The sequence below is a fragment of the Xanthobacter autotrophicus ATCC 700552 genome (assembly GCF_043194565.1).
In the GTDB taxonomy this organism is placed as follows: domain Bacteria; phylum Pseudomonadota; class Alphaproteobacteria; order Rhizobiales; family Xanthobacteraceae; genus Xanthobacter; species Xanthobacter autotrophicus_F.
In genome coordinates, this window is the sequence record NZ_JBAFVS010000006.1 from 222656 (window position 1) to 279205 (window position 56550).

Here is a 56550-nt window from a genome sequence, read left to right on the forward strand (position 1 = left end):
GAAGGGCCGCACGATGCTGCCATGGCCGCCACCCGCCTGATCGACGAACTGGCCCGGCCGTTCACCGTGGGAGACGGCGAGATCTATCTGGGCGCCAGCGTGGGCATCAGCCTCCATCCGCTCGATGCCGAAGATGCCGCCCAGCTCCTCCAGCATGCCACCACGGCCCTCGCCGAGGCCAAGGCCCAGGGACGGGGGATCTATGCGTTCTACACCCAGGCCCTCACCCGCAGCGCCAAGGTCCGCATGGAGATGGAGGCAAACCTCCGGCGCGGACTCGCCCGCGAGGAATTCCGCCTGAACTTCCAGCCGGTGGTCGACCTCGCCAGCGGGCGCATCGTGGGAGCGGAGGCTCTCGTGCGCTGGCAGAGCCCGACGCACGGCCTTGTCCAGCCCAACCGCTTCATCCCGCTGGCCGAGGAAACCGGCCTCATCGAGCCGCTGGGCGACTGGGTGCTGGAAGAGGCCTGCCGCCAGATGGTGCAGTGGAACGCGGCGGGGGCTGACCTCGATTTCATCGCCGTGAACCTCTCGCCGCGGCAGTTCCAGCGCGGCACCCTGTGCGAGCACATGGAAGACGTGCTGCGGCGCACCGGGCTTCCCGCCGCCCGGCTGGAGGTCGAAATCACCGAGAACGTCCTGTTCGGAGCGGCGGCGGCCGAGCGCAAGCTGCACGACATGCGGGCCAGCGGCGTGCGCATCGCGCTCGACGATTTCGGCACCGGCTACTCGTCGCTGGCCTATCTCAAGCGCTTTCCCATCTCCAAGCTGAAGATCGACCGCAGCTTCGTGCACGACCTGCCGCACGCCGCCGATGCGGAAATCGCCACCGCCATCATTTCCATCGCCCGGGCGCTTGGGCTCGACGTGGTGGCGGAGGGCATCGAGGCAGCCGAGCAATGCACCTTCCTGAAGGAGCGTGGATGCGGCTATGGGCAGGGCTATCTGTTCGGCCGCGCCATGACCAGCGAGCGCTTCCTGCGCCTCGCACTTCAGGGGCCGCTGTCCACCGGCGCAGCTCCGCCCGGCAGCGCGCTGCTCCATTGACCCCCGCCGGGGGATCGCCCAAGTGGCCGGCGGCCGCTCGCGCTCAACCGGGCGAAGGCCGGGCTGCGCACGGGCCGGCTCACCCCTCCTTGGTGTCGAAGGGCATGGGCAGGTCTTCCAGCGAGACGGCGCCGCTGGTGATGAGCCAGACGATGCCGGCCGTGATCGCCGCCGCGAGAATGGTGGTGGCCAGGGCCTTCTTGAGCAATGCGGGGCGCACGGGCGCCCCTGGATCGGTGCCGGGCGTGATGTCCCGGCTCTCCGCCTGCGAGCGCACCCCCCAGGGCAGGACCGCAAACAGCGCGATCCACCAGACGATGAAATAGATGGCGACGACGGCACCAATCGACACGCGATAGTCCTCGCTCGGGCAATTCCAGCAAAAAAGCGTGCAGCGATAGTGTGCAGCGATCTTGCGTCTGGAATTGCGTAAAAACGGCGAGACAGAGCACGCGCCGATCAGATTGCACCGCGATCCGATCGGACAACGTGTCCTCTCTCAGGTCAGAGACGGCCCTGTTGATCGAGCCGGCAACCGCCCGCCATCGGGTCAGGCCTGTTCCAGCTCCACCAGGGTGCCGTTGAAGTCCTTGGGGTGCAGGAACAGCACCGGCTTGCCGTGGGCGCCGATCTTGGGATCGCCGGAGCCGAGCACGCGGGCGCCCGTCGCCTTCAGCTGGTCGCGGGCCGTGAGGATGTCGTCCACCTCGTAGCAGATGTGGTGGATGCCGCCGTCCGGATTGCGCTCCAGGAACTTGGCGATGGGAGAATTCTCCCCCAGCGGCTCCAGAAACTCGATCTTGGTGTTGGGCAGGGTGACGAACACGGTGGTCACCCCATGCTCTTCCTGCGGCACGGCGGCCGAAACGTCCGCACCGAGCGTGTCGCGATAAAGCGCCGAGGCGGCAGCGATGTCGCGCACCGCGATGGCCACATGGTTCAGGCGTCCGATCATGATTTCCTCCGCTCAGGTCTTGCGATCCATACCGCAAGCGAGGCCGGCGCGGAACACGCCGGAGGTCGAAGACGCGGCAGCCTCATCCACCGGATCAGGGGCCCGCCGTCACACCTCCAGGATATGGACGTGGCACACCGGCTTCTTGCCCCACACCGCGTTCACGGCGCTGCGCACGGCGCGCTCCAGCGTCTCCGCCAGCGCATCGGGGTCGCGGCGGCGGGCCTTCGGCAGGGTATCGAGGGTCGCGACCACGGTATCGAGCACGTGGTCGAGCATGTCGATGCCCCCCTCCCCCCGCTCGGGAACACCCGTGATCTCCACCGAGGGGTCGCCCGCAAGCCCCCCCTGCCGGTCCACCGCGACGGCCACCGAAACCGCGCCCACATAGGAGAGCTTGCGCCGCTCCGGGATCGAGCGGCCGCCATCGGGGATCAGCAGGCGGCCATCCTTGTAGAGGCGGCCGAAGGGCACGTCGTCCACCCGTTCCGCCGGGCCGGGGGCAAGGCGGATGACGTTGCCGTCGTAGCAATTGACCACCTCGGGCACCCCGAGGCTCTTCGCCAGCTGCGCATGCTCATGCAGGTGCAGCGCCTCACCATGCACCGGGATCGACACCTGGGGCCGCACCAGCTTGTACATTTCGGCAAGCTCGCCCCGGCGCGGATGGCCGGACACGTGGACCAGGGCCTTGCGATCCGTCAGCACCTCCACGCCCCGCTTGGTGAGGGCGTTGACGATGTGGTTCACCACCTTCTCGTTGCCGGGAATGGTGCGCGAGGAGAACACCACCAGGTCGCCCGGCGACAGGGCGATCTCCGGATGGTCGTCGTCGGCGATGCGGCGCAACGCGGCCCGCTGCTCCCCCTGGCTTCCGGTGAGGATGGCCACCACCTTCTCGCGCGGCAGGTAGCCATAGGCCTCGGCGGAGCGGAAGGCCGGCACACCGTCCAGCAGCCCCTGCTCCCGGGCGACACCGATGACGCGCTCCAGAGCACGGCCCACCACCACCACCTCACGGCCGTTGGCGTAAGCCGATTCGGCGATGCCGCGGATGCGCGCCACGTTCGACGAGAAGGTGGTGAAGGCGACCCGGTGCTTCGCCTTGCCGACGATCTCCCGAAGCGAGGCCCCCACATCGGCCTCGGACGGCGAAACGCCGTCGCGCACGGCGTTGGTGGAATCGCAGATGATGGCCCGCACGCCCTCGTCGCCCAGCGCCTTGAGGCGGGCGACGTCCGTGGGCAAGCCAACCACCGGGGTGGGATCGAGCTTCCAGTCGCCGGTGTGCACCACCAGCCCCACCTTGGTGCGGATGGCGAGGGCATGGCTGTCGGGGATCGAGTGGGCCACCGGGATGAATTCCACCCCGAACGGGCCGATCTCCACGGTTCCGCCGCTGCGCACCACGGTGACCGGCAGTTGGGACGGCGCGCCGGGCTCACCCGCGCGCTTGGCTTCCAGCAGCCCCGCGGTGAAACGGGTGGTGTAGATGGGGCACTTCAGGCGCGGCCACAGGTCCAGCACCGCGCCGATATGGTCCTCGTGGGCATGGGTGAGCACCAGGCCGGCGATATGCTTCTTCTCGGCTTCAAGAAAACGGATATCCGGCAGGACGAGATCGACGCCCGGCGCCTCCTCCCCCGCGAAGCTCATGCCGAGATCGACGATCAGCCAGGTGCGGGCCTTGCGCGGGCCGAAGCCATAAAGGCCGAGGTTCATGCCGATCTCGCCGACCCCGCCAAGGGGTGCGAAGACCAGTTCGTCGGTTGGTGCCATCAAAAGGTCACTTCCAAACGCGGCACCCGCGCCGACAAGGCCCCGGCAAAGACCGGAGCACGCGGACGGGCGCGCCGAAAATCAGGAGGCCGGCGGAGGTGGTCCGCTCCGGCCGGGGGGCGGTCAATCAGGATCGCTCCCAATGAAGCGGCCCGCGCGCCGCAATGCAAGGGGCCGCACCAAAGTCTGCGCGGCTCAATCGGTCTTAATCGGTCTTGCCGAGAGAGACGTCGCCGGCGGTGATGATCTCCGCGATACCATCCTTGCGGCGCAGCATCATGGCGCCGCGGGTATCGATATTCTCGAACCGGCCCACCACCTCGCGCTCGCCGATCCTGACGCTCACCTGGTCGCCCATGCCGAGCGCATAGCGCATCCAGTCGGTGCGGATGGCGGGAAAGCCGGCGCCCGCGTTCCACTGGTTGAGGCGGACCGCCATGGCGAGGTCGAGCGCCTCCAGCAGCCGATCCGGCGCCGTGGGCGCGCCGGACGCCTCAAGGCTGGTGGCGCGGTAGGGCAGATCATCGGGATGGTGCAGGCAATTCACGCCGAATCCGATCACCGCCGCAGGTCGGCCGGAAGGATCACTGCCCCCTTCCACAAGGATGCCGGCGACCTTGCCGCCGTCCAGCAGCAGGTCGTTGGGCCACTTGAGCTTGAGCGCTTCCGGGCGGATCTCCGGTGCGGCCGCGAGCACGGCGTCGCGCAGGGCGAGGCCGGCCACGAAGCAGAGCTGGGCCAGATTGGCCACCGGAGCCGGGTTCGGCAGCACGAGGCTGGCAAACAGATTGCCAAGCTCCGACGTCCAGGGCCGGCCACGCCGGCCACGTCCTGCGGTCTGGATGTCAGCCACCAGCCAGACCGGGAAGGTCTCGCTCCGGGCAAGGCGCGCCATCCCCTCGGCGTTGGTGGAGCCGATCTGGGTGAAGCGGACGATGGGAACCGTGGAACCCTGGAATTCGTAATGAGCCATCGATCAGAAGAGCGAACGGGCAGCGGCACCCGCCGCCTCAATAAGAGGAGCGGGATAGACGAAATAGAAGATGGTGAAAAGCCCACTCACCGCCAGCACCGCCTTCAGCTCCGTCGGCATGGGGTCGAAGGCATCGACCGGCTCGTCGAAATACATGATCTTGACGACGCGCAGATAGTAGAAGGCGCCGACCACCGAGGCAAGCACGCCCACCACCGCGAGGCCGTAGAGCCCGGCCTGGATCGCAGCGACGAACACATAATATTTGGCGAGGAAGCCCGCCAGCGGCGGGATGCCGGCCAGCGAGAACATGAGCGCGCCAAGCGCGAGCGCCATCAGCGGATTGCGGCGGGCGAGGCCGGCCAGGTCCTCGATGGTCTCCACCGCCTGGCCCTTGCGGCGCATGGTGAGCACGCACGCGAAGGTGCCAAGCGTCATGACCACATAGATGGTCATGTACAGCAGCACGCCGCGCACGCCCTCCGCCGTGCCGGCGGCCAGGCCCACCAGCGCGAAGCCCATATGGCCGATAGAGGAATAGGCGAGCAGGCGCTTGATGTTGCGCTGGCCGATGGCGGCGAAGGCGCCGAGCACCATGGAGGCGAGCGAGACGAAGGCCACGATCTGCTGCCACTGGTGGGTGACGTGCGGGAACGCCTCGATGACGACGCGCACGAAGATGGCCATGGCAGCGACCTTGGGCGCCGAGGCAAAGAAGGCCGTGACCGGGGTCGGCGCGCCCTCGTAGACGTCGGGCGTCCACATGTGGAACGGCACCGCGGACACCTTGAAGCACAGTCCTGCCAGCAGGAACACGATGCCGATGATCAGCCCGAAAGAGGGCTCCTTGGCCACGGTGGCGATCTGCTGGAAGTTCACCGAGCCGGTGAAACCATAGATGAAGGAGGCGCCGTAAAGCAGCATGCCCGAGGACAAGGCCCCGAGCACAAAATACTTCATGCCCGCTTCGGTGGAGCGGATCGAGTCGCGGTTGATCGCCGCGACCACGTAGAGCGACAGGCTCATGAGCTCGAGGCCAAGATAAAGCGCGATCAGGTCACCTGCCGAAATCAGCATGCACATGCCGAGGGTGGCGATGACGATGAGCACGGCATATTCGAACTTCGCCTGCTTCTCCCGAGCCTGCCAGTCCACCGCCATGATCAGCGAGACCACGGCGCCGAGCACCGCCAGCAGCTTCATGAAGCGGCTGTAGGCATCCACCACGAGGGAGCCGTTGAAGGCGGTGACCTCGACGGCGGGCTGCAGCAGCACCAGCACGCCGACCGCCGCCAGCACGGCGATGGCGAGGCCGGTGACAAGATTGGCTGACCCCTCCCCGCGGAACGCGCCGATGAGGATCAGCACGATCGCCGAGATGGCGAGCACCAGTTCGGGCAGGATCGCGCCGATGGGAGGCAGGAGCTGCGTCATTGAGGCGACCTCGAGGATTAAAAGCTCAGCAGCAGGGCGGTCTTCACCGCGCCCGCCACAGAATCGGTACGCGCGACCACCGCGTTCACCGCATGGGACGTCATGTTGAGGATCGGCGCGGGCCACACGCCGAACAGTATGGTGAGGATCACCAAAGGCACCATGATCACCATCTCACGGGGGGTGAGATCCATCATGGACTTCAGCTTCTCCTTCTCGAGCGGCCCGAACACCACGCGCAGGTAGAGCCACAGGGCGTAGCCCGCCGAGAGGATCACGCCTGTCGCGGCGAAGAAGGCCACCCAGGTGTTGCGCTCGAAAGCGGCGAGCATGGTCAGGAATTCGCCGATGAAGCCCGAGGTCCCCGGCAGGCCCACGTTGGCCATGGTGAAGATCATCAGCACCGTGGCGTAGAGGGGCATGCGGTGCACGAGACCGCCATAGGCCGCAATCTCGCGGGTGTGCAGGCGGTCATAGATGACGCCCACGCACAGGAACAGCGCGCCGGAGACGAAGCCGTGGGAGATCATGAGGAACATGGCGCCCTGCAGGCCCTGCTCGTTCATGGCGAAGATGCCCATGGTCACGAAGCCCATGTGGGCGATGGACGAATAGGCGATCAGCTTCTTGATGTCCTCCTGAACGAGGGCCACCAGCGACGTATAGATGATGGCCACCACGGAGAGGGTGAACACCAGCGGCGCGAAATAGTGGCTCGCCTCGGGGAACATGGGCAGCGAATAGCGCAGGAAGCCGTAGCCGCCCATCTTCAGCAGCACGCCCGCCAGGATGACGGAGCCGGCGGTGGGCGCCTCCACGTGGGCGTCGGGCAGCCAGGTGTGCACCGGCCACATGGGCATCTTCACCGCGAAGGAGGCAAAGAATGCAAGCCACAGCCAGGTCTGCATGCCCGACGGGAAGCCGTAGGTGAGCAGCGTCGGCACGTCCGTGGTGCCGGCCTGCCAGTACATGGCCATGATGGCGAGCATCATGAGCACGGAGCCGGCCAGCGTGTAGAGGAAGAACTTGAACGCCGCATAGACGCGCCGCTGACCACCCCAGACGCCGATGATGAGGAACATCGGGATGAGGCCGCCCTCGAAGAAGAAGTAGAAGAGGACGAGATCCAAGGCCGAGAAGGTGCCGATCATCAGCGTCTCGAGCACCAGGAACGCGATCATGTATTCCTTCACGCGCTTATTCACGCTCTCCCAGGAGGCGAGGATGCAGAAGGGCATGAGGAAGGTGGTGAGGATGACGAAGGGCAGCGAGATGCCATCCACACCCATGTGGTAGGCGGCGAGCTCGCCCAGCCAGGCTGTCTTTTCCACGAACTGGAAGCCGGGCGCGGCAGGGTCGAACCCGGTCAGCAGCAACAGCGACACCACGAAGGTGACAAGGGTCGTCCACAGCGCCACCCAGCGGGCATTGCGCGCGGCGACCTCGTCGTCGCCCCGCACCACCAGGATGAAGAGCGCGCCGACAAGCGGCAGGAAGGTGACGACGGAGAGGATGGGCCAGTCGGTCATCGTCACACTCCGGCGAACATGAACCAGGTGATGAAGGCCGCGACGCCGATAAGCATCACGAAGGCGTAGTGGTAGAGGTAGCCGGTCTGGAGCCGCACCACCCCGCGTGTCACGTCGAGCACGCGCGCCGACACGCCGTTGGGGCCGAAGCCGTCAATGATGGTGCCGTCGCCGCGCTTCCACAGCAGCCGGCCGATCCATAGGGCTGGCTTCACGAAGATGCGGTCGTAGAGCTCGTCGAAGTACCACTTGTTGAGCAGGAACTGATAGAGCGCATCCTGCGACTTGGCGAGCGCCACCGGGACCGTGCGGTCGACGATGTAGAACCAGTAGGCAATCACGAAGCCAAACACCATCATCAGCGTGGGCAGGTATTTCGCCCACAGCGGGATGTCGTGCATATCATGGAGAATGTGGTTTTCCGCGCCCATGAAGATGGAGTGACGGAAGAAATGGTGCACGCCCTCGCCGGCGAACACATTGTAGAGCGTAAAGCCCGCGATCACCGAGCCCACCGCCAGCACGCCGAGGGGAATGGTCATCACCCGCGGCGATTCATGAGCCGCCTCGTAGTGGTGATGATCGTGCGGATGGCCATGGAAGGTGAGGAAGATCAGCCGCCAGGAATAGAAGGAGGTCAGCGCCGCCGCAGCAACCGTCATCACCCAGCCGTAGAGGGCGAAATAATTGTGCGAGGCCCAGGCCGACTCGATGATGGCGTCCTTGGAATAATAGCCCGCGAGGAAGGGGAAGCCGGTGATGGCCAGGGTCCCGATGAGCATCATGGCGTAGGTGAAGGGGATCTTCTTGTAGAGCCCGCCCATGTTCCGCATGTCCTGCTCATGGTGCATCGCGTTGATGACCGAGCCCGCGCAGAGGAACAGCAGTGCCTTGAAGCAGGCGTGCGTCACCAGGTGGAACACGCCGATGGAGTAGGCCCCCGCGCCCATGGCGACGAACATGTAGCCGAGCTGGGAGCAGGTGGAATAGGCGATCACCTTCTTGATGTCGTTCTGCACCAGGGCAACCGTGGCCGCGAACATGGCGGTGGTGGCACCGGTCAGCATCACCACGTTGAGCGCGGTCTGGGACAGCTCGAAGATGGGCGACATGCGCGCCACCATGAACACGCCGGCGGTCACCATGGTGGCGGCGTGGATGAGGGCGGAGACCGGGGTCGGCCCCTCCATGGCGTCGGGTAGCCAGGTGTGCAGCAGGAACTGCGCCGACTTGCCCATGGCGCCGACGAACAGCAGCAGGGCGATGACCGTGGGCGCGTCCCAATGGTGGCCGAGGAAGGGAATGGTCTTGCCGGCCAGCGACGGGGCCGCCGCGAACACCTGCTCGAAGGCGATGGAGCCGGTCATCACGAAGATGGCGAAGATGCCCAGCATGAAGCCGAAGTCACCCACGCGGTTGACCACGAAGGCCTTCATGGCCGCCGCATTGGCGGAGGGCTTCTGGTACCAGAAGCCGATGAGCAGATAGGAGGCGAGGCCCACGCCCTCCCAGCCGAAGAACAGCTGGAGCAGATTGTCCGCCGTCACCAGCATCAGCATGGCAAAGGTGAAGAGGGACAGGTAGGCGAAGAAGCGCGGCCGGCTCGGATCCTCGTGCATGTAGCCGATGGAGTACAGGTGCACCAGCGAGGACACGGTGGTGACCACGATCAGCATGATCACGGTCATGGTGTCGATCCGGAACGCCCAGTCGACCTTGAGGTCGCCCACATGGATCCATTGCATCACCTGGACCCGCGTGTCGTGTTCGCCGAACCCCACGCTGAAGAAGGCGATCCAGGACAGGAGGCAGGCGATGAACAGCAGGGAGGTGGTCACCACCTCGCTGGCCCGCGCGCCCATGGTGCGGCCGAACAGGCCGGCGACAAGGAAGCCGAGGAGGGGGAAGAAGACGATCGCCTGATACATGGCCTCAGCCCTTCATGGCGTTGATGTCCTCGACGGCGATCGAACCGCGGTTGCGGTAGAACACCACGAGGATGGCGAGGCCGATGGCCGCCTCGGCCGCCGCGACCGTGAGGACGAACAGCGCGAACACCTGTCCCGTCAAATTCCCGAGAAAGGCCGAGAACGACACCAGGTTGATGTTCACGGCGAGCAGGATCAGCTCCACCGACATGAGGATGACGATCACATTCTTCCGGTTGAGGAAGATGCCCAGCGTCCCCAGCGTGAACAGGATCGCCGCGACGGTGAGATAGTGGGAGAGACCGATGACCATGCCCATCCCCCTCAAAGCCCCTGGCCGGGACGCACCTTGACCACGTCCATGGCGGACTTGGCGGTGCGCGCGACCTGCGCCGAAACGTTCTGGCGCTTCACATTCACCTTGTGGCGGAGCGTGAGCACGATGGCGCCGATCATGGCGACGAGGAGCACGAAGCCCGCCGCCTGGAAGAAGTAGATGTAGTCGGTGTAGAGCACCCGACCGATGGCCTGGACGTTGCCCACGTCGCCGGCCGCGGGTGGCGCGGACGCCACCGCCGAAGCGACACCGGGCCCGGCCACCCAGGCCCCCGCCACGAGCACCAGCTCGGCGAGGAAGATGAGGCCGACCACAAGGCCCACCGGCAGGTATTGCAGGAAGCCCTGGCGCAGCTCCACGAAGTCCACGTCGAGCATCATCACGACGAAGAGGAAGAGCACCGCCACCGCACCCACATAGACCACCACCAGGATCAGCGCGAGGAACTCCGCCCCGATCAGGATGAAGAGCCCCGCCGCATTGACGAAGGCGAGGATGAGGAACAGCACGGACTGCACCGGGTTGCGGGAGGAGATCACCATGAAGGCGGACGCCACCAGCACGAAGGCGAAGAGATAGAAAAACGCTGCCGCGACGTTCATGCGCGAAGCCCCCCTCCCCGCGGCGCGCCCGCGCCGGTCATGTCCGGCCCCGAATGGCGGCCGGCCTGTCGATTGCCTTGACGCATCCCAAAAGTCCACTGTCGTGTCGTCGCGCAGGACGCGTGACGCTCGGCTGTCCCCCACTGCCGGCCGAAAGCCGGCAACACCTGTCCCTCGCCTTCCGGCCACCGGCCGGAAGCGCGCTCATCGATACGGCGCATCCATTGCGATGGACCGCGCGATCTCGCGCTCCCACCGGTCGCCGTTCGCGAGCAGCTTTTCCTTGTCGTAATAGAGTTCCTCGCGGGTCTCGGCGGCGAACTCGAAGTTCGGCCCCTCGACGATGGCATCCACCGGGCACGCCTCCTGGCAGAAGCCGCAATAGATGCACTTCACCATGTCGATGTCGTACCGGGTGGTGCGGCGCGTGCCGTCATTGCGGCGCGGCCCGGCCTCGATGGTGATGGCCTGCGCCGGGCAGATGGCCTCGCACAGCTTGCAGGCGATGCAGCGCTCTTCCCCATTGGGATAGCGGCGCAGCGCATGCTCGCCGCGAAAGCGCGGGGAAAGCGGCCCCTTCTCGAAGGGATAGTTCAGCGTCGCCTTGGGCTTGAAGAAATAGCGCATGGCGAGGAAGAAGCCGGAGACGAGCTCCGTCAGGAAGAGACCGCGCGCGGCCTGATCGAGCTTCATGAACGCTCTCCCGGAAGGCAGTGCGGAAGAAGGACGGGCGCGGTCATCGCGGCGCCATCCCGGTGAAGTGCAGGACGCTCGCGACCACCACCACGGCAACCAGCGAGATCGGCAGGAACACTTTCCAGCCAAGTCGCATGAGCTGGTCGTAGCGATAGCGCGGCACCATGGCCTTCGCCATGGCGAAGAGGAAGAACATGAAGCACAGCTTCAGCACGAACCACACCACGCCCGGCACCCAGGTGAAGGGCGGGAACGGCAGGGGCGAAAGCCAGCCGCCGAGGAACAGGATGGTCGCCATGGCGCACATGGTCATGATGGCCACGTACTCGCCGAGCATGAACAGCAGGTAGGGCGTCGAGCCGTATTCGGTCATGAAGCCCGCCACCAGCTCAGACTCCGCTTCCACGAGGTCGAAGGGCGGACGGTTGGTCTCGGCCAGGGCCGAGATGAAGAAGATCACGAACATGGGCAGGAGCGGCAGGACATACCAGTTCAGGAAGCCGAACCGGCCGTTCTGCGCCTCGACGATGGCCGAGAGGTTGAGCGAGCCCGCGCACATCAGCACCGTGATGATCACGAAGCCGATGGACACCTCGTAGGACACCATCTGCGCGGCGGAGCGCAGGGCCGCCAGGAAGGGGTATTTCGAGTTCGAGGCCCAACCGCCCATGATGATGCCGTACACGCCCAGCGACGAGATGGCGAAGATGTAGAGCACGCCCACGTTCAGGTCGGCGATCACCCAGCCCTCCGCCAGCGGCACCACGGCCCAGGCGGCGAGCGCCAGCACGCAGGTCACCAGCGGAGCGAGCAGGAAGATCGCCTTGTTGGCGCCCGCCGGAATGGTGGGCTCCTTGAACACGAACTTCAGAAGATCAGCGAACGACTGGAACAGGCCGAAGGGACCCACCACGTTCGGCCCGCGCCGCAGCTGCACCGCCGCCCAGATCTTGCGGTCGGCCAGCAGGATGAAGGCGATGAAAACCAGGAGCGCCACGAGCAGAGCAAGACTCTGCCCGAGGATGATCAGCACCTGGATAAGGGTATCCTGCCAGTTCATGTCCTCGATCCCGTGCCGCTTGCAGCTGTCCCGTTCACGCGCGCCACCATCCCCGTCACTCCGCCGCCTGCGCCAACGCCGCGAGGCGCAGGGCAGAGCACTCGGCCATCACCGCGGAGGCGCGGGCGATGGGGTTGGTGAGAAAGAAGTCCTCGATGGGCAGCGCGAAGGCTGCCTTGTCCACCGTGCCACCGGCCTGCGCCAGCGCCGACACGGCCGCCGGGTCGGCCGCCGCCACCTCGTCGATATGGCCGAGATGGGGATAGGCGGCAACCAGTTGCGCCCGGAGCGCCAGCACATTGTCGAACGGCAGGGTCTGGCCCAGCACTTCCGACAGCGCGCGCAGGATGGCCCAATCCTCGCGGGCCTCACCGGGCGGGAAGGCGGCGCGGTTGGCGAACTGCACCCGGCCTTCCGTATTCACATAGAGGCCGGACTTTTCGGGATAGGCGGCGCCGGGCAGGATCACGTCCGCCCGGTGGGCGCCCTTGTCGCCGTGGGTGCCGAGATAGACCACAAAGGCGCCGGGGGCGACCTCCACCTCGTCGGCGCCCATGAGGAAGGCAACGTCGAGGCCGCCCGGAGCGATCATGGCCGCCACGTCAAGGCCACCCGCGCCCGGCACCGCGCCCACGTCGAGGGCGCCGACCCGCGCTGCGGCGGTGTGGAGCACCGAAAAACCGTTCCAGCCGTCCTTCACCGCACCGCAGGCGACCGCGACACGCGCCGCCAGCGCCAGTACCGCGGCGCCATCCGGCCGCGCCAGAGCGCCCTGCCCGACGATGATGAGCGGCCGCTCCGCCTTGCGCAGCACCTCGCCGAAGGCCCCGGTGCCGGCGAGATCGGACAGGCTTTCCGGACCGGCGCCGAGATACTCATAAGGGTAGGTCAGGTCGACCCTGGCGCCGACCAGGCCCACCTTGAGCCCGCCCTGCCGCCAGCGCTTGCGGATGCGCGCATTGACGACGGAGGCCTCATGGCGCGGATCCGTGCCCACGAGCAGGATGGCGTCGGCCGCCTCGATGCCGGCGATGGTGGGATTGAACACATAGGTGGCGCGGCCCAGCGCCGGGTCGAGCGCCGCGCCGTCCTGACGGCAGTCGATATTGGCCGAACCGAGCTTGGCGATCAGCGTCTTGAGGGCGAACACCTCTTCCACACTGGCGAGATCGCCGACGATGGCGCCCACCTTCGCCGCCGGAGCAGCCTTCACCTTGGCCGCGATGGCGGCGAAGGCTTCGCTCCAGGACGCAGCGACCAAGCGGCCGTCCTTGCGCACATAGGGCCGGTCGAGGCGCTGGACCTTCAGGCCGTCCCACACATAGCGGGACTTGTCGGAGATCCACTCCTCGTTCACCAGGTCGTTGTTGCGCGGCAGGATGCGCATGACCTCGCGGCCGCGGGTGTCGATGCGGATGTTGGAGCCAACCGCGTCCATCACGTCGATGGACTCGGTCTTGATCAGCTCCCACGGCCGGGCATGGAACTGGTAGGGCTTGTGGGTCAGCGCCCCCACCGGGCAGAGGTCCGCCACATTGCCCTGCATCTCCGAGCGCATGGCGTGCTCGAGATAGGTGGTGATCTCCATGTCCTCGCCGCGGCCGATGGCGCCGAGGTCCGGCACGCCGGCCACTTCCGTGGAGAAGCGCACGCAACGGGTGCACTGGATGCACCGGTTCATGGAAGTGCGCACCAGCGGGCCGATATACTTGTCTTCAACGGCGCGCTTGTTCTCGGCGAAGCGCGAGGTGTCCGCGCCATAGGCCATGGCCTGGTCCTGCAGGTCACACTCGCCGCCCTGGTCGCAGATCGGGCAATCCAGCGGGTGGTTGATGAGCAGGAACTCCATCACCCCTTCGCGGGCCTTCTTCACCATGGGGCTCTTGGTGAGCACCACCGGCGGCTCGCCATTGGGGCCGGGACGCAGGTCCTTCACCGCCATGGCACAGGATGCGGTGGGCTTGGGCGGCCCGCCCTTCACTTCCACCAGGCACATGCGGCAATTGCCGGCAATGGACAGGCGCTCATGGAAGCAGAAGCGCGGAATCTCGACGCCCGCCGCCTCGCACGCCTGGAGCAGCGTGTATTCGGCCGGTACATCGACTTCTGTGCCGTCGACGACGATCTTCGCCATCACTTCCACCTCTGCCTTATGCCGCGCTGTACACGGCGGGCGACGCGGCGCAGCGCGCCGGACCTCCCATGTCAGTCCCAAATCCCGCCTGTCGCGACACGCGCGCCACGCGGGACATTCTCACTCCGCCGCCACCGGAACCGGGTCCGGATGTGGGTTGGCGGCATATTGGTCGATCCGCTCTTCGATCACATGACGATAGTGGCGGATGAGGCCCTGAACCGGCCACGCGGCGGCATCGCCCAGCGCGCAGATGGTGTGGCCCTCGATCTGGGTCGTCACTTCCAGCAGCATGTCGATCTCGCGCTTCTGGGCGCGACCCTCGGCCATGCGGTTGACCACGCGCCACATCCAGCCCGTGCCCTCGCGGCAGGGCGTGCACTGGCCGCAGCTCTCGTGCTTGAAGAAGGCGGAGATGCGGGCGATGGCCTTGATGATGTCCGTGGACTTGTCCATCACCAGCACGCCGGCGGTCCCGAACGACGACTTCACCGCGCGGGTGCCGTCGAAGTCCATGATCAGGTCTTCGCACTGCTCGGCCGGGATCACCGGGCAGGACGCGCCGCCGGGGATGATGCCCAGCAGATTGTCCCAGCCGCCGCGCACGCCGCCGCCATGCTTGTCCACCAGCTCCCGGAACGGGATGCTCATGGCCTCTTCCACCACGCAGGGCGTGTTCACGTGGCCGGCCAGGCTGAACAGCTTGGTGCCCACATTGTTCGGCCGGCCGATGGAGGAGAACCACGCCGCACCCCGCCGCAGGATGGTGGGGGCCACCGCGATGCTCTCCACGTTGTTCACCGTGGTGGGGCAACCGTAGAGGCCCATGTTCGCCGGGAAGGGCGGCTTCAGCCGCGGCATGCCCTTCTTGCCCTCAAGGCTCTCCAGCAGCGCGGTTTCCTCGCCGCAGATATAGGCGCCCGCGCCGTGGTGCACGTAGAGGTCGAAGGGGTAGTCGTAGATATTGTCCTTGCCGATCAGGCGGGCCTCATAAGCCTCGTCGATGGCCGCCTGCAGGCGGTTGCGCTCAAAGATGTATTCACCGCGCACATAGATGTAGGCGGCATGGGCGCCCATGGCGAAGGAGGCGATCAGGCAGCCCTCGATCAGCGTGTGCGGATCGTTGCGCATGATCTCCCGGTCCTTGCAGGTGCCGGGCTCGGATTCGTCGGCGTTCACCACCAGATAGTGGGGGCGCCCGTCGGACTGCTTGGGCATGAAGGACCACTTCATGCCGGTGGAGAAGCCGGCTCCGCCGCGGCCACGCAGGCCGGACGCCTTCATCTCGTTGATGATCCAGTCGCGGCCCTTCTCCAGGATGGCCTTGGTGCCGTCCCAGTTGCCGCGGGCGAGCGCGCCCTTCAGACCGAAGTCGTGCAGGCCGTAGAGGTTGGTGAAAATGCGGTCCTTGTCGGCGAGCATGGCGGTCACTCCCCTGCGCCGGACGGCTTGGTGGCGTCGGCCGTGACGGCCTCGCGTTTCTCGCGGGTGTCCGCGCCGTCCGCCGCCTTTTCCTGAGCCGCCGAGATGGCGGCGGTGGGATCGACCGGGCTCTCGGCCGCCGCGCGCGGCAGGCCGGCGGCGAGGAGGTCCGGGGTCTCGGTGGTGGGTGCGTCGGCGAAGCCGGGCAGGCTGGTCTTGAACTCGTAGAGCGCGGTGTCGAGCAGCACCCGTGCGCCGCCCTCGGGCTCCGAGCCGCGCCGCGAATTCTGCGGACCCACCTTCACGGGACGGCCGGCGGCGAGATCATCGAGCAGTGTCTCGAAGGTCTCAGGCGTCAGGTCCTCATAATAATCATCGTTGATCTGCACCATGGGCGCGTTGGTGCAGGCACCCAGGCATTCCACCTCAAGCCAGGAGAAGGTGCCGTCGGCGGAAATGTGCCGCTCGTGGCCGATCTTCTTCTCGCAGACGTGGCGGATGGCCTCGGCGCCGCGCAGCATGCAGGGGGTCGTGCCGCACAGCTGCACGAAATACTTCCCCACCGGCTCCAGGTTGAACATGGTGTAGAAGGTGGCAACCTCCAGCACACGGATGTTCGCCATGCCGAGGCGATCCGCCACCGCGCGGATGGCGGGCTCGGGGAGCCAGCCGCCGGCGGCTTTCTGTGTCTCCCACAGGAGCGGGACCACGGCGCTGGCCTGCCGGCCTTCCGGATATTTCGCGATCAGCTTCTGGGCGACGGCCTCAAGCTCCGGCGTGAAGTCGAAGCTCTCGGGCTGCTCGGCGGCGAGGCGGCGGACGGACATGGGGTCAGATCCCGGAACGAGCCGGGCGCGAAGCGCACGCCGGCATCGGGCGGAGGGAAGCGGAAAGGCGGGCCATCAGCGGTCCACCTCCCCGAACACGATGTCGAGCGAGCCCAGCACCGCCGACACGTCGGCGAGCATGTGGCCGCGGCAGAGGAAATCCATCGCCTGCAGGTGGGCGAAGCCCGGCGCGCGGATCTTGCAGCGATAAGGCTTGTTGGTGCCGTCGGAGACCAGATAGACGCCGAACTCGCCCTTGGGCGCCTCGACGGCCGCATAGACATCGCCGGCCGGCACGTGGAAGCCCTCGGTATAGAGCTTGAAGTGGTGGATGAGCGCTTCCATGGAACGCTTCATCTCGCCCCGCTTGGGCGGCACGATCTTGTTGTCGGTGGTGGAGACCGGGCCGGCCTCCTTCAGCAGGCGTTCCACGCACTGCTTCATGATCTTGGTGGACTGGCGCATCTCTTCCATGCGCACCACGTAGCGGTCGTAGCAGTCGCCGTGCTTGCCGATCGGGATGTCGAAATCCAGCTCGGAATAGCATTCGTAGGGCTGGGCGCGGCGCAGGTCCCAGGCGGCGCCGGAACCACGCACCATCACGCCGGAGAAGCCCCAGGCCAGAGCGTCCTCCAGCGTCACCACGCCGATATCGACGGTGCGCTGCTTGAAGATGCGGTTCTCGGTGACGAGGCCGTCGAGATCGTCGCACAATTTCAGGAACGGGTCGCAGAAGGCGCCGATGTCCTCCACCAGCGCGCGCGGCAGGTCCTGGTGCACGCCGCCGGGACGGAAATAGGCCGCATGCATGCGGCTGCCGGAGGCACGCTCATAGAAGATCATGAGCTTCTCGCGCTCCTCGAAGCCCCACAAAGGCGGGGTCAGCGCGCCCACGTCCATGGCGAACGTGGTTACGTTGAGGAGATGGGAAAGCAGGCGCCCGATCTCGGAATACAGAACGCGGATCAACTGGCCGCGCTTGGGCACCTCGATGCCCAGAAGCTTCTCCACCGACAGGCAGAAGGCGTGCTCCTGGTTCATCGGCGCGCAATAGTCGAGCCGGTCGAAATAGGGCACGGCCTGAAGGTAGGTCTTGGCCTCGATGAGCTTCTCGGTACCGCGGTGCAGGAGGCCGATATGCGGGTCCACCCGCTCGACCACTTCACCGTCCAGCTCCAGCACGAGGCGCAGCACGCCGTGCGCGGCAGGATGCTGCGGGCCGAAATTGATCTGGAAGTTCCGGACCTTGTCGGCCGGCTTCATCTCGTCGGCGATGTCAACCATAAGGCGCTCCCTCAACCGGCCTTGGGGGGAACGGGCGGCTGGCCCGAGGCCTTCTCGTCACCGGGAAGGACGTAGTCCACGCCCTCCCACGGGGAGAGGAAGTCGAAGTTGCGGAATTCCTGCGGCAGGCGCACCGGCTCGTAGACCACGCGCTTCTGCTCGTCGTCGTAGCGCACCTCCACGAAACCCGTGGTCGGGAAGTCCTTGCGCAGCGGGTGCCCGTCGAAGCCGTAGTCGGTGAGCAGGCGGCGCAGCTCCGGGTGGCCGGTGAACAGGATGCCGTACATGTCGTAGGCTTCCCGCTCGAACCAGTTGGCGCCCACGAAGACGGAGCAGATGGAGGGAACCGGGGTGTCCTCGTCGGTCTCCACCTTCAGGCGGATGCGCACGTTCTGCTTCAGCGACAGCAGGTGATAGACCACGTCGAAGCGCTTCTCGCGCGCCGGATAGTCGACGCCGCACACGTCCACGATGCAATGGAACAGGCACGCCGGATCGTCCCGCAGGAAGGTCACGGTCTTCACGATCTGGGCCGGCTCGATCTGGAGCGTCAGCTCGCCATGGGCCAGGGCAGAGCCGAGCACCGCGCCGGGAAGGGCCGCCGATATGTGCGCCGCAAGGTCGTTGAGGGTCTCATCCATCGAATTGCTCCCGGCTCAGCGCTCGATGGTGCCGATGCGGCGAATCTTCTTCTGCAGCAGCAGCACGCCGTAGAGCAGCGCTTCCGCAGTGGGCGGGCAGCCCGGCACGTAGATGTCCACCGGCACGATGCGGTCGCAGCCGCGCACCACCGCATAGGAGAAGTGGTAGTAACCGCCGCCATTGGCGCAGGAGCCCATGGAGATGACGTAACGCGGCTCCGGCATCTGGTCGTAGACCTTGCGCAGGGCCGGGGCCATCTTGTTGGTGAGCGTGCCGGCGACGATCATCACATCCGACTGGCGCGGCGAGGCGCGAGGCGCGAAGCCGAAGCGCTCCACGTCGTAGCGCGGCATGGAGACCTGCATCATCTCCACGGCGCAGCACGCGAGGCCGAAGGTCATCCACATGAGCGAGCCGGTGCGCGCCCAGGTGATGAGGTCGTCGGCGGTGGTGATGATGAAGCCCTTGTCCGCCAGCTCGGCGTTGATCTCCTTGAAGAAGGGATCATCCGCGCCCACGGGGCGGCCGGTGGAGGGATCGACGATGCCCGTGGGGGCGGGCGCGATCTCGGGCTTGGTGGCCGAAGGGGTCAGTCCCATTCCAGAGCTCCCTTGCGCCATTCGTAGATGAAGCCAACAGTGAGGACGCCGAGGAACATCATCATCGACCAGAAGCCGAGGTCGCCGAGGCCGCCGAAGGTGACGGCCCACGGAAACAGGAAGGCCACTTCCAGGTCGAAGATGATGAAGAGGATGGCGACGAGATAGAAGCGTGCATCAAAGGTCATGCGCGCATCGTCGAACGCATTGAAGCCGCATTCGTAGGCCGACAGCTTCTCGGGATCCGGATTCTGATAGGCCACAAGGAAGGGTGATACGAGCAGGGCGAGCCCGATCACAAGCGACACGCCGATGAAAATCACCACCGGCAAGTAATCCAGGAGCAACGCGTTCATTTTGCTCGCACCTCGGGGCGCAGGATCGGGGCTGGAAGCGGCGCAGATCGTCGCATCACGACGATCGGGCGATGCGCTTGAAGCGTTACCGCGCCGTTCGGCTAGAGGAATTCGAAACGACGCCGCAGCCTTATCGCAGCGCCAGATGGGAGGCAAGTGCGCGCTTAGGAGAAGGTGCCGTCCCATCCCGGCAAGGACCGTGAACAGGGGATGGGCCGCATCGGCGCATGCGGCCGCGTCTCAGCTTGGATAGACGGCGAAAAGTGCTGGATACGGCCGTCGCAGCGGGTGCAGGCGCGGCAGCCCCGCGCCAGCCTCGCCGCCCCCCAGGTACGGTTGCGAGGCCATGCGACACAATGCCTTGTGGATGCTCCGGGCCGGCGTTCAGGGTCCATCACCGGCGGAAGGATGTACCTTCCTCGCCGCCGCATGGGGAATCGCATGCTCCCGCAAAGGCATCCAGAGCTTCACCCGCATGGACCCAGCGGCAAAGGAGCCATGACGAGGGTGAGGACTTATACCATCGGCTTCGATCTTCGACCGATGCCGGGTGGATAACGCTAAACTGCCGCGCGGGCTGGACCAATGGCCCGTGAGGCAAGCTCATCGCCATTGGTACATGGCCATTGGTATCGACGGATGCCGAAACCATGAGCGCCCCCGGGGCTGCCGGGCGAGCACTGGGGGCGAGCACTAAGGACGAGCACTGGGGAATTGTGCGCAGCCTCATCACGGCTGGCGCGAGGTGAGTCGCGCCGACCGGCATGTCCCTTCAACTCGCGGACCAGGGCGCTTGCCGTGCCCTGGCTCACACGGATCGCGCTCTGTCGCTCTGCTGTTACGCAATCCAAGACGCAAAGCCGCTCCAGACTTTCGCTGGCATTGCTCTAGCGACGCCCGCCCCCGCCGCCGCCTCCACGCGGCCGGGCGGCGGCGCCACCGCCCTTCGGTCCACCGCCGGAGCGCATCTGCGGCGCACGACCGGGATGGCCTCCGCCGCCGGACCGCATCTGCTGCGGCCGGGCGGACGGCATCCCGCCGCCACCCCTCTTCATTTGCGACCCGCCGCCGGATGGACCTCTGCTGACGCCGCTTGCACCGCTGGGCTTGGTGCCCGGACGGCTGGACTTGGCGCTCGCACCAGGCTTGCCGGCGCCGCCAGTCTTCGCCGAACCACCGGGCTTGCCGGCGCCGCCGGTCTTCGCCGAACCACCCGGCTTGCCGGGCCCTCCGGGCTGACCCGGGCCACCGGGCTTGCCGACGCCGCCGGGACCACCGGGACCACCCGGCTTGCCTGCACCAACGCTTCCAGGGCCACCCGGCTTGCCGGGACCACCGGGACCTCCAGGACCTCCAGGACCTCCAGGACCACCAGGACCACCAGGACCGCCCGTGAATCCCGGTCCACCAGGACCACCAGGACCACCAGGTTTACCGGGACCGCCCGGCTTGCCCGGAAGCGGCTTGCCGGGATTCGGCTTCCAGGGCTGCCCACCCCCGGGACCGGGGCCACCCCAGTGACCGGGCCCGCCCGGACCTCCCGGGCCACCGGGACCGCCGGGGCCACCAGGTCCACCGGGGCCGCCCGGCCAACCGCCGGGGCCACCCGGACCACCCGGCCAGCCACCCGGCGGGCGCGGCGGCGGCGGGCGCCAGCCGGGATAGCCGGGCCACACCGGCGGATAGACCCAGCCGCGTCCCCAGTTCCACGAATTGTTCCAGGCATTGCCCACCAGCACGCCCGCGCCGAAGGCCAGCAGCCCCACGCCGGCGGCGGTGTAGATGGTCGAATAATCATATTCAGGCACATAGAGCACGGTCGGGTCGGCCGAGGTGATGTAGACCACGCTGCGCCCACCCTCCTCACGCCGCGTCACCACCTGCTTGTCGTTGCTCTTGAGCGAGCCCACCGCCTCGGCCTTGGCGCGCAGCGCCTGGATGGCCACCGAGACATCCTCGGGCTGCGTCACGAAGGCGAAGCCGATGGACTGGGTCGAGTTGAGATCCTCGTTCAGCTTCGCGACCACGGTGGGAAAGCGCACCATCGCCTTCACCGAGGGGTCCCACTTCTGCGTGTCGGCGCCAGAAAAATCGCCCTTGCTCACCGCGCTCTTGTTGCGCTCGATCCAGCGTTGGGCCTGCACCAGATCCAGCGGATAGACAGTGGCCGGCAGCAATTGCGCCAGCAGCGTATCGGGATAGAGGGCATAGGGGGCGAGCAGCGCCTCCAGCTCGGCGAGCGTGTAGCGCAACTGGGCGTCCTGCGCCGCAGCGGGGGGCGGCACGCTGGCGTCCGGCGCGGCTGGCATGGCCGGAACGGGCACGGGCGCAGGAATGGGAGCGGTCGCGGGCGGCGGCGGAGCGACGACGGCCGGTGGCCCCGCATCGGGCAGAGGCGCCTGTGCCAGTGCCGGATAAACGCTGGTGGTCCACCCGAATGCCAATGCGACCGCGAGGCGCGACCACCCCGCGAGTTCCCGGCGACGACCGGAAAGTGCCATGACGACCTCCCTTGTCCCCGGACGCCTGAATAATGCACACGTCAGGAGGCCGGGCAGGTTGGTGCGGAAACCACGGCGCGGTCGTTTTGGCCGCCACGAAGGCCCGCACAAGGCAGACAATGCGCAATTCCCGAGGCCCCGTCTACTCGGGTCATGCCCTTAGGGTCTCGCTGACCGCCGCCACCAACTGCTTGAGGGAGAACGGCTTGGGCAGGAAGGAAAAGCGCTCGCTCGGCGGCAGGTTGCGGGCGAAGGCTTCCTCGGCATAGCCCGAGATGAAGATGACCTTCAGCGCGGGATCGCGCGCCCGCAGCTCCCGCAGCAGGGTCGGCCCGTCCATCTCCGGCATGACCACGTCGGAAATCACGATATCCACCTTGCCGGCGGTCTCGAACAGCTCGAGCGCCTCCACGCCGCTCGCCGCCGCCAGAACCTCATAGCCACGATTGGCCAGCGCACGGCTGGCGAAGGCGCGCACCGCGTCCTCGTCCTCCACCAGCAGCACCCGCCCCTGCCCGGTGAGGTCGGCCACCTTGGGCTCCGGCTCGGCGGGACGCGGCGGCTCCTCCTCCAGTGCGCCGGTGTGGCGCGGCAGGAAGACGCGAAAGGTGGTGCCTTCCCCCAGCGCGCTCTCGGCGAGGATGGTGCCGCCGGTCTGCTCGACGATGCCGTAGACGGTGGAGAGGCCAAGCCCGGTGCCCTTGCCCACCTCCTTGGTGGAGAAGAACGGCTCGAAGATCTTGCCCATGATTTCGGGCGGAATGCCGGTGCCGGTGTCGGCCACCTCCACCAGCACATAGTCGCCTTCCGGCAGGCGCTGCCCGTAGGCGGTGGAGGCGGCGGCCGGGACATTGGCGGTGCGCACCGTCAGCGTGCCGCCGTCCGGCATGGCGTCGCGGGCGTTCACCGCGAGATTGATGATCACCTGCTCGAACTGGTTCTTGTCCACCTTCACCGGCCACAGGTCGCGGGCGTGCTGCACCTCCAGCGTGATGCGTTCGCCGATGAGACGGCGCAAAAGGGCGGCCGCGTCGGAGATCACGTCGGTGAGCTCGATCACCTGCGGCAGCAGGGTCTGGCGCCGGGAGAAGGCGAGCAATTGCCCGACCAGGCCAGCGGCCCGGTTGGCGTTCTGCTTGATCTGCATGATGTCCGGGAACGAGGGGTCGCTCTGGCGATGCTTCACCAGCAGCAGGTCGCAATAGCCGAGAATCGCGGTGAGGATGTTGTTGAAGTCGTGCGCCACACCGCCCGCCAGATGGCCCACCGCCTGCAGCTTCTGCGATTCGGCGAACTGCGCCTCCAGCTGCTTCTGTTCACTCGTATCGATGGCGCACAGGGCGATGTCGCCGCCCCCGCCCGGTCCGAGCGCGGCGGCGTAGAGGCGGGCCGAGCGGCCGGCCGGCCCGGCGAGGGTCACGTCGCAGGGCGCGGGCGGTTCGCTCGCCTGCACCGCGCCGGCGAGGAGCGTCTCCGCCCCGGCCGCGTCGGCCACCAGGGCCGCCAGGGGCCGGCCGGCGGCATCGCGGCCGAACAGGCGGGCGAAGGCGGCATTGGCGGCGCGGATGCGGCCGGCCGGGTCCACCAGGGCCAGGGCCAGCGGGGCATTGAGGAAGAACAGGTCCGACGATGCCGCCGGAGCCCCGGTTGCCGCCGGCGCCGCTGCGGGCTGGTCCAATCCCTCCCGCGCGGGCAGGAGGCCGGCGAGCGCATCGAGCGGCATGACGGCCGCCACCATGCCGTCGCCCGGCGGCTGGGCGGGCGCGAGCCGCAGGATGGCCGGGAGGCGTGTGCCGTCCTTGCGGGTGAGCGCCACGTTGAGGGCAGCTTCCGTTCCCGCGGCCAGAGCCAGTTCGAGGCGGTCGAGATCGTCGGGCGCCACCACCTCGCGCACATCGCGGCCGTCCGGCCCCCAGTCGGCGAGGGCATAGCCGAGCATGCGGCACAGGGTGAGGTTCGGCGCCAGCACGTGGCCGCCGGACAGATGCAGCAGGCCCGCGGGTGCGCGTTCCCACACGTGGAGCAGATCCGCGCCCGGCATCGCCTGGGTGGACGGCGCCTCCTCCGCAACCGTCGGCGCAACAGGCGTCGGCGCGACAGCCGGGGCCGGCACGGCCGCCACGGCCTGTATGTCCTCCGCCGTGCGCAGCGTCCACAGCACCCGGCGGGGCGAGCCCAGTGGATGCACCGAAACCTCCAGCCTGCGCCCGCCCGGACCGGTGGCGAAGGCGACGGCACTTTTGGCCTCGGTGGCGGCGGCGACGGCGTTCAGCAATTCACCCACCATGGGCTGGCTGCCGGGAATGCGGGCCAGGAAGCGCTCGGGCACGGGCAGCGTCTCGACCCCGCTGCGGCACATGCGCTGATAGGCGGCGTTGGACTCCACCACCCGCTCGCCATCCTCCACCACCGCCATGGCGTCGCCGGAGGCGGCGAGTACGGCTTCCGCAAGGGCATCTTCCGGTTCGCCGCCGCTCAGGGTGCGCCGCACGGCGAGCACCAGCTCGAAGGCGCCGACCACGGCGAGCGCGGCCACGAGGGCCGAAAACAGCCCACTCGTTCCCTCACCAAGGGCCATCCCCGCGGCAAAGCCGCCGGCCAGGGCCGCGACGAGGACCAGAGCCGAACGTGCGACCCTCGTGCCCCGGCCGGCCGGGGCGACGCGCGCCCGGCCCCGCCCCGCCGGCCTGCCTGCGCCATTTTCCGTCGCTCGCTCACCGCTCATTGCAGCCGTCCCGCTCCGCCACACCGCAAAAATCCGATCCCACCGGGTTGAATCGGCCCAATTGGTAAATCTGCCCCTAAACGCAAGACAAAAGAACGTGTTAACCGTCCGCGTCCATCAGGGCCGACCGCAGCATGCCCTGAAGGCGCGCCGGCATTCTGCCGCCAAATGAGCGCGCGACTTAATTCCTGCCATGATTATCAACAAAAGCTTAGGCCATGAGCTTCAGGATCACAGCCTGCGCGCCGGGCGGTGTGTGCGGGCTCCGAGGCTGGCACGCACATCGAGCCGGTGACGAAAGGCGAGAGCACGCGCCGATCGGATTGCACCGCAATCTGATCGGATAATGCGTTCTCTTCCTTGAGGTTGAGAGCCGCCGTCGTCGGCATTGGGGGTTTCCCCGACAGCGTTTCGTGGTCCACAGGCACACGAAACGCCCTTACATCAGAGCGGAGGCATGATGCTACAGCAGTTGTTCGGTTCCCAGCTCGCGCTTCCGATCCGCCTGGCGATCGCCGTCATCGTGATCGGCGCGCTGCTGGCCGTGACGGTGCTGGTGATGCGACGCCTCACCAACCGTGGACGCGGCCCCGTCAGAAGCGGGCGCACCGGCCCCCGCCTCGCCGTTCTGGACAGCGTCGCGGTGGATCAGCGCCGGCGGCTCGTCCTGGTTCGCCGTGACGACGTGGAACACCTGCTGCTCGTGGGTGGCAGCAGCGACATCGTGGTGGAACACCAGATCGCCGTCGACGAAGAGGTCCCCGCCGCAGCGGCTTCCGCCGCGCCGGCCCTCGCCGCCTCCCGCGAGGCCCCGGCCCTGCAGCGGCCCATCGGCCGAAGGGGCCTCCAGTCTCCCGCCGCCGCCCTTTCTCCCGCGGCCCTCGCCGCAGACAGCGTCGCCGCGCCCTTGCCGGCGCTCGAGCCCGCCCCGGCGATGGCCGTTGCCCCGCCTGCTCCTGCCATTGCGCCGACGCCGGTCATCGAGCCTCGCGAGGACCGGCGCCCCCTGCCCTCCCGTCGTCCCCTGCTGCGGGGGGACAGCCCCGCCCCGGCGGCGCGGCCGTCCCTGCGCCCTGCGGCTCAGGATACGTCTATCGGGACGTCGATCAACGCGCCCATCACCGCGCCGAGGCCGGCACCGAACGTGCCCCAGACCGCCGCCGCGCCGGCGGTGCAGCCTGAAGCGGTCCGGACCGCGCCCATGGAGCCCCGTAAGGCCCCCGAGATCGAGCTTGCGCCGCCCGCACGGGTCGAGCCGGCGCCGGTGCCGCGGCTGGAGCCCACCCGGTCCGAAGCCCCCGCCCCGACCACGGACAGCCGCCTCGACGAACTGACCCAGCGGCTGGATGCGGCCCTGGCCCACCCCGCCCCGGCCGAACCGCAGCTGAGCCTGGCCGATCTGCTCGGCGAGACCCCGGAAAAGCCGGCCGAGCCGGAAGCTGCGCCCAGGGTGGAACCCCGGGCTGACCACAAGTCGGAGGCGACGCCTGCGCCTGTGGTCCATCCGGAACCCCTTCCGGACGCCGCGGTCGACAGCCCGCAGGTGCTCCCCTCCGACCGGCCCCTGTCGCGCTTTCTCTACCAGTCGCGCTCCCGCCCCGAGCCGCGCGTCGGCGACGAGGTGCGCCCGCGCCTCGATCCCCTGCCCCGGATCGAGCGCCCGTCGGAAGATGGCGCCCGCCCGGCGGCGCCCGCCCGCTCCGAGCCGCCGTTGCGCCCGCGCGAGTTCGCATTCCGGCCGGTGGACGCCAATCCCCGCGAGCCGGCGCCCCGGGACGCCCTCGACATGCCCCGCCGCGAGCCCCCGGCCCTGCGCGAGATCACCCGTGAGTCGCTGCGCCCGAGTGCGCCGGCCCCCGTCCTCTCCCGTCCGGGCGCCACGATCGAGGCCAAAGCCGAAGTCAAGGACGAGGTGAAGGCCGACGCCAAGCCGGATGCCAAGCTGGACGAGACCGCCGCCGTCCGGGCCGGCTTCATCCCGTCGGTCGCGCCCAAGGCTGCGGGGGTCCTTCCCGACGCCCCGGCCACCGCGCCGGAGCCGAAAGCAAAGGACCCGCTAGAGGACTTCGATGCGGAGATGGCCAATCTGCTCGGCCGCACCGGCGCCCGCGGCCAGTGAGCGGCCAGTGAGCGGCACGGCTTCGGCCCCGGCGGTTGACCGGCGCCGTCGGTGCGAGCAGGACAAGCCGAACAAAAAGGGCCGGCGACGCAATCCCGTCGCCGGCCCTTTTTATTTTGCCCGTGGCCCCCAGACCGAGCCCGCCTTGGGCGTCAGAGTCGTTTTGGACCCGGTCGTTGGGCCTCAGTCGTCGCGATAGACGCGCTCGCGCCGTTCGTGCCGCTCCTGCGCCTCCACCGAGAGGGTGGCGATGGGGCGGGCCTCCAGGCGCTTCAGCGAGATGGGCTCGCCCGTGTCCTCGCAATAGCCGTAGGTTCCGTCCTCGATCCGCAGGAGCGCAGAATCGATCTTGGCGATGAGCTTGCGCTGGCGGTCGCGGGCCCGCAGCTCGATGGAGCGGTCGGTCTCGGACGAGGCCCGGTCGGCTAGATCGGGATGGTTCTGGTTCTCGTCCTGAAGGTGCTGCAGGGTCTCACGGGCCTCCTTCAGGATATCTTCCTTCCAGCGCAACAGCTTCACGCGAAAATATTCGCGCTGCCTGTCATTCATGAAAGGCTCGTCCTCGCGGGGCCGATAGTCCTCGTCGATTTGGATCGACATCAGCAAGGTCCTCACTAAGCGTCGCTGACCCCTCGGCGGCGGGTCGCTTCAGGCCCTCATCTCAAGGAAGCCGGGTCCCCGAGATGCCGGACCGGGGCGAGCCCTGCCCCGTCAACGACCTGAAGCGGCCTCCTGGCGATCTGGCCGGCGGAGCCGGACCCTCCCGGACAGGAATGACGCTCCATTGTCGGGGGCGCTTATATCCACGCCGCCGGTGGACTACAACCGCCATCGCAACGGGCATCGGGGCTTGACGCCGCGACCCCGTCCCCCGACCCTGCTGCGGTGCGGCAGGACGGCCGCCGGGAGGATGGGTATCCATGCGTTTCGAGGGCACGCAGAGCTATGTGGCGACCGATGATCTGAAGGTGGCCGTCAACGCCGCCATCGTGCTCGAACGCCCCTTGCTGGTGAAGGGCGAGCCCGGGACCGGCAAGACCGTCCTGGCGCAGGAGGTGGCCGGGGCACTGGGCGCGCCGCTCATCGAATGGCACGTGAAGTCCACCACCAAGGCCCAGCAGGGCCTCTACGAGTATGACGCGGTGGCGCGCCTGCGCGACAGCCAGCTCGGCGATCCCAGGGTGCACGACATCACCAATTACATCCGCCGCGGCAAGCTGTGGACGGCGTTTGCCTCCGACGTGCGGCCGGTGCTGCTCATCGATGAGGTGGACAAAGCCGACATCGAGTTCCCCAACGACCTGCTGCTGGAACTCGACCGGATGGAGTTCCACGTCTACGAGACCGGCGAGCAGGTGAAGGCGCGCCAGCGTCCGCTGGTCATCATCACCTCCAACAACGAGAAGGAGCTGCCGGACGCCTTCCTGCGCCGCTGCTTCTTCCACTACATCCGCTTCCCCGACGCCGAGACCATGCGCGCCATCGTCGAGGTGCACTTCCCCGGCATCAAGCAGCGCCTGGTGGGTGAAGCCATGCGCCTGTTCTACGAGTTGCGCGAGGTGCCTGGCCTGAAGAAGAAGCCGTCCACGTCCGAACTGATCGACTGGTTGAAGCTGTTGCTCGCCGAGGATGTGGACAGCGAGACCCTGCGCCAGCAGGACCTGCGCAAGACCATTCCGCCGCTGGCCGGCGCCCTGCTCAAGAACGAGCAGGACGTGCACCTGTTCGAGCGCCTGGCCTTCCTCGCCCGTCGCGAACAGCGCTGACGGAGTTCACCCGCCCCATGGACGCAGCCCGCTTTCTCGTGACGCTGCTGGTGATCGGCGTGCCGCTCGCCATGTTCTTCGCCCTGCGCCGCACCAAGGGCACGGCAACGACCGAGCGACCGGGCGCACCCACGGCACCGGAGCGCCGGCCGCCCGTCGATTTCGGCATGGCGCGGGAGTCCCATTCCGCATCGGCCCCAACGACCGTCGATCAGGCTGCGCCCACGCCTGCTCCAGGGGCGGCTGCGGCAGCCGCGGGCGGCGCCTTCATCCTCGCCGTAGAGTCGGCGCGGCAGCATGCGGGCGAGAGCGGGAGCGAATCGTCCCGAACGGGCCAAGGAGCCGGACAGGGGGGAAGCGGACCGGATTCCGGTGCCGATTCGGGCAACAGCGGCGCCTAGAGCGTTTCCCCGTTTCACTGAATCGGGGAAACGCTCTAGGTTATTGAGTTTACGCGTTTTCTTTACGCGAACCGGTATCCACTTCGCTCGAAAATGCTCTAGAAGCTGAACGCCGCGTGCTCCAGCCGAGAGACCGCGGCGAATGCTCCCTCGCCTGCGGATACCGAACCGGAGGCGAGATCCGCGGCTCCGGTTCGTCCCTTCACCACCAGGCCTTGCCGATGTTGAAGGTGTAGCTGAGCGAGAGGCCGGCCATGAACTGGTTGGCATCGCTGGTGAGCGGGGAGGACGAGGCGTCGCCCAACAGGTGGCCGTAGGTGCCGTAGACACCGGCCTCGAAGCCGTTGCGGAAATTGTAGGTCAGCTGCGCCGTGGCCCCCACCAGGTCGAACCCGGCGCCCGCGCTGTAGACCGGCAGCGGATTGCCGAAGGCCGTCGCCACCGCCGACTGCACCGGCGTAATGCCGAAATAGGTCTCCATATAGCCCGACCCGCCATAGGTCAGGCGCGGGCCGGCGGCGAAGCGCCACTGGCCGTAGGGCACGATGACATCCGCGCCAAGCAGGCCGCGAACGCCCTCAAAGCCGCCGACGCCGTAACGCAACTCGGCGCGGGTGCGCAGCCAGGGCGTCACGTACCATTCGGCGAAGCCGCCGGCTTCCACCGAGAAGTCGATATCGCCAAGTCCAGTCAGGAGGTCGTCGTCACTCGCGCTGCGCCCCCAATCGAGCCGGCCGACTGCTCCGATGCGGAAGGTGCCGGTGTCGAACAGGGCGATGGAGGGGTTGTCGTCCACGCTGCGGAAAACGTTGAGCTGGCTCGCCTTGCTGATGGAGAAGATGAGGCCAGGCCGCACGGTGTAGCCATCAGAACCGGGATAATTGGGCTCCATCTGGCCGGCGCCGCCAATGGTCAGGTACCAGTCTTCCTGCGCCGAAGGCGCGACCGGGGTGGCCGGCGGCGGCGAGAACAGGTCGGCCGCCGTGGCGGGAACCAGCCCACCCGCGGAAAACACCGCGGCGAGAAGGGCGAAACGCAGCGACCGATGCATGAATGACCTCTGACTGAAACCGCAGCTATCCTGCGGCCGAGCGGTTTGCAAATTCCGAACGCGGCGAACCCGACAACAGCCCAACGAAAAGATGGCTAACGACGTGTTGCGTCAAGAGCTTGCCACCGATAGCGGGCCGGCGTTGCAAAATCGCCACGCCAGCGCGGCACACCGCCACTTACCTCAGCCCGGACCACCGCCACGGCGGCGGGTCCACAGGAATGCCGCCGCCACGCCCACCAGGGCCGCGGCGAGACCATACCAGGTGAGCGCATATTCCAGATGGCGGTTGGGGAACGCGAGCCGCGTGCCGCCGGCCAGGGGTAGACCTCCCGGCACCGTATTCGCCCCCTCGTCGATGATGAAGGGCGCCGCGCCTGAAAGGCCGCGGGCAGCGGCGATGCCGGCCGGGTCCATGCGGAAGAAGCCGCCGTGGGCCGGATCATTGGCCGGCACGAACCAGCTTGCCTCCTCCGGCAGGCGCAGGAGGCCCACCACCTCCGCCTCGCCTGCCACCTGTCCCTCGGCGCGGGTGGCGGGATCGCGCCGGTCGGACGGGACGAAGCCGCGGTTGACCAGGATCGGCGGCCCGTCCGTGCGCAGCAGTGGCGTCACCACAAGGTAGCCCTGCCCCTTCACCGGGCCGGGCGCATCCTCACCGCGCACCGTATAGACGAGGGTTTCCCGACCGTGATCGAAGGTGCCGCGCACCTGAACGCGGCGATATTCATCCGCCTCGCGCGTCAGTTGAGGCCAGAGCGCCGGCGGCGGAACAGGCACGGGCGCAGCATGGACCCGCGCTTCCACGCGGGCGAGCAGCATGTCCTTCCAGGAGAGCCGCTCCAGTTGCCAGGTCCCGAGGCCGATCAAGATGAGGAAGGCGGCCAGGGCGGCAACCGCCGGCAGCACGAGGCCGCCGCCCGGCCGCCGCGCGCGCCCGGCCGCATCGTCCGGCGCTCGGCTCACGGCGTGTGCGAATCGAGCCGCCCTTCGGCGGCCTTGTTGCGGTATTGCAGCGCCACCATCACACCCTTGAAGGGACGCAGCAGGCCCAGCGTGACCACGAGGATGGCGGGAATCCAGAGCAGCGCATGGACCCAGAGCGGCGGCTCGAACGTCACCTCCACCCAGAAGGCAAGCGCCACCACCACGAAGCCGCCGAACAGGATGACGAACACCGCCGGGCCGTCGCCGGAATCGGCAAAGCCGTAATCAAGTCCACAGGCGGTGCAGGACGGTGCCAGATCCAGGAACCCCTTGAACAGCGAACCGCGCCCGCACCGGGGGCAGCGGCAGCCGAGACCGGCCGACCACGGGGAGATCGGCGCAAAATAAGGCTCCAGGGGCATCGTCGATTTCCTTGCGGCCGGGCGCGCGGACGGATCGTCCCGGCGCGGGCCGAAGGCAGGGCCGGATCGGCATGCCGCCGCCCTGCCCTGCCCGTGCTTGGTTCAGTGTCCGGCGGATCCGCCGGACGCCCACACATAGATGAAGGTGAAGAGGAACAGCCACACCACGTCCACGAAGTGCCAGTACCAGGCCGCCGCCTCGAAGCCGAAATGCTTCTGCGGGGTGAAGTCGCCCTGATAGGACCGCAGCAGGCACACCGCGAGGAAGATGGTGCCGACGATCACATGGAAGCCGTGGAAGCCCGTGGCCATGAAGAAGGTGGCGCCATAAATACTGCCCGCAAACGCGAAGTGGGCGTGGGCATATTCGTAGGCCTGGAGCGTCGAGAACAGCACGCCGAGGATCACGGTGCACCACAGGCCCCACTTCAGGCCCTGCCGGTCGCCGTGCACGAGGGCATGGTGGGCCCAGGTGACGGTGGTGCCGGAGGTGAGCAGGATCAACGTGTTGAGCAGCGGCAGGTGCCAGGGGTCGAGGGATTCGATGCCCTTGGGCGGCCACACGCCGCCGGTGAACTCCAGCCGCTGGTAGTTGATGGCCTCGTTCGTGAAGAGCGAAGCGTCGAAGAAGGCCCAGAACCAGGCCACGAAGAACATCACCTCGGAGGCGATGAACAGGATCATGCCGTAGCGCAGGCCCAGCACCACCACACGGGTATGCAAGCCGGCGCGGCTCTCATGGACCATGTCCCGCCACCAGCCAAACATGGTGTACAGGACGCCAAGGAAGCCCACCACCATGGCGATCGCGGTGCCGCCATGCATCCACACCACCGCGCCGGCGGTGAGGATGAGGGCCGAGACCGAGCCGATGATCGGCCAGGGGCTCGGATCAACGACGTGGTAATCGTGTTTCTTGACGTGTGCCTCGGCCATGGCGATCGGCCTCCCTTCCCCTGTCACGTGAAGACCCCGCCGAAAATCCGGCGCATGGCCCCATTCTGCCGGACGGCCCGCCGGGCCGCCCGATGCTCTGCTCCGCGGAAGGCGGAGCTTCGGCGCTAAAGCGGCCTGCCGTCCGCCCCCGTTCCATTCGCCCGCGCCACCGGCTTATCCGGCGTCTTGATGGGGAAGAAGGTGTAGGACAGCGTAATATTGGACAGCGTCTTCAGGTCCGGATCCTGCGCGATGGCGGGGTCCACATAGAAGACGACCGGCATTTCCAGCTTCTCGTTCGGCGCCAGCGTCTGCTCGTCGAAGCAGAAGCACTGCAGCTTCACGAAATAGGCCCCCGCCTGGGGTGGGGAGACGTTGTAGGTGGCGTTGGCGTGCGTCTCCAGGGCGGAGCGGTTCGCCGCCGTGTAGTGGGCGAGGCTGGTGGCCCCCACCTTCACGGTCAGGTCGCGTTCCACCGGCGCAAACGCCCAGGGCAGGCCGGGCGCCACATTGGCGTCGAAGCGAATGGTGATCTCGCGCTCCATGGGGGCGGCGGTGGGCGCGGTGCCGACCCGCGTGGCGCCGCCGAAGCCGGTGAGCGCGCAGAACATGGCATAAAGCGGCACCGACGCGTAGGTGACGCCTACCATGGCGGCGATGAAGGCGAAGCACGCCGAAGCCACCACCAGATGGCGGCGACCCGTGGTGCGGCGTCCATTGCCCGCTGTGCGTTCCGCTGCCGTGCGTTCAGCCGTGCCCGCGTCCATCCTTCACCCTCGCCGCCCGGATCGCCCCCCGATCCCTTTCGCTCGTCTTCACATCCTGTCCGAAAGGCCCCTCAAAGGGGCCGGTTCAGAACACTTGGTCCCAGCTTCACGATGGTCACCACGTAGAACAGCACCGCCAGGAACCCGAGCACCGAGGCGATGGCGATATTGCGCGCCCGCCGCCGCCTGATCTGTTCCGGCGTCAGAACCACGCCCTCCTCGTCCGAGGGGCGCGGCGGCTTCTTTTCCATGCTCATCGCAGCAGCCCGCCAATCACCGCCTCGCCGAGGAGTGTGGCGAACAACGCGAACAGATAAACGATCGAGAATCCGAACAGGCTCTTGGCCGCCTTCACCGCGGCTTCCCCCTCGCGGCGGCGATAGACGCGCCAGGCGAGCATGATCATCCAGGCCCCGGCCAGCACCGCCACGGCGCCATAGGCGAGGCCCGCATAGCCGAGCACGGCCGGGCTCGCGGCCAGCGGAACGAGGAACAGGGTGTAGAGCAGGATCTGGAGCCGCGTCTCGTCAGGCCCCGCCGTGACCGGCAGCATGGGCACGCCGGCGCGGGCATAGTCGTCCGCCCGGTAGAGGGCGAGCGCCCAGAAATGGGGCGGGGTCCAGAAGAAGATGATGGCGAAGAGCAACACCGGCTCCAGCGACACCGTACCGGAAGCCGCGGCCCAGGCCACCAGTGGCGGAAACGCGCCTGCCGCGCCGCCGATGACGATGTTCTGCGGCGTCGAGCGCTTCAGCCACATGGTGTAGATCACCACGTAGAAGAAGATGGTGAAGGCAAGCAGCGCGCCCGACAGCGCATTGACCAGCAGGCCCAGCACCACCACCGAAAAGGCCGAAAGGGTCAGGCCGAAGGCCAGGGCCTCCCGTGCGGAGACCCGGCCCGAGGGAACCGGCCGCTTGCGGGTGCGGGACATGATGGCGTCGATGTCCGCATCCCACCACATGTTGAGCGCACCGGCGGCGCCCGCGCCGACCGCGATGCACAAAAGGGCCGTGAAGGCGATGACCGGATGCACATCCCCGGGCGCCCGCACAAGACCCACCAGCGCCGTGAAGATGACCAGCGACATCACGCGCGGCTTCAGGAGCTCGAAATAGTCGCGCGGCGACGCCAGTCCTTCTCCAGCCGCCGCGAAGGCGTACGGCTCGGAATTGGTCAGGCTCGCTGGTTCGTCACGCATTCCAAAACTCCCTCAAACCCTGCTGGCCCGAACCTGGTTTACCCTGGGGATGAACGCCCCGACTACCGGTCTGGCGGACCTGCGCGCCTCTCCGGGCGCTTTAAATCCCAATCCCAAGTCCTTCTTCGCCTGCAAAGAACTGCCAATGCGGCGCCCTATCGACCCCGAAGGTGGCAGAAGCCGCGGTCGCCCGCGGCTTCCCAAGATCACGGCCGCTCGGGGCCAAGGCGTCACTTGATGCGCGGCAGCACTTCGAACTGATGGAAGGGCGGCGGCGAGGACAGGGTCCACTCCAGCGTGCTGGCCCCCACGCCCCACGGATTGTCGCCGGCCTTCTCCTTGCGGATGAAGGCGAGCGCCGTACCGGTGAGGAAGATCAGCACCGCCACACCCGAAATGTAGGAACCGATGGAGGAGACGAAGTTCCACCCCGCAAACGCATCCGGATAGTCCGCATAACGGCGCGGCATGCCGGCGAGCCCGAGGAAATGCTGCGGGAAGAAGACCAGGTTCACGCCCACGAAGGTGACCCAGAAGTGCAGCTTGCCCCAGAATTCCGGGATCATGTAGCCACTCATCTTCGGGAACCAGTAGTACCAGCCGGCGAAGATAGCGAACACGGCACCGAGCGACAGCACGTAGTGGAAGTGCGCCACCACGTAATAGGTGTCATGCAGCGAGCGGTCGATGCCGGCGTTGGACAGCACCACGCCCGTCACACCACCCACGGTGAACAGGAAGATGAAGCCGATGGCCCATAGCATGGGCGTACGGAACTGGAGCGAGCCGCCCCACATGGTGGCGATCCAGGAGAAGATCTTCACGCCCGTGGGCACCGCGATGATCATGGTGGCGGCGACAAAATAGGACTGGGTGCCGCTGGACAGGCCCACCGTATACATGTGGTGCGCCCACACCACGAAGCCCACCACGCCGATGGCCACCATGGCATAGGCCATGCCCAGATAGCCGAAGATGGGCTTGCGCGAGAAGGTGGAGATGATGTGGGAGACGATGCCGAACCCGGGCAGGATCAGGATGTACACCTCGGGGTGACCGAAGAACCAGAACAGGTGCTGGAACAGGATCGGGTCGCCGCCGCCGGCCGGATCGAAGAAGGTGGTGCCGAAGTTGCGGTCGGTGAGCAGCATGGTGATGGCACCCGCCAGCACCGGCAGCGACAACAGCAGCAGGAAGCCCGTGATCAGCTGGGACCAGGCGAACAGCGGCATCTTGTGCAGCGTCATGCCCGGGGCGCGCATGTTGAAGATGGTGGTGATCAGGTTGATGGCGCCCAGCAGCGACGACGCGCCGGCGATATGCAGCGAGAAGATCAAAAGGTCCATGGCCGGACCGGGATGGCCGAGCTTGGACGACAGGGGCGGATAGATGGTCCAGCCGCCACCGAAACCGTTGGAGCCGGCCGCGCCTTCCACGAACAGCGACGACAGCGCCAGGATGAAGGACGGCGGCAGCAGCCAGAAGGCGATGTTGTTGATCCGCGGGAACGCCGTATCCGGCGCGCCGATCATCAGCGGGGCGAAATAATTGCCGAAGCCGCCGATGAGGGCGGGCATCACCATGAAGAAGATCATGATGAGGCCGTGGCCCGTGGTGAAGACATTGAAGGTCTGCGGATCAGAAAAGATCTGCATGCCGGGGTGCTGCAGCTCCATCCGGATGGCGATGGACAGGATGCCGCCCACGATCCCCGCCACGATGGCGAAGATCAGGTACATGATCCCGATGTCCTTGTGATTGGTCGAGAACACCCAGCGCTTCCAGCCGGTGGGGATGTGCGCGTCGTGTTCGTCGTTTCCGTAGTGGCTGTGGGTGACTGCCTCGGTGGCCATTCCCGCTATCCTTGTCTTCCGGCACCGGCGTCCGTCTCGCCACGCCGTCGCTTGCCTGCTCTCGTCACCGGCCGCGACCGGTGACGCAATTTCATAGAGGCGCCAGCGCCAGGCGCCGGCTGAAGCCTCAGCGCGCCAGGGCGCCGGCGGCCAGAGGACCAGAGGCCGAAGAAGCGGGAGCCAACGCGCCGGCGTCGGCCATCTTGCCGGCGGCGTCGGCCGCGGATGCGAACTTCGCCTTCGCCTGGGCGATCCAGGCTGCAAAGTCTGCCTCGCTCACCGCCCGCACCGCAATCGGCATGAAGGCATGGTCGCGGCCGCACAACTCGGAACACTGGCCGTAATAGATGCCCTCGCGGGTCACCTTGAACCAGCTTTCGTTCAGGCGGCCGGGATTGGCGTCGATCTTCACGCCGAACGAGGGCATTGCGAACGAATGGATCACGTCAGCGGAGGTGACCTGGATGCGCACGATCTTGTTGACCGGCACCACCACCTCATTGTCCACCGCCAGCAGGCGCGGCTGACCCGGCTTCAGGTCCTTCTCGGACACCAGGTAGGAATCGAAGCCGAAGGCGCCATTGTCGGGATATTCGTAGGACCAGTACCACTGGTGCCCCGTCACCTTCACCGTCATGTCCGGCTTGGGGATGTTCAGCTCGAGATGCAGCAGGCGGAAGGACGGGATGGCGATGAGCACGAGGATCATCACCGGAATCACGGTCCAGGCCACCTCGATGAGGGTATTGTGGCTCGTCTTGGACGGCACCGGATTGGCGCGCTCATTGAAGCGCACCACCACGATGGCGAGCAGCACCAGAACGAACAGCACGATCGACGTGATGATGATGAGCATCAACGTATTGAAATCGTGAATCTTTTCCATCACCGGAGTGACGGCCCCCTGCAGATTGATCTGCCAGGGCGATGGCTGGCCGGTCTCGGCGTAGGCGGCGCTCGCGGAAACACTCGCGGCACACACGCCCACCGCAAGGGTAGCGGGGCGAAGGAACGACATCATCTTCAACGGCTCTCCCTGGCCCGGCGGACTGAACCGCCGTACTGCGCCCGCCCTGCACGCTCAGCAGCGCGCCGTCCGGACCACTTGTGAAGTAGCTGCCCATCCGGCGGAAGCCGCTGGCAAGTGCACTGATTTTTAAGGCAGCCACTCTCCCTAGAGTTCATCAAACATAATTGGGTCCGCCTTGCAATCGCCCAAGCTTGGCCCTCGGTGCGACAATAAGTCGGGAACTCCATGCACCATACGGGAGCCCCACGGACCGGTGGCGCACAGGCCCTTGCCCCGCCTTGCTCGGCCTTTTTTCAGTTCCGTCACGGCCACCGTCGGCCGTCGGGTATGCCGTACCGTCAGGGAGACAAAATGGCGCGCGTGGCCAGATCATGAAGACCACAGGCATGGGGGACCAGCGACCAGCAAACGGCCCTCGGAGAATCCCCAGCGGCCTGCAGCCGCGCCACGCAACTGCCGCATTGTTGACAGGATGGCTAGGCCATTAAGGCATTGGTTCACTAAATCAGATAAGGCAGATCTGCCTGGCGCCCGCCGGGTCCCTGCCGGAGCTTGCGATGGTCGTGTCGTTCCCTGCCCGCCGCCTCTTCCGTTCGGGCCGTGCCGAGAGGGCCCGGTCCGGGACGAGAGCCCGTGCGCTGCTTGTCCTGTTCGGTGCGCTCCTTGCCGCGGCCGTCTCCACGGCACAGCCCGCCGCCGCTCAGGGCGTGGTGAAATCGGTGCACGGGGAATGGCAGATCCGCTGCGATACCCCGCCGGGCGCCCAGAGCGAGCAATGCGTGCTGCTCCAATCGGTGCAGGCGGAAGACCGGCCGAACGTGGGCCTCACCGTCATCGTCCTGAAGACCGCGGACCAGAAGAGCCGCCTGCTGCGCGTTCTGGCCCCCCTCGGGGTGCTGCTGCCGGCGGGTCTCGGCCTCAAGATCGACGAGCAGGACGTGGGCCGCGCCGGATTCGTGCGCTGCCTGCCCAATGGCTGCGTCGCCGAGGTGGTCATGGACGACGCGCTGGTCGCCCGCCTGAAGGCCGGCAAGCAGGCGACCTTCATCATCTTCCAGACCCCGGAAGAAGGCATCGGCGTCCCCCTCAGCCTCAACGGCTTCGGCCCGGGCTTCGACACGCTGCGCTGAACGCCCGCCCGGCCCGGCCAACGCCGCCCGGCGGGAATGCACTGTGCGTGAAGGCTTGCGCCTGAGGCATCGGGCCTGAGGCTTGGTCCGTCGGCATTTGGAGGCCAAGCCGGCCAGCGTGGGAAACACTGCGTGAGAATCTCTTGCGCGGAGCCATCGCTGCGCCGCAGCATTGGCACGGTTTGGACATGCTCGCTGCGCACAAGGCGGGAGCGGAGCGGGGTAGCGACGTTCGGGTCGTTCGAGCGACCAGAGCAATGCCGGGGCGATGGCTTCGGGGGCCGGCAGGGAGACGTGGATGCACGGGGATGAACACGCACTTTTCGGCGCGGCGCTCGCCTTCCTTGCCGCAGCGGTGGTCTCCGTTCCCATTGCCAAGCGCCTCGGCTTCTCTCCGGTTGTCGGTTACCTTCTGGTCGGCATCGCCATCGGCCCGGTGGGCTTCAATGTGGCCGATCCGGGGGTGGTCTCCACCGTCGCCGAGCTCGGCGTGGTCATGCTGCTGTTCCTGGTCGGGCTGGAGCTGAAGCCGTCCAACCTCCTGTCCATGGGGCATTACATCTTCGGCCTGGGCACCGCGCAGCTCCTGCTGACGGCGCTGGCGTTCGCGCTTCTGGCCTATTTCGGCCTCGGCTTCGGCGCGGCCGCGGCGGTGGTGAGCGGGCTCGCCCTCTCGATCTCCGGCACCGCCATCGCGCTCCAGCTGCTCGGCGAGCGCGGCGACCTCGCCTCCCCCTACGGCCAGCGCACCTTCTCCATCCTGCTGTTCCAGGACATCGCGGTGGTGCCGCTGCTGGCTCTCGTGCCCCTGCTGGCGCCCGGCGGCGAGGCCGAGGTGACGCGCGACCCCAAGGCAACGTTGCTCGCCGCTTCCCTTGCGGTGGCGGCCATCGCCGTCATCGTGGTGGCCGGGCGATATCTGCTCAATCCGCTGTTTCGCGTGCTCGCCCGTTCCGGCGCGCGCGAGGCGATGACGGCGGCGGCCCTGCTGGTGGTGATGGGCGCCGCCGGCCTCATGGAGGCGGCCGGCCTGTCGGCGGCGCTCGGGGCGTTTCTCGCCGGCCTGCTGTTGTCGGAAAGCACCTTCCGCCATGAGTTGGAGGCCAATGTGGACGCCTTCCGCGGCCTGCTGCTCGCCGTGTTCTTCATGAGCATCGGCATGTCGCTCAACATCGACGTGGTGCTGGGCCACATCCCCGCCCTCCTGGTCGGGACGCTGGCGGTGGCGGTGGTCAAGTCGGTGATCGTCTATCTGGTGTTTCGTGCCGACAACATCGCCCCGCAGGATTCCATGCGCGCCGCGGTCGCGCTCTTGTCCGCGGGCGAGTTCGCGTTCGTGCTGTTTCCGCTGGGCCTCGACAACGGCATCCTGAAGCCCGAGCAGGCGGACCTGCTGATCGCGCTCGCGGCGCTCACCATGATTCTCGGACCGCTCCTCTTCGCCGCCCTGTCGCGTCTCCTGCCGCGGTTCGCCCGCCCGGCGGCGGAGCCGCCGGCGGACGATTTTGCCGATGCGGACGGATCGGTGCTGGTGATCGGCTTCGGCCGATTCGGCCAGATCGTCTCCCAATGCCTCCTGGCCCAGGACGTGAGCGTCACGATCATCGACAAGGACGTGGAGATGATCCAGAGCGCCGGGCGGTTCGGCGTGCACATCTATTATGGCGACGGCACAAGGCTCGACGTGCTGCGGGCGGCCGGCGCCGAAAGCATGGAAGTCATCTGCGTGTGCGTTGACAACAAGGAGGACGCCAACCGCATCGTCGAGATCGTGCGCGGCTCCATCCCCGACGCGCGCCTGTTCGTGCGCAGCTTCGACCGGGTGCATTCCATGGAGCTGCTGCGCCTTGGTGTGGATTTCGAGCTGCGCGAAACGCTCGAATCGGCCCTGTCCTTCGGCGCCCGCACCCTGGAGGCGCTGGGCGTGCCGCAGACCGCCGCCGCCGCCCGCATCGCCGACGTGCGCCTGCGCGACCGCGCCCGGCTGGAACGGCAGATGGAGGAAGGCATCTTCGCGGACACCGAGGTGTTCCGGGGCCAGAAGGTGGAGCCCGAGCCCCTGACCCAGCCGGAGAAACCCGCGCGCCCGCTCAATCCCGAAGCGCAGGATATCCTGTCCCACGAAACCGAATTCTCCGGCTGATCCGGCCCGCAGGACCGCGGCATCCGGCGGGGCGGATCGAAGTCGTGGGATAGCCCGGCGAGGATTGCAACCAACTCGTGATTTCGGCGAGACGATGGCGTAAGGTCGCAGGACCGGGTTCGCGATCGGGCAACGGCAAACGGGACGGCCAGGCGCGCCAGATCGCACATCTGGGTGCCGCGATCCTGCGGAGTTGAGCGTATGGATCAATTCTTGGAGATGCTCCGGGCGGCACAGGGCGGCCACGGGCTCGAGAATATCGGGCGCATGTATGGCCTGTCGCCCCAGCAGGCCCAGTCGGTGGCCGAGGCGGTGATGCCGGCCTTCACCGAGGCCTTCAAGCAGGCCACCCAGTCTCCCGAAGCCCTCGCCTCGCTGATGACGCTGATGACGAGCGGCCCCTACGGCGCCTTCTACGCACAGCAGCCCGCTGCCCCGGCCGAATTGTCCCGCGCCGGCAGCGAGGCGCTCGACACCGTGTTCGGCTCGTCCGAGGTCAGCCGCGCGGTGGCGGCGCATGTGTCCGCCTCCACCGGCCTCGGCGTCACCATGGTGCGGCAGATGATGCCGAGCTTCGCCACCCTCGTGGTCGGCGGCCTTGCGAAATCGCTTGCCGCCTCAGGTGCGCTCCAGCAGATGCTCGCGGCCATGCTGAGCCGCATGCCCGGCCAGACCACGCAGCGCATTGCGCCCATCTCCTCCGGCAATCCCTTCATCGACGCCTTCCTCGCCTTCACCAGCACGGCGACGGAACAGAGCCCCAAGGCCTTTGCCACCGGCAATCCCTGGGCCGACGCCTATGCCCAGATGATGTTCCAGCGCGCGCCCCAGCCGGCGCCCCAGCGCAGCAACAATCCGATCAACGCCTGGCAGGACGTGGTCAATGCCATGAACAAGACCATGACCCAGGCCGGCGTCCCGGCGGCGCGCGCGCCGGAGCCACCCCCGCCGCCGCTGGCCCCGTTCCAGAATTTCTTCGCCCAGCTCTTCGCGCAGGGTTTCCCGCCGGCCTTTCCGGCCACCGACAATGCGCGGGCCTATTCCGTTCCGGATTTCTGGCTCGACATCATGCGCTCCGCCGGGACCGCCACGTCTCCCGCCCAGCCGGTGCAGGAGGCCGAGACCCTGCCGCCCGAGCGACCCCGCCTGGTCAATACGTCATCCCAGAACCGCAACGGCGGCCGCGACGCGAAATAGCCGTTCGTCGCGCGCGGGCAAGCACGTTCTCCGGATACGAGACGACCCGATACAAAACGACCCGCGCCGGCTGCGGTCGGCGCGGGTCGAGGTTCGGCGGAATCGAGGGGCGTTCCCGCCGGATCTTTCAGGGCCGAGCCAGGCAGCTTGAAGCCGCCTGATCGGATCGCACCTTCAGGATTGCACCTAAACCTGAGCTGCCCTGCACCTGAGTTGCCCTGCACTCGAGCTTCAACGCTTCAACACGTCTTCGTCCTGCGCGCCGGCATCGCCTCGCGCGAGACGCTTCAGCACGTCAGTGCTGCTGTCCGCGGGCGGCGAGCCTTGCGGCCGCGCGGCGCTCGGTGGCGCGCAGGATGAGCACGCGGGTCGGATCGGCGAGCAGCGGACCGGCGGTGGCGTCGCGCAGGTCCGCGCGGGTCACGCCGATATCGCGCAGCATGCGATCATCGAGCCCGGCAAGCTCGCTCATGACGCGGCGGCGTTCGATGGCGCGACCGATGGCGCCCGCCGTGTTTGCCACGTGACCGGCCAGGGAGACCGCCGTCAGGCACAGGGCCGCCAGCATCTCGCCCGCGGGGGCAAAGGCAATCTTCCGGGTTTCACCATGAACGCTCATCATCATCTCCATCGCCGGGGTCGGGATCGCGGACAGTCCTTTCTGGGCTCCCGGGGGCTCACGGAGCCACCCGATTTCGCGTCTCGCCGCTTCGGCGCGCCCTTTGTGACGCCACGGGATGAATCACGCTAGCGAATGTTTTTCATCTCACGTATCATTCTGCGTGATGAATGCTCCGGAGCCGCACCCCATGACGGCCATGCTCGACCCCGATCAGCTGCGCACTTTCGTGGCCATTGCCGAGACCGGCAGCTTCACCCGCGCGGCGGAGGTGGTGCACAAGACACAGTCCGCCGTCTCCATGCAGATGAAGCGCCTGGAGGAGCGCGTGGGCCGGCCGGTGTTCGTGCGTGACGGACGCGCCTCGCGCCTTACCGAGGACGGCGAGCGCCTGCTCGATTTCGCCCGGCGCATCGTCAAGCTGAACGTGGAGGCGGTGCTGAGCTTCGCCGACGCCGCCTTGTCGGGGCGGGTCTGCCTGGGCGTGCCGGACGATTATGCCGACCGCTACCTGCCGGACATCATGGCCCGCTTCTCCCACACCCATCCTTCGGTGGAACTCACCGTGATCTGCGAGCCGTCGAGCGAACTGGTGCAGCACATCGCCGCCGGTACCATCGACCTAGCCATCATCACCGCCACCGAGATCACCGCTCGCAACGCCCACGTCATCCGCCGCGAGCGGCTGCTGTGGGTCTCATCCTCCCGGCACAGCGTGCATCTGGAAACGCCGGTACCGCTGGCGCTGGGACGAACCACCTGCCAGTGGCGCGACATCGCCGTCTCCCGCCTCGCCGGGGCGGGGCGCAGCCACCGCATCCTCTATTCCAGCCCCAACAGCGGCGCAGTGGCGGCGGCGGTGCTGGCGGGGCTTGCGGTCTCGGTATTCCCGGAATCGGCGCTGCGCACCGGCATGCGCGTGCTCGGCAGCGGCGACGGCTATCCGCCGTTACCCCCGTGCGACATCGGCCTGCTGCGCAACCGCCACGAGCCGTCGGTGCTGGCGGACGCCCTCGCCCAGCACATCGTGCAGGGGCTCGACAACCTCACGGACGCCGAAGCCGCGCAATGACATCGGGCGGGCCGCGCGCAGGGCCGGCCTCACACGCTCTCGGCGTAGCGCTCGTAGGCGACTTCGACGGTGAGGATATGGGCGCGCATGGCAGCGGCGGCCTCGGCCTTGTCGCCGCGCAGGATGGCGGTGACCACCCGGTCGTGCTCCTCATACGAACGCGCGAGCCGCCCCAGGGTACGGAACTGGGCGCGGCGGAACGGCTGCAGCCGGGCGCGGGTGGCCAGCGTCAGCTCGGCCAGGTAATCATTGTGGGAGCCGGCATAGAGCGTGGTGTGGAAGCGCTCGTTGAGCACCGTATAGCCGCCCTCGTCGCCGCGCCGGGTCAGGTCCGCAAGCTCGGCATGGGTAGCCTCCAGGCCGCTACGCTCGGCCGCCGTCATGTGCACGGCGCACAGCCCGGCACACAGGGCCTCCAGTTCCGCCATCACATCGAACATGCCCCGCAGCCGGTCCAGCGAGGGCTGGGCCACCAGCGCGCTGCGATGGGGCCGCGCCTCCACCAGGCCGGAGCCGGCAAGGTCGCGCAACGCCTCACGCACGGGAGTGCGCGATACGCCGTAGCGCTTGGCGATCTCCACCTCCTCCAGCGGCGTGCCGGGGGCAAGACGGCCGCGCACGATATCGTCGGCGATCTGGAGCCGCAGCTCCTCCGTCCGTGTCACCGGCCGGCCGGCGGCGCGACGCCTGCGGGGGCGCGATGCGGCGGCGGCGCTCTTGGTGGCGGCGCTCTTGGTGGGTTGCGGCGGAAGCAAGGTCATAACGCTGTAAACTACCTGGATTCGAACTCGGCGCGAATTCCGGAGAAGTCCTGACGGGGAGGAAACCGGAGCATGCCGTATCCCCTCCCCGCTTCGGCGGCCCTACCCCTGCCCCGATGCGGGGGAATCGGGGCTGAAGCAGGGCTTGAGCGCGATCCGAGCAAATTGAACCCATTTGCTCGGTGAATCCCCTCTAAACTTGAGAACAGACAACGCGCAAGACGACGCGACGAAAAGCAATTCTCACGCCACACCCTCGTCCGCGATGACCGACACATGGGCGGCCACCACGCGCCAGCCCTCAGGGAACCGAACCCAGCTCTGCTGCTGCCGCCCGATGCGGCCGGGCGCGTTGTCCCGCCGGAACAGGGTCGAGGCCACCGCGAAATCGTGCCCGTAGGTGGTGATCACCGTGCGCGCCAGCGTGCGCGCGAGACCCACCGGCGAGCGGGCGCGGCGGAAGTCACGGATGGCGTCCATGCCGTAGAGATTTTCCCCACCGCCATAGCGGATGGTACGCCCATCGTCGTGGAACAGGGCTTCGAGGGTGACGACGTCGTTGTTCACCAACGCCGCCTCGTAGCGGGCGAAGGCGTCCTCCACCTCGGCCTTCACCTCAGGAATGTCGATCTCCACCACCCTCTCCCGCTCAAAGTGAGGCCATTGGCGCGACGGTGACGCCGGCCTGCTCCAGTGTCGCCGCGACACGCAATGCCAGGTCCTCCCGCCACGGCGGGGCGATCACCTGGACCGCGATGGGCAGCTCCGGCGCATCCCCCACATCCACCCGCACCGGCACCGCCACCACCGGCAACCCGATGAAGGAGATGGGCTGGGTGAACAGGCCCATGTTGGGCCGCACCAGCATTTCCTCGCCGTCAAGCACGAGGGTCTTCTGCCCGAGCTTTGGTGCCCGGCAGGGCGTCGCCGGAGCCAGCAGCACGTCGCAGGTCTCGAACAGCTTCAGCATCTGGCCATGGAAATGGCGGCGGAAGCGCTGGGCGGCATCCACCCACGAGGCTGGAATGGCAAGGCCGGCGAACAGCCGATCGCGCACGGCGGGGTCGAAATCCTCCGCACGGGCGGCGAGCCGACGGGCATGAAGGCTCGCGCCCTCCGCCGCCGTGATGATGAAGGCCGAGGCGCGGGCGCGCGCGGCATCGGGCACGTCCACCACCTCGCGCACGCCGAGATGCGCGGCCGCAAGATCCACCGCCGCGAACGCCTCCGGCAGCGCACGGGAGCGGAACCAGCCGCCGGCGATGGCGATGCGAAGGCCGGCCGCGCCCTGCCCGATCTGCCCCGAGACCGGCTCGAACGGGCGCGGGGTCTGGCCGCCATCGCGCGCATCCTCCCCCTGCATGGCATCATAGAAGGCGGCAAGATCCGCCACCGAGCGGCCCAGCGGGCCGAGATGGTCCAGCGCGGTGACGAAGGGAAAGCTGCCGCCGCGCGTGAGGCGGCCATAGGTGGGCTTCAGCCCGAACGTCCCGCACAGGGACGACGGCACGCGGATGGAGCCGTTGGTGTCGGAGCCGAGCGCGATGGGCACCAGCCCCGCCGCCACCGCCGCCCCGGAGCCGCCGGACGAGCCGCCCGACATGCGGGTGAGGTCGCGGGGGTTGCGCGAGGCCCCGTCATGGACATTCTCGCCGGTGAAGTCATAGGCGTATTCGCCCATGTTCAGCGCGCCCACCAGCACCGCGTCGGCAGCCTCCAGCTTCTCGATCAGGGTCGCGTCGCGGGTGGCCGGGTCGAGGTCGCGGTTGATCTTCGAGCCGGCGCGGGTGGGCAGGCCCGCCACGTCGAACAGGTTCTTCACCGCGAAGGGCGCGCCCGCGAGCGGCCCCAGCGGGGCGCCGGCGGCGCGGCGGGCATCGATGCGGTCGGCGGCCGCACGGGCGCGGTCGGCGGTCACGTCGGTGAAGGCGTTCACCTTGGGGTCGACGACGGCGATGCGCGCCAGCGTCGCCTCGATCACGGCGCGCGCGGTGACGGCGCCGGAGGCGACCGCAGAGGCGATCTCGGTACCCGTTGCGGTGGCAAGGCGGGCGGCATCAGCCGCGGCGTTGGTCGGGGCATTGACTGCGGCGGTCATGGGCACGGCCTCAGGGGCGATAGACGGGGGCCGGCTCCTCGGCGTCGCCGAGGTCGAGGCTGCGCACCAGGGTCGCCGCATCGGCGATGCTGCGCAGATAGGACAGCGCCTCGGCGCGCCATTGCGGACGCGGGGCGATGGCATGGGCGCCGAGCGCGCCGTCGAGCAGATGTTCCAGCGCCGTATCCTCCACCCGGGGGAGTTGAATTTCCTTGCTCATGAGCGGCCTCACACGGGGGGATGGGGAATGGCGGCAATCAGCTCGCGGGTATAGGCGTCCTTGGGGGCGTCCAGCACCTGCCGGGAAGTCCCTTCTTCCACGATCCGCCCGGCTCGCATGACGATGACCCGGTCGCACAGCAGGCCCACCACATGCAGGTCGTGGGACACGAACAGGTAGCTCATGCCGAGCCGCTGCTTCAGATCCTCCAAGAGGTTCAGCACCACCGCCTGGACCGACACGTCGAGGGCCGCCGTCGGCTCGTCGAGGATGACGAGGTCGGGGTCGAGCGCAATGGCCCGGGCGATGCCGACGCGCGCCTTCTGACCGCCGGAGAGCTGGTGCGGGAAGCGCTCCAGCAGGTTCTGCGGCAGGCCGACCATCTCGGCCAGCTCCGCCACCCGGGCGCGCAGCCTGGCGCCGCCGGAGAAGCCGCCCATACGCAGCAAGGGATCGGCGATGGCCCGCTCCGCCGTGTAGCGGGGATTGAGGCTCTCGGTGGGGTCCTGGAACACCATCTGGATGCGCCGGCGCATGGGATGGTGGGCGAAATCCTTCGCCGGAATGGCGCTGATGTCGTCGCCGGCGAAGCTGATCCTGCCCGCCGTGGGATCGATAAGGCGCATGACAATAGTGGAGGTGGTGGACTTGCCGCAGCCGCTCTCCCCCACCAGGCCGACGCTCTCGCCCTTCAGGACCGCGAAGGAGATGTCGTCCACGGCGCGGAAGATGCGCTCCTCCGGCGGCGCCTTCTTGCCCGTGAGGCCGGAGAGGAAGGACGAGGGTGCGCCCTGTCGGGGATATTCCTTTACCAGGTTTTCCACCTGCAGCAGCACCTTGGCGAGAACTGGCGCCGCTCCCTCTCCCGCCCGAACTCGGCTATTGCCGAGTTCGGTTTCCAAGTGCTGAAGCCGGATGTTTCCGGCTTCAGGCGGGGGAGGGTTCTGCGCCGGCGCCGTCGACACATCCGGCTCCTCCGGCAGGAGGTCCCGCAAGGTGATGCCGGGACGCGGCGTCGCGCGCATGAGCTTGCGGGTGTAGGGGTGCTGGGGATCGCGGAAGATGCGCTCGGCGGGCGCGGTCTCCACCACCTTGCCCTTCTCCATCACCATCACCGTGTCGCAATAGGCGGCGGCAAGGCCCAGGTCGTGGGTGATGAGCAGGGTGGACATGCCGCGCTCGCGCGTCAGCTCGGTCACGAGGTCCATGACCGCCTTCTGGGTGGTCACGTCGAGGCCGGTGGTGGGCTCGTCGGCGATCATCAGTTGCGGCCGGCAGGCCAGCGCCAGGGCGATGACGATGCGCTGGCACATGCCGCCAGAAAGCTCGAACGGATAGGCGTGGTAGCGCTCCTCGGGCCGGGCAATGCGCACCTGCTTGAGGATGTCGATCACCTTTTCCTTCACGTTGCGGGCATCGGCCTGAACGTGCTGGAGCAGCACGTCGCCGATCTGCCGCCCCACCGTGCGGATGGGGTTCAGCGCGGCGCGCGGGTTCTGGAAGATCATGGACATTTCACGCCCGCGCAGGTCGCGCATGGCGCTTTCCGGCGCGTGGGCCACGTCCATCCCCGAGAAGGTGATGGAGCCTTCCGCGATGCGCCCCGCCCGGTCGAGGATGCGCATGACCGTATAGGAGGTCACCGACTTGCCCGAGCCGCTCTCGCCCACGATGCCGAGGGTCTCGCCCTTGGCGAGGGTGAGGTTGACCTTGCTCACCGCCGTCACCACGCCGCGGCGGGTGGCGAATTCCACGGTGAGGTCGCGCACCTCCAGCAGCGGGCCGCTGGGCGTTTCGGAGGTCTTGGCTGCTTGTGCCGTCACGTCCACGTTCCCATGCATGGTGGCCTCCCTCAGGTGCGACGCTGGGGGTCGACGATGTCGCGCAGACCGTCACCCAGCAGATTGAAGCAGAACACCGCGAACATGAGCGCAAGGCCCGGGAACAGGGCGATCCACCATTCGCCGGAGACGATGTAGGCCGCGCCTTCCGCCACCATGATCCCCCATTCCGGGGTGGGCGGGCGCACGCCCAGGCCGATGAAGCTGAGGCCCGCGGCGTTGAGGATGGCGTAGCCCATGGTGAGCGACATCTGCACCATCATGATGGGCATGATGTTGGGCAGGATGGTCGTGAGCAGGATGCGCCATTCCGAATTGCCGGTGAGGCGCGCCGCCTGCACGAATCCCGCCTGCCGGCGGATGGCGGCTTCCGAGCGGGCCACCCGCACATAGAGCGGGAAGTTGATGATGGCGGTGGCGATGACGATGTTGGTCACCGTGTTGCCCAGCGCCGCCACGATGCCCATGGCCAGCACGAACAACGGGAAGGCCATGATGGTATCGGAGATGCGGCCGATGATGCGGTCGGTCCAGCCGCCGAAGAAGCCGGAGGCGATGCCGGCGATGCCGCCGGCCGCGAACACCAGCGCCACCGAGAACACCGCGATGGCCATGTCGAGCCTTGTCGCCACGATGACCCGGGAGAAGATGTCGCGCCCCAGATTGTCGGTGCCGAACCAGTGGGCGACGGAGGGCGCCTGGAGCGCCGCCGCCGTGTCGCTGGCCAGCGGATCATAGGGCACGATGTATGGCCCCAGCAGCGCGCACACCACCAGCACCAGGAACATGCCGAAGGCGATGCCGGTGACCGGATTGTCGGAGATGACGTAGCGCGCGTGGGCAAGCGTCGCGGCAAGGCCGCGGGGGGCGGGGGTGTCAGCCGTGGCGAGGGTCATGCTTCGCTCCGCGCGCGGGGGTCGATGACGCCGTAGGCGATATCGATCAGGAGATTGAGGATGACGTAGAGGATCGCCATGGCGAGCACGAAGCCCTGCACCGGCGCGTAATCGGAGGTGATCAGCGCCTCGACCGCGTAGGAGCCGATGCCCGGCCAGGCGAACACCTTCTCCACCAGCACGTTGGCGCCGAGCAGGAAGGAGAACACCATGCCCAGCGTGGTCACCACCGGCAGCATGGCGTTGCGAAACGCGTAGGTGATGATGACGGTGGTGTCGGTCAGCCCCGCCGCCCGCGCCGTGCGCACGAACTCGGAGGACAGCACCGACAGCATGGAGGCCCGCGTCATGCGGGCAATGGGCGCCAGCGCGAAGATGGCCAGCGTGATCGCCGGCACCGCGAGCTGCGCCAGCGCGGCGCGGAAGGTTTCGAAGTCCCGCGCGATCAAGCTGTCGATGAGATAGAAGCCGGTCACCGTTTCGGGCGCCGAGAAGAACACGTCCAGCCGCCCCAAAGGCGCCGGTGCCCAGCCGAGCTTGAAGTAGAACACATAGACCAGCAGCAGCCCGGTGAAGAACACCGGCAGCGAGACGCCCGCCGTGGTGATGAGCCGGCAGGCATGGTCCACCCAGGAGCCCTGCTTGACCGCCGCCATGATGCCGAACGGCACCGCGATGGCCAGCGCCAGAACGAGGCCGGCCAACGTCAGCTCGGCGGAGGCCGGGAGCCGCGCCGAAATCTCCGCCGCCACTGGCTGGCCGGTGGAGAGCGAGCTTCCCAGATCGCCCTTCGCCAAGGCCGAGACATAGTCCACGAACTGCGCCGGCAGCGGCTTGTCGAGGCCCAGCTTGGTGCGGATCTCGGCGATGGATTCGGCCGTGGCGGCGGGGCCGGCGAAATAGGCCGCGGTGTCGCCCGGCAGCACCCGGGTCAACATGAAGGTGACGATCACCACGCCGATGAGGCTCGGCACGGCTGTGGCAAGACGACTGCCTATGAGCTTCAGCATGATGTGTCCTCGCTTGATGTGGCTGGGGTGGCGGCCTGCCGCCGCCCGCCCCTGTCCTTGCCTCTTTCGTCATTCACCCGGTCTGACGGTCGGCGTGTCCCGGCCGACTGGAACGCAGCGCAGCGCAGTGGAAGGAGAGCCGGGACCCAGCGCAAGAGTGCGCCGAAGGCGGCAGCTTAGCTCCACGGCCCCGGATACGCGCCTGCTTCGCAGGACTTTCGCGCTGGACCCCGGCTCGGCGCTCCAGCTGCGCTGTCGCTTGGCCGGGGAACTTGGCCGGAGAACTTGGCCCCTCACCCCTTCTGGAAGGTGCGATAGTCGAGGCGGCGGTGGAACCAGTATTCGTAGCCGGTGATGTTCTTCTGCATCGCGACGTTCACATAGGGCTGGTAGAGCGGGATGCGCGGCACGTCGGCGAAGGCGAGATCCACCATGCCTTTCACGCCCGCATCATAGGCCGCCTTGTCGCCATTGGCCGCGGCAGCGCGGGCGCCGTCGATGAAGGCGTCCATGGCCGCCGACTGGTAGCTCATGGTGTTGAAGATCGAATTGTTGCCGTGGTAGCACCAGAAGAAGAAGTATTCGGGATAGTCCAGCCAGCCCGAGAACACATTGGTGAACAGCGGCAGCACCTTCTTCGTCAGCTCGGTACGCCAGTTGGCACCGGGGATCTTGTTGATGGTGGTCTTGATGCCGATCTGCGCCAGGTTTTCCTGCAGCAGCACGCAGAGCGGCTCGTTGACGCCAGCAAAGCCGAGGTCGAACGACAGCGTCGTCTCCAGGCCGTTGGGATAGCCGGCTTCCGCCAGCAATTGCTTGGCCTTGGCAAGGTCGGTGACAAACTTGGTGGGCTGCGGCCAGGCCACCTGGGTCTTGGCATCCGCCGGGGCGCCGAACATGGGCTTGGCGAGGCCGAACAGGGCGGCGTCCATGATCTTCTGGTAGGGAATGGCGTAGGCGATGGCCTCGCGCACCTTCAGGTTGTCGAAGGGCGGGTTCTTCACATTCATGCCGATATACTGGACGCCGTTGGAATACGGCACCGACACGATGTTGAGCTTGCCGGACTGCTTCAGCTCCACGAAATCCTTGTTGGGCAGGTCGTAGGAGATATCGGCGTCGCCGCGCTCCAGCAGTGCCCGGCGGTTGCCGGCGGAGGGCACCATGCGCCAGATCACGCGCTTGATCTTGGGCAGCGGGCCGCCCTTCCAGTCCTCGAAGCGCTCGAAGACGACTTCGGTGCCCGGGGTCCACTTGGTGACGCGGTAGGCGCCGGAGCCCGCCGTGTTCTGCTTGGTGTATTCGAGGCCCCAGGGGTCCTTTTCAGTCGCGTTCTTCTGCACCAGCCCGGAATTGATGACGCAGGGCACGATCACCGCGAGGTCGGGGATGGTCAGGCGGTCCTTGCGGATGAAGTCGACGCGCACGGTGTGGTCGTCCACCACCACGAACTGCTCCGGCTTCTCCAGCGAGCCCGCCTTCATCTGGAAGGTGGGGAACCCGCCCACGGAGACCGCGCGGTCCAGCGACCACTTCACGTCCTTGGCGGTGACCGGCGAACCGTCCTGGAAGGTGGCGTTCTTCTTCAGCTTGAAGGTCACCGACATGTCGCCGATGTTCATGTCCTCGGCGAGTTCGCCCTTCAGCTTGTCGCGGTCGTAGTAGCGCACCCCGTCCTTCTCGGTCATCTCGTGGGTGATGAGCCGGTCGTAGGTGTTCCAGTTCGCCTCATAGCCCGGCACGTTGGTGCCGACGCCGTGGATGTCGAGGTTGTTGGGGCCGCTCTCGGAAACAATCAGCAGCGTCTCGTTGCGCGCCTGGGCCTGGGCCGAGGAGAACACCGCCGGGGCGGCGACACCGGTTCCGGTGGCGACGGCGGTGACGGACGCAGACTTCACGAATTCGCGGCGGTTCATCGGACAGCATCCCCAATGGTGTTAGTCGCCCTTCTCCATTCAAGCTGCGTGCCAATTGCATACAATACCACAAACTATATTTGATATCAGACACATGGATCAGATCACACACGGGCCTGCACCCAGTGCCATCGAGCAGCAATGCATAATAATTATGCATGATTGCGCCAATTGCATGCAATCTGATGGGCGACGGTGCAGCGCCCGTGCCCCGCCCTCAGGCGGCGGGGATGTCGTTGGGTCGGCCAGACCGCCATGCCGCCATCAGCCGGCGGTATCGCAAGGTGGAAACCGGCAGCAGCACCAGGTAAATGATCGAGCACACCGAGAGCACGATCCAGGGATAGCTCGCGAGCAGCGCAAAAAAGATCGCCACCGCCACGAAAAGCGGCAACACCATGTCCCGCCGCACCCGCCGCCCCAGCGTCTTGCCGGACCATGCCGGCACGGTGGAGATCATGAGGAAGGCGATGGCCAGGCAATAGATGAGGGCCAGCGGCGCGCTCACGCCGCCATGGGGCACGCCGATCAGCTCCAGATAGATGGGCAGCAGCACGGTGATGGCCCCCGCCGGCGCCGGGATGCCGGTGAAGAAGTCGCCGGCAAAGGGCGGCTTGTGGGGATCGTCCAGCATCACGTTGAAGCGGGCGAGGCGCAGCGCCGCGCAGATGGCGTAGGCAAGGGCGGCAATCCAGCCCACGGAGCCGGTTTCCTTGAGCCCCCAGAAATAGAGCATCAGCGCCGGCACGCAGCCGAAATTCACGAAGTCGGCGAGGCTGTCCAGCTCCGCGCCGAAGCGGGACGTGCCCTTCAGCGCCCGGGCGAGCCGGCCGTCGATGCCGTCGAGCAGGGCGGCGAAGACGATGGCGGCCAGCGCCAGCTCGATGCGCTCCTCGATGGCGAGGCGCACCGCCGTCAGCCCCGAGCACAAGGCGAGCAGCGTCACCAGATTGGGCAAAAGCACCCGCAGCGGCACCCGGCCCAGGCGACCGAAGCGCGGCCGCGGCCGGCCTTCCGGATCGAACGGGGGAAAGGGGGTTTCCATCAGCTCACCCGATACGCCGTCTCGCGCGGCTGCTGGGCGGAGAGATCGCACAGAACCGTCTCTCCGGCCACCGTCAGCTGGCCTTCGGACACCTGAACCCTGGTGCCCACCGGCAGGTAGACATCCACCCGCGAGCCGAAGCGGATCAGGCCGAAGCGCTCGCCGGCGCCGATCGATTCCCCTTCCCGCACGAAGGAGACGATGCGGCGGGCGATGAGGCCGGCAATCTGCACCACCCCCACGCGGCACAGGGGCGTGGAGATGACGAGGCCGTTGCGCTCATTGTCCTCGCTCGCCTTGTCGAGGTCCGCATTCAGGAACAGGCCAGGCTTGTAGGCGAGCCGCTCGATGCGACCGGTCACCGGGGCCCGGTTCACATGCACGTTGAACACGTTCATGAAGATGGAGACGCGCAGCAGCGGTTCGTCGGACAGATCCAGCTCCCGCGGCGGCCGCGCCAGCCCCACATGGGAGATGCACCCGTCGGCCGGCGCCACCACCAGCCCGTCGCGCACCGGCGTCACCCGCGGCGGATCGCGGAAGAACAGGGCGGTCCAGATGGCGAGCCCCACCCCGATCATGCCGAGGAAGGTGGAAAAGACCATGAGCACGAGCGCGATCACCACCGCGATGGCGATGAAGGGGTAGCCCTCCCGATGGATGGGAACCAGCGACTTGCGGATCGATGTGACGAGCGACAACACGGCCTCCGGGGCGCCGGGCGGCGCCAGTTGTGGCACAGGTAGTGAGGCCGCGTCCCGTCGTCAAATCACGGCCGCAGGCGAGGAAAAGGCCGCGCCGCGCCCCGGAGCCCCGTGCCACCCTCCGCGCTCCGTCACAAACCTTTGAAATTCATCCCATAGTCTAGCCGGCACCGTGCCGCGACACTGGATGGCGCTGCCGGAACTTGGGGTGGTGGAGGACTATATGTCGGACAATCGCATTCTCAACGTTCTCTTCCTGTGCTCGGCGAACTCCGCCCGTTCGATCATGGCGGAGTGTATCCTCAACCGTGTTGGAAACGGCCATTTCCGGGCCTACTCCGCCGGCGTGACCCCTGCCGACGCCGTCCACCCGGAAGCGCTGAAGCTGCTGGCCGGCCTCGGCTACGACGTGAGCGGGCTGCGCGCGAAGAGCTGGGCCGAATTCACCGGCCCGGACGCCCCCAAGTTCGATTTCGTCTTCACCGTCTGCGACGACGCCGCCCAGGAGGAATGCCCGGTGTTTCCCGGCGAGCCCTGGCAGCGCATGTCGGCCCACTGGGGCATCCCCGATCCCGAGAGCGTCCACGGTGACGCGAAGGACGTGGCCTTCGCCTTCGCCGATGCCTACAAGCTCCTGAACCGGCGGATTTCCATCTTCGCCGCCTTGCCGCTGCGCTCGCTCGACCGGCTCGCCCTCCAGCAGCATCTCGACACCATCGGGCAGAGCGTCCACGACGAGGCGCATCCGGCGGCCTGACCTCAGGCCGGGCTCCGGCGCCGGAACGCGCCGGGGCTCTGGCCGGACCATTTGCGGAACGCGCGATGGAACGCGCTGGGCTCGGAAAAGCCCAGCTCCGCCGCGATGTCCCCCACCGGCCGGAGCGTTGTGCGCAGCAGCTCTTCCGCCTTGAAGCGGCGCAATTCGTCCTTGATGCCGCGGTAGGTCTGCCCCTCCGCCGCGAGCCGACGGCGCAGGGTGGCGGCGGGAAGGCGCAACTGCCGGGCGAGGTCCGCGAAGCCGGGCCATGCGTTCGCCGCCCCCTCTCTCAGCATCCCGTCCTGTTGCTTTCCCTGCCGCAACATCCCTGCACGCAGGTGCGCCCGCACCCGAGCGGCAAGGCCCGCATCGTGCCGGTAGCGCACCAGGATATTGGCCGGCGCCGCACGCAGGAAGTCGCGCAGCGCCCGTTCGGAGCGACGGGCCGGCAGCGTCAGGAAGGCCGCATCGAAGGCGAGGCGGCTGACCGGCGCATAAAAACGCACCGGCGCACCGAAGAACAGGCCGTAATCGGCCGCATGGCCGGGCGGGCCGCAGCGAAAATCCACCTGCCGCAACGGGATGCGCCGCCCCACCAGCCAGCAGGTGATGCCGTGCACGATGATCCAGTAGGTGCGATAGGCGAAGGCGGAGCGCGGCTCGCCGCTATCCCGCAGCACGATGGCCGCGGTGCCTCCCGCCACTTCCAGCGTGCCCATGGGGTCGTCCAGCACGATGCCGAGGAAGCGCAGGGCGCGGCGCAAGGCCTGCTCCAGCGTCGACGCGCCCATCAGCGCGTGGCACAGCAGGGTGAAGCTGCCCGGCCGCATGGGACGCCCGCCGAGGCCGAAGAATTCGTCGTCCAGCGCCTGCGACATGGCCAGCCACAGCGCGCCATATTGCTCGGCGGAGACCACGCCGCCCACCGGCGCGGCAAACCCCGCCTGCGCCAGCACCGGACCGGGATCGATGCCGCGCCGGGCAAGACACTCCAGCGCGTCGTCCACGAAGCCGGCGGAAATCATGCGCCGTTCCAGGGCGAAGCTCCTTTATGGCAAAACCGCCCATCATTTTAGATCGATTGCGCCATCGAATGCCACTTCGCCTTTCGCTAGATGAAGGATCAACCGGCCTTGCGAACCGGAGCGGCCGCAAGAGCCCAGAGGTAGCCCTAAAGGCTAGAGGGAGGATTTCATGAAGATCGACGGACGCGTCTTTATGGTCACCGGCGCAGGCTCCGGCCTTGGCGCCGCGGTGGCGCGCATGCTGGTGGACAACGGCGCGCGGGTGGTGATCGTGGACATCAATGCCGAAGCCGGCAGCGCGGTCGCCGCCGAGCTGGGCGACAAGGCCCGGTTCCAGCGCGCGGACGTGACCAGCGAACAGGACGGCATCGCCGCCGTGGCGCTCGCCCGCGAGGCCTTCGGCCATCTCCACGGCCTCGTGAATTGCGCCGGCGTCGCGCCCGGCGAGAAGGTGGTGGGCCGCGAGGGGCCGCACCGGCTCGACAGCTTCGCGCGGGCCGTCGGCATCAACCTCATCGGCACCTTCAACATGCTGCGCCTCGCCGCCGACGCCATCGTGAAGGAAGAGCCCGACGCCGATGGTGAGCGCGGTGTCATCATCAATACCGCCTCCATCGCCGCCTTCGACGGCCAGATCGGCCAGGCCGCCTATGCCGCCTCCAAGGGCGGCGTCGCGGCGCTCACCCTGCCGGTGGCGCGGGAGCTGGCGCGCTTCGGGGTGCGCGTGGTCACCATCGCGCCCGGCATCTTCGAGACGCCCATGATGGCCGGCCTGCCGCAGGATGTGCAGGATTCGCTGGGCAAGACGGTGCC

General features: G+C 67.5%; 52 protein-coding genes (2 of these 52 only partly in view). 10 read left to right on the forward strand and 42 right to left on the reverse strand.

All coding sequences use genetic code 11. From position 1 onward, the window contains the following. On the forward strand, positions 1-1047 hold the 3' end of the coding sequence (locus tag V5F48_RS09140) for a putative bifunctional diguanylate cyclase/phosphodiesterase (protein WP_394258437.1). Its footprint begins 1419 nt before the window's first position; the window shows 1047 of its 2466 coding nt (coding positions 1420-2466); the start codon falls outside the window, past its left edge; its stop codon occupies positions 1045-1047. Positions 1048-1126: 79 nt separating this feature from the next. Here the strand turns inward: V5F48_RS09140 and V5F48_RS09145 are convergent, their stop codons facing one another. The 20 genes from V5F48_RS09145 to V5F48_RS09240 form a co-directional block, all read right to left on the reverse strand. After that, positions 1127-1399, reverse strand: coding sequence for a DUF1467 family protein (locus V5F48_RS09145; protein ID WP_394110751.1), 273 nt, complete (start codon positions 1397-1399; stop codon positions 1127-1129). A gap of 198 nt (positions 1400-1597) precedes the next feature. Further along, complete coding sequence (gene mce / locus V5F48_RS09150; RefSeq protein WP_138398936.1) at positions 1598-2002, reverse strand: methylmalonyl-CoA epimerase; 405 nt, start codon at positions 2000-2002, stop codon at positions 1598-1600. Between the two features lie 108 nt (positions 2003-2110). Beyond that, positions 2111-3781, reverse strand: coding sequence for a ribonuclease J (locus V5F48_RS09155; RefSeq protein ID WP_394258438.1), 1671 nt, complete (start codon positions 3779-3781; stop codon positions 2111-2113). A 205-nt stretch (positions 3782-3986) separates the two neighbouring features. After that, positions 3987-4754 (reverse strand): biotin--[acetyl-CoA-carboxylase] ligase, encoded by a 768-nt coding sequence (locus V5F48_RS09160; RefSeq protein WP_394110753.1) that lies wholly within the window; start codon positions 4752-4754, stop codon positions 3987-3989. Positions 4755-4757: 3 nt separating this feature from the next. Beyond that, entirely contained in the window at positions 4758-6188 is a 1431-nt protein-coding gene (nuoN, locus tag V5F48_RS09165) for an NADH-quinone oxidoreductase subunit NuoN (protein ID WP_394110754.1), read from the reverse strand. 17 nt (positions 6189-6205) lie between these two features. Beyond that, entirely contained in the window at positions 6206-7717 is a 1512-nt protein-coding gene (locus V5F48_RS09170) for an NADH-quinone oxidoreductase subunit M (RefSeq protein ID WP_394258439.1), read from the reverse strand. A gap of 2 nt (positions 7718-7719) precedes the next feature. Next, complete coding sequence (gene nuoL, locus V5F48_RS09175) at positions 7720-9645, reverse strand: NADH-quinone oxidoreductase subunit L (RefSeq protein WP_394258440.1); 1926 nt, start codon at positions 9643-9645, stop codon at positions 7720-7722. Between the two features lie 4 nt (positions 9646-9649). After that, positions 9650-9958 (reverse strand): NADH-quinone oxidoreductase subunit NuoK, encoded by a 309-nt coding sequence (gene nuoK, locus V5F48_RS09180; protein WP_149574477.1) that lies wholly within the window; start codon positions 9956-9958, stop codon positions 9650-9652. Positions 9959-9969: 11 nt separating this feature from the next. Then, positions 9970-10584, reverse strand: a complete 615-nt coding sequence (locus V5F48_RS09185; RefSeq protein ID WP_394110757.1) for an NADH-quinone oxidoreductase subunit J — start codon at positions 10582-10584, stop codon at positions 9970-9972. 204 nt (positions 10585-10788) lie between these two features. Next, a complete protein-coding gene (gene nuoI / locus V5F48_RS09190) occupies positions 10789-11277 on the reverse strand; it encodes an NADH-quinone oxidoreductase subunit NuoI (protein ID WP_012116595.1) in 489 nt (162 codons plus the stop codon). A gap of 43 nt (positions 11278-11320) precedes the next feature. Further along, complete coding sequence (gene nuoH, locus V5F48_RS09195; RefSeq protein WP_394258441.1) at positions 11321-12340, reverse strand: NADH-quinone oxidoreductase subunit NuoH; 1020 nt, start codon at positions 12338-12340, stop codon at positions 11321-11323. Positions 12341-12395: 55 nt separating this feature from the next. Continuing rightward, positions 12396-14474, reverse strand: a complete 2079-nt coding sequence (nuoG, locus tag V5F48_RS09200; RefSeq protein WP_394258442.1) for an NADH-quinone oxidoreductase subunit NuoG — start codon at positions 14472-14474, stop codon at positions 12396-12398. 120 nt (positions 14475-14594) lie between these two features. Further along, positions 14595-15896 carry an NADH-quinone oxidoreductase subunit NuoF gene (gene nuoF / locus V5F48_RS09205; protein WP_394110760.1) on the reverse strand — a complete coding sequence of 434 codons (1302 nt, stop codon included), beginning with the start codon at positions 15894-15896 and terminating at the stop codon, positions 14595-14597. Between the two features lie 5 nt (positions 15897-15901). Beyond that, positions 15902-16723, reverse strand: a complete 822-nt coding sequence (nuoE, locus tag V5F48_RS09210) for an NADH-quinone oxidoreductase subunit NuoE (protein ID WP_394258443.1) — start codon at positions 16721-16723, stop codon at positions 15902-15904. Between the two features lie 75 nt (positions 16724-16798). Then, positions 16799-17986, reverse strand: a complete 1188-nt coding sequence (locus V5F48_RS09215) for an NADH-quinone oxidoreductase subunit D (RefSeq protein ID WP_394258493.1) — start codon at positions 17984-17986, stop codon at positions 16799-16801. A 32-nt stretch (positions 17987-18018) separates the two neighbouring features. Further along, entirely contained in the window at positions 18019-18648 is a 630-nt protein-coding gene (locus V5F48_RS09220) for an NADH-quinone oxidoreductase subunit C (protein ID WP_394258444.1), read from the reverse strand. A 15-nt stretch (positions 18649-18663) separates the two neighbouring features. After that, positions 18664-19248: a NuoB/complex I 20 kDa subunit family protein gene (locus V5F48_RS09225; protein ID WP_394110763.1), complete on the reverse strand. Its 585-nt coding sequence runs from the start codon at positions 19246-19248 to the stop codon at positions 18664-18666. Then, positions 19239-19604 carry an NADH-quinone oxidoreductase subunit A gene (locus V5F48_RS09230; protein WP_394110764.1) on the reverse strand — a complete coding sequence of 122 codons (366 nt, stop codon included), beginning with the start codon at positions 19602-19604 and terminating at the stop codon, positions 19239-19241. Before V5F48_RS09230 ends, V5F48_RS09225 begins: the two co-directional genes overlap by 10 nt. Before the next feature lie 887 nt (positions 19605-20491). After that, positions 20492-22105: a DUF3300 domain-containing protein gene (locus tag V5F48_RS09235; protein ID WP_394258445.1), complete on the reverse strand. Its 1614-nt coding sequence runs from the start codon at positions 22103-22105 to the stop codon at positions 20492-20494. Between the two features lie 151 nt (positions 22106-22256). Then, positions 22257-24683 (reverse strand): response regulator, encoded by a 2427-nt coding sequence (locus V5F48_RS09240; protein WP_394258446.1) that lies wholly within the window; start codon positions 24681-24683, stop codon positions 22257-22259. Positions 24684-25287: 604 nt separating this feature from the next. On the opposite strand from V5F48_RS09240, the gene V5F48_RS09245 reads away from it, so the two are divergent. Further along, positions 25288-26949: a flagellar biosynthetic protein FliO gene (locus tag V5F48_RS09245; protein ID WP_394258447.1), complete on the forward strand. Its 1662-nt coding sequence runs from the start codon at positions 25288-25290 to the stop codon at positions 26947-26949. Positions 26950-27132: 183 nt separating this feature from the next. On the opposite strand, the gene dksA is transcribed toward V5F48_RS09245, so the two are convergent. Continuing rightward, a complete protein-coding gene (gene dksA / locus V5F48_RS09250) occupies positions 27133-27549 on the reverse strand; it encodes an RNA polymerase-binding protein DksA (protein WP_394110768.1) in 417 nt (138 codons plus the stop codon). 320 nt (positions 27550-27869) lie between these two features. On the opposite strand from dksA, the gene V5F48_RS09255 reads away from it, so the two are divergent. After that, entirely contained in the window at positions 27870-28715 is an 846-nt protein-coding gene (locus V5F48_RS09255; RefSeq protein ID WP_394110769.1) for an AAA family ATPase, read from the forward strand. Positions 28716-28732: 17 nt separating this feature from the next. Beyond that, positions 28733-29116 (forward strand): hypothetical protein, encoded by a 384-nt coding sequence (locus tag V5F48_RS09260; protein ID WP_394258448.1) that lies wholly within the window; start codon positions 28733-28735, stop codon positions 29114-29116. Positions 29117-29318: 202 nt separating this feature from the next. On the opposite strand, the gene V5F48_RS09265 is transcribed toward V5F48_RS09260, so the two are convergent. From V5F48_RS09265 to coxB, 9 genes are all read right to left on the reverse strand, one after another. Continuing rightward, a complete protein-coding gene (locus V5F48_RS09265) occupies positions 29319-30167 on the reverse strand; it encodes a MipA/OmpV family protein (RefSeq protein ID WP_394258449.1) in 849 nt (282 codons plus the stop codon). Between the two features lie 183 nt (positions 30168-30350). Further along, positions 30351-31133 carry an SURF1 family protein gene (locus tag V5F48_RS09270; protein WP_394258450.1) on the reverse strand — a complete coding sequence of 261 codons (783 nt, stop codon included), beginning with the start codon at positions 31131-31133 and terminating at the stop codon, positions 30351-30353. After that, positions 31130-31516: a DUF983 domain-containing protein gene (locus V5F48_RS09275; protein WP_282640620.1), complete on the reverse strand. Its 387-nt coding sequence runs from the start codon at positions 31514-31516 to the stop codon at positions 31130-31132. The genes V5F48_RS09270 and V5F48_RS09275 overlap by 4 nt, the downstream gene beginning before the upstream one ends. A 102-nt stretch (positions 31517-31618) precedes the next feature. Next, positions 31619-32452 carry a cytochrome c oxidase subunit 3 gene (locus V5F48_RS09280; protein WP_394258451.1) on the reverse strand — a complete coding sequence of 278 codons (834 nt, stop codon included), beginning with the start codon at positions 32450-32452 and terminating at the stop codon, positions 31619-31621. 125 nt (positions 32453-32577) lie between these two features. Beyond that, positions 32578-33219, reverse strand: a complete 642-nt coding sequence (locus V5F48_RS09285) for a cytochrome c oxidase assembly protein (protein ID WP_394258452.1) — start codon at positions 33217-33219, stop codon at positions 32578-32580. 71 nt (positions 33220-33290) lie between these two features. Beyond that, positions 33291-33476: a hypothetical protein gene (locus V5F48_RS09290; RefSeq protein ID WP_394110775.1), complete on the reverse strand. Its 186-nt coding sequence runs from the start codon at positions 33474-33476 to the stop codon at positions 33291-33293. Further along, on the reverse strand, positions 33473-34420 hold the full coding sequence (locus V5F48_RS09295) for a heme o synthase (RefSeq protein WP_394258453.1): 948 nt from the start codon (positions 34418-34420) through the stop codon (positions 33473-33475). The genes V5F48_RS09290 and V5F48_RS09295 overlap by 4 nt, the downstream gene beginning before the upstream one ends. Positions 34421-34650: 230 nt before the next feature. Further along, positions 34651-36273, reverse strand: coding sequence for a cytochrome c oxidase subunit I (gene ctaD / locus V5F48_RS09300; protein ID WP_394110777.1), 1623 nt, complete (start codon positions 36271-36273; stop codon positions 34651-34653). A 127-nt stretch (positions 36274-36400) separates the two neighbouring features. After that, complete coding sequence (gene coxB, locus V5F48_RS09305) at positions 36401-37294, reverse strand: cytochrome c oxidase subunit II (protein ID WP_394258454.1); 894 nt, start codon at positions 37292-37294, stop codon at positions 36401-36403. A gap of 566 nt (positions 37295-37860) precedes the next feature. On the opposite strand from coxB, the gene V5F48_RS09310 reads away from it, so the two are divergent. The 3 genes from V5F48_RS09310 (at position 37861) to V5F48_RS09320 (ending at position 41773) form a co-directional block, all read left to right on the forward strand. Beyond that, positions 37861-38433 carry an invasion associated locus B family protein gene (locus V5F48_RS09310; protein ID WP_394110779.1) on the forward strand — a complete coding sequence of 191 codons (573 nt, stop codon included), beginning with the start codon at positions 37861-37863 and terminating at the stop codon, positions 38431-38433. Positions 38434-38731: 298 nt separating this feature from the next. Further along, complete coding sequence (locus tag V5F48_RS09315) at positions 38732-40576, forward strand: monovalent cation:proton antiporter-2 (CPA2) family protein (protein ID WP_394258455.1); 1845 nt, start codon at positions 38732-38734, stop codon at positions 40574-40576. Positions 40577-40777: 201 nt separating this feature from the next. Continuing rightward, positions 40778-41773, forward strand: a complete 996-nt coding sequence (locus V5F48_RS09320; protein WP_394258456.1) for a DUF937 domain-containing protein — start codon at positions 40778-40780, stop codon at positions 41771-41773. Between the two features lie 295 nt (positions 41774-42068). Here the strand turns inward: V5F48_RS09320 and V5F48_RS09325 are convergent, their stop codons facing one another. Beyond that, positions 42069-42392, reverse strand: a complete 324-nt coding sequence (locus V5F48_RS09325; RefSeq protein WP_394258457.1) for a DUF1127 domain-containing protein — start codon at positions 42390-42392, stop codon at positions 42069-42071. Positions 42393-42582: 190 nt separating this feature from the next. Between V5F48_RS09325 and V5F48_RS09330 the strand changes: the two genes are divergently transcribed. After that, positions 42583-43464, forward strand: a complete 882-nt coding sequence (locus tag V5F48_RS09330) for a LysR substrate-binding domain-containing protein (protein WP_394258458.1) — start codon at positions 42583-42585, stop codon at positions 43462-43464. A 29-nt stretch (positions 43465-43493) separates the two neighbouring features. Here V5F48_RS09330 and V5F48_RS09335 read toward each other — a convergent pair whose 3' ends face one another. From V5F48_RS09335 to V5F48_RS09380, 10 genes are all read right to left on the reverse strand, one after another. After that, positions 43494-44225, reverse strand: a complete 732-nt coding sequence (locus V5F48_RS09335; protein ID WP_394110785.1) for a GntR family transcriptional regulator — start codon at positions 44223-44225, stop codon at positions 43494-43496. A 243-nt stretch (positions 44226-44468) separates the two neighbouring features. Beyond that, the gene (gene hpxZ / locus V5F48_RS09340) at positions 44469-44861 is read right to left on the reverse strand and encodes an oxalurate catabolism protein HpxZ (protein WP_394258459.1); all 393 of its coding nucleotides are present in this window, start codon (positions 44859-44861) and stop codon (positions 44469-44471) included. A gap of 13 nt (positions 44862-44874) precedes the next feature. After that, entirely contained in the window at positions 44875-46323 is a 1449-nt protein-coding gene (locus V5F48_RS09345) for an AtzE family amidohydrolase (protein WP_394258460.1), read from the reverse strand. 10 nt (positions 46324-46333) lie between these two features. Then, a complete protein-coding gene (locus V5F48_RS09350) occupies positions 46334-46543 on the reverse strand; it encodes a hypothetical protein (protein WP_394258461.1) in 210 nt (69 codons plus the stop codon). Positions 46544-46551: 8 nt separating this feature from the next. Further along, entirely contained in the window at positions 46552-48384 is a 1833-nt protein-coding gene (locus tag V5F48_RS09355; RefSeq protein ID WP_394258462.1) for a dipeptide ABC transporter ATP-binding protein, read from the reverse strand. An 11-nt stretch (positions 48385-48395) separates the two neighbouring features. Continuing rightward, positions 48396-49280 carry an ABC transporter permease gene (locus V5F48_RS09360; RefSeq protein WP_394258463.1) on the reverse strand — a complete coding sequence of 295 codons (885 nt, stop codon included), beginning with the start codon at positions 49278-49280 and terminating at the stop codon, positions 48396-48398. Then, positions 49277-50290 (reverse strand): ABC transporter permease, encoded by a 1014-nt coding sequence (locus V5F48_RS09365; RefSeq protein WP_394258464.1) that lies wholly within the window; start codon positions 50288-50290, stop codon positions 49277-49279. Before V5F48_RS09365 ends, V5F48_RS09360 begins: the two co-directional genes overlap by 4 nt. 293 nt (positions 50291-50583) lie before the next feature. After that, positions 50584-52206, reverse strand: coding sequence for an ABC transporter substrate-binding protein (locus V5F48_RS09370; protein ID WP_394110792.1), 1623 nt, complete (start codon positions 52204-52206; stop codon positions 50584-50586). Positions 52207-52423: 217 nt separating this feature from the next. Further along, positions 52424-53251 (reverse strand): CDP-diacylglycerol--serine O-phosphatidyltransferase, encoded by an 828-nt coding sequence (gene pssA / locus V5F48_RS09375; protein ID WP_394258465.1) that lies wholly within the window; start codon positions 53249-53251, stop codon positions 52424-52426. Then, a complete protein-coding gene (locus V5F48_RS09380) occupies positions 53251-53952 on the reverse strand; it encodes a phosphatidylserine decarboxylase (RefSeq protein WP_394110794.1) in 702 nt (233 codons plus the stop codon). The genes pssA and V5F48_RS09380 overlap by 1 nt, the downstream gene beginning before the upstream one ends. A gap of 226 nt (positions 53953-54178) precedes the next feature. Here V5F48_RS09380 and V5F48_RS09385 point away from each other — a divergent pair, with 226 nt between their 5' ends. Next, positions 54179-54712, forward strand: coding sequence for an arsenate reductase ArsC (locus tag V5F48_RS09385; RefSeq protein WP_394258494.1), 534 nt, complete (start codon positions 54179-54181; stop codon positions 54710-54712). A gap of 2 nt (positions 54713-54714) precedes the next feature. Here V5F48_RS09385 and V5F48_RS09390 read toward each other — a convergent pair whose 3' ends face one another. Next, positions 54715-55737, reverse strand: a complete 1023-nt coding sequence (locus V5F48_RS09390) for an AraC family transcriptional regulator (protein WP_394258466.1) — start codon at positions 55735-55737, stop codon at positions 54715-54717. A gap of 169 nt (positions 55738-55906) precedes the next feature. Here V5F48_RS09390 and V5F48_RS09395 point away from each other — a divergent pair, with 169 nt between their 5' ends. Further along, on the forward strand, positions 55907-56550 hold the 5' portion of the coding sequence (locus tag V5F48_RS09395; protein ID WP_394258467.1) for a 3-hydroxyacyl-CoA dehydrogenase. The gene runs 124 nt beyond the window's last position; 644 of the gene's 768 nt are visible here — the first part of the coding sequence; its start codon is at positions 55907-55909; its stop codon lies off the right edge, out of view.

What these genes read in the sequence shown, in the direction of transcription:
- mce (WP_138398936.1), bottom strand. Translation starts at nt 2,002, where the DNA reads ATGATCGGACGCCTGAACCATGTGGCCATCGCGGTGCGCGACATCGCT.
- V5F48_RS09155 (WP_394258438.1), bottom strand. Translation starts at nt 3,781, where the DNA reads ATGGCACCAACCGACGAACTGGTCTTCGCACCCCTTGGCGGGGTCGGC.
- V5F48_RS09160 (WP_394110753.1), bottom strand. Translation starts at nt 4,754, where the DNA reads ATGGCTCATTACGAATTCCAGGGTTCCACGGTTCCCATCGTCCGCTTC.
- nuoN (WP_394110754.1), bottom strand. Translation starts at nt 6,188, where the DNA reads ATGACGCAGCTCCTGCCTCCCATCGGCGCGATCCTGCCCGAACTGGTG.
- V5F48_RS09170 (WP_394258439.1), bottom strand. Translation starts at nt 7,717, where the DNA reads ATGACCGACTGGCCCATCCTCTCCGTCGTCACCTTCCTGCCGCTTGTC.
- nuoL (WP_394258440.1), bottom strand. Translation starts at nt 9,645, where the DNA reads ATGTATCAGGCGATCGTCTTCTTCCCCCTCCTCGGCTTCCTTGTCGCC.
- nuoK (WP_149574477.1), bottom strand. Translation starts at nt 9,958, where the DNA reads ATGGTCATCGGTCTCTCCCACTATCTCACCGTCGCGGCGATCCTGTTC.
- V5F48_RS09185 (WP_394110757.1), bottom strand. Translation starts at nt 10,584, where the DNA reads ATGAACGTCGCGGCAGCGTTTTTCTATCTCTTCGCCTTCGTGCTGGTG.
- nuoI (WP_012116595.1), bottom strand. Translation starts at nt 11,277, where the DNA reads ATGAAGCTCGATCAGGCCGCGCGCGGTCTCTTCCTGACGGAGCTCGTC.
- nuoH (WP_394258441.1), bottom strand. Translation starts at nt 12,340, where the DNA reads ATGAACTGGCAGGATACCCTTATCCAGGTGCTGATCATCCTCGGGCAG.
- nuoG (WP_394258442.1), bottom strand. Translation starts at nt 14,474, where the DNA reads ATGGCGAAGATCGTCGTCGACGGCACAGAAGTCGATGTACCGGCCGAA.
- nuoF (WP_394110760.1), bottom strand. Translation starts at nt 15,896, where the DNA reads ATGCTCGCCGACAAGGACCGCATTTTCACCAACCTCTACGGCCTGCAC.
- nuoE (WP_394258443.1), bottom strand. Translation starts at nt 16,723, where the DNA reads ATGTCCGTCCGCCGCCTCGCCGCCGAGCAGCCCGAGAGCTTCGACTTC.
- V5F48_RS09215 (WP_394258493.1), bottom strand. Translation starts at nt 17,986, where the DNA reads ATGAAGCCGGCCGACAAGGTCCGGAACTTCCAGATCAATTTCGGCCCG.
- V5F48_RS09220 (WP_394258444.1), bottom strand. Translation starts at nt 18,648, where the DNA reads ATGGATGAGACCCTCAACGACCTTGCGGCGCACATATCGGCGGCCCTT.
- V5F48_RS09225 (WP_394110763.1), bottom strand. Translation starts at nt 19,248, where the DNA reads ATGGGACTGACCCCTTCGGCCACCAAGCCCGAGATCGCGCCCGCCCCC.
- V5F48_RS09230 (WP_394110764.1), bottom strand. Translation starts at nt 19,604, where the DNA reads ATGAACGCGTTGCTCCTGGATTACTTGCCGGTGGTGATTTTCATCGGC.
- V5F48_RS09235 (WP_394258445.1), bottom strand. Translation starts at nt 22,105, where the DNA reads ATGGCACTTTCCGGTCGTCGCCGGGAACTCGCGGGGTGGTCGCGCCTC.
- V5F48_RS09240 (WP_394258446.1), bottom strand. Translation starts at nt 24,683, where the DNA reads ATGGCCCTTGGTGAGGGAACGAGTGGGCTGTTTTCGGCCCTCGTGGCC.
- V5F48_RS09245 (WP_394258447.1), top strand. Translation starts at nt 25,288, where the DNA reads ATGATGCTACAGCAGTTGTTCGGTTCCCAGCTCGCGCTTCCGATCCGC.
- dksA (WP_394110768.1), bottom strand. Translation starts at nt 27,549, where the DNA reads ATGTCGATCCAAATCGACGAGGACTATCGGCCCCGCGAGGACGAGCCT.
- V5F48_RS09255 (WP_394110769.1), top strand. Translation starts at nt 27,870, where the DNA reads ATGCGTTTCGAGGGCACGCAGAGCTATGTGGCGACCGATGATCTGAAG.
- V5F48_RS09260 (WP_394258448.1), top strand. Translation starts at nt 28,733, where the DNA reads ATGGACGCAGCCCGCTTTCTCGTGACGCTGCTGGTGATCGGCGTGCCG.
- V5F48_RS09265 (WP_394258449.1), bottom strand. Translation starts at nt 30,167, where the DNA reads ATGCATCGGTCGCTGCGTTTCGCCCTTCTCGCCGCGGTGTTTTCCGCG.
- V5F48_RS09275 (WP_282640620.1), bottom strand. Translation starts at nt 31,516, where the DNA reads ATGCCCCTGGAGCCTTATTTTGCGCCGATCTCCCCGTGGTCGGCCGGT.
- V5F48_RS09280 (WP_394258451.1), bottom strand. Translation starts at nt 32,452, where the DNA reads ATGGCCGAGGCACACGTCAAGAAACACGATTACCACGTCGTTGATCCG.
- V5F48_RS09285 (WP_394258452.1), bottom strand. Translation starts at nt 33,219, where the DNA reads ATGGACGCGGGCACGGCTGAACGCACGGCAGCGGAACGCACAGCGGGC.
- V5F48_RS09290 (WP_394110775.1), bottom strand. Translation starts at nt 33,476, where the DNA reads ATGAGCATGGAAAAGAAGCCGCCGCGCCCCTCGGACGAGGAGGGCGTG.
- V5F48_RS09295 (WP_394258453.1), bottom strand. Translation starts at nt 34,420, where the DNA reads ATGCGTGACGAACCAGCGAGCCTGACCAATTCCGAGCCGTACGCCTTC.
- ctaD (WP_394110777.1), bottom strand. Translation starts at nt 36,273, where the DNA reads ATGGCCACCGAGGCAGTCACCCACAGCCACTACGGAAACGACGAACAC.
- coxB (WP_394258454.1), bottom strand. Translation starts at nt 37,294, where the DNA reads ATGATGTCGTTCCTTCGCCCCGCTACCCTTGCGGTGGGCGTGTGTGCC.
- V5F48_RS09310 (WP_394110779.1), top strand. Translation starts at nt 37,861, where the DNA reads ATGGTCGTGTCGTTCCCTGCCCGCCGCCTCTTCCGTTCGGGCCGTGCC.
- V5F48_RS09315 (WP_394258455.1), top strand. Translation starts at nt 38,732, where the DNA reads ATGCACGGGGATGAACACGCACTTTTCGGCGCGGCGCTCGCCTTCCTT.
- V5F48_RS09320 (WP_394258456.1), top strand. Translation starts at nt 40,778, where the DNA reads ATGGATCAATTCTTGGAGATGCTCCGGGCGGCACAGGGCGGCCACGGG.
- V5F48_RS09325 (WP_394258457.1), bottom strand. Translation starts at nt 42,392, where the DNA reads ATGAGCGTTCATGGTGAAACCCGGAAGATTGCCTTTGCCCCCGCGGGC.
- V5F48_RS09330 (WP_394258458.1), top strand. Translation starts at nt 42,583, where the DNA reads ATGACGGCCATGCTCGACCCCGATCAGCTGCGCACTTTCGTGGCCATT.
- V5F48_RS09335 (WP_394110785.1), bottom strand. Translation starts at nt 44,225, where the DNA reads ATGACCTTGCTTCCGCCGCAACCCACCAAGAGCGCCGCCACCAAGAGC.
- V5F48_RS09345 (WP_394258460.1), bottom strand. Translation starts at nt 46,323, where the DNA reads ATGACCGCCGCAGTCAATGCCCCGACCAACGCCGCGGCTGATGCCGCC.
- V5F48_RS09350 (WP_394258461.1), bottom strand. Translation starts at nt 46,543, where the DNA reads ATGAGCAAGGAAATTCAACTCCCCCGGGTGGAGGATACGGCGCTGGAA.
- V5F48_RS09355 (WP_394258462.1), bottom strand. Translation starts at nt 48,384, where the DNA reads ATGCATGGGAACGTGGACGTGACGGCACAAGCAGCCAAGACCTCCGAA.
- V5F48_RS09360 (WP_394258463.1), bottom strand. Translation starts at nt 49,280, where the DNA reads ATGACCCTCGCCACGGCTGACACCCCCGCCCCCCGCGGCCTTGCCGCG.
- V5F48_RS09365 (WP_394258464.1), bottom strand. Translation starts at nt 50,290, where the DNA reads ATGCTGAAGCTCATAGGCAGTCGTCTTGCCACAGCCGTGCCGAGCCTC.
- V5F48_RS09370 (WP_394110792.1), bottom strand. Translation starts at nt 52,206, where the DNA reads ATGAACCGCCGCGAATTCGTGAAGTCTGCGTCCGTCACCGCCGTCGCC.
- pssA (WP_394258465.1), bottom strand. Translation starts at nt 53,251, where the DNA reads ATGGAAACCCCCTTTCCCCCGTTCGATCCGGAAGGCCGGCCGCGGCCG.
- V5F48_RS09385 (WP_394258494.1), top strand. Translation starts at nt 54,179, where the DNA reads ATGTCGGACAATCGCATTCTCAACGTTCTCTTCCTGTGCTCGGCGAAC.
- V5F48_RS09390 (WP_394258466.1), bottom strand. Translation starts at nt 55,737, where the DNA reads ATGATTTCCGCCGGCTTCGTGGACGACGCGCTGGAGTGTCTTGCCCGG.